54 protein-coding genes (2 of these 54 running past the window's edge) are annotated in these 57,671 nt (G+C 66.5%); 36 read left to right on the top strand and 18 right to left on the bottom strand.

The annotated features are described in order from the left end of the window. The 4 genes in view from R2733_05220 to R2733_05205 are tightly spaced (at most 53 nt apart) and all read right to left on the bottom strand, a layout consistent with a single transcriptional unit that may run on beyond the window. On the bottom strand, window positions 1–1,512 hold the 5' portion of the coding sequence (locus tag R2733_05220) for an amidohydrolase (protein ID MEZ5375894.1). It extends 129 nt beyond the left edge of the window; 1,512 of the gene's 1,641 nt are visible here — the first part of the coding sequence; it begins with the start codon at window positions 1,510–1,512; the stop codon falls past the left edge of the window. Window positions 1,513–1,565: 53 nt separating this feature from the next. Further along, a complete protein-coding gene (locus R2733_05215) occupies window positions 1,566–2,588 on the bottom strand; it encodes an amidohydrolase family protein (protein MEZ5375893.1) in 1,023 nt (340 codons plus the stop codon). 5 nt (window positions 2,589–2,593) lie between these two features. Beyond that, window positions 2,594–3,862, bottom strand: coding sequence for a class I SAM-dependent methyltransferase (locus tag R2733_05210; protein ID MEZ5375892.1), 1,269 nt, complete (start codon window positions 3,860–3,862; stop codon window positions 2,594–2,596). A 4-nt stretch (window positions 3,863–3,866) separates the two neighbouring features. Further along, entirely contained in the window at window positions 3,867–4,751 is an 885-nt protein-coding gene (locus tag R2733_05205) for a hypothetical protein (GenBank protein MEZ5375891.1), read from the bottom strand. 131 nt (window positions 4,752–4,882) lie between these two features. Between R2733_05205 and R2733_05200 the strand changes: the two genes are divergently transcribed. Beyond that, window positions 4,883–5,446 carry a TetR family transcriptional regulator gene (locus R2733_05200; protein MEZ5375890.1) on the top strand — a complete coding sequence of 188 codons (564 nt, stop codon included), beginning with the start codon at window positions 4,883–4,885 and terminating at the stop codon, window positions 5,444–5,446. A gap of 18 nt (window positions 5,447–5,464) precedes the next feature. On the opposite strand, the gene R2733_05195 is transcribed toward R2733_05200, so the two are convergent. Then, complete coding sequence (locus R2733_05195) at window positions 5,465–6,715, bottom strand: fatty acid desaturase (GenBank protein MEZ5375889.1); 1,251 nt, start codon at window positions 6,713–6,715, stop codon at window positions 5,465–5,467. 152 nt (window positions 6,716–6,867) lie between these two features. Here R2733_05195 and R2733_05190 point away from each other — a divergent pair, with 152 nt between their 5' ends. Then, window positions 6,868–7,560: an SDR family NAD(P)-dependent oxidoreductase gene (locus R2733_05190; GenBank protein MEZ5375888.1), complete on the top strand. Its 693-nt coding sequence runs from the start codon at window positions 6,868–6,870 to the stop codon at window positions 7,558–7,560. A gap of 20 nt (window positions 7,561–7,580) precedes the next feature. Here the strand turns inward: R2733_05190 and R2733_05185 are convergent, their stop codons facing one another. Together R2733_05185 and R2733_05180 are read right to left on the bottom strand one after the other, a co-directional pair. Then, complete coding sequence (locus R2733_05185) at window positions 7,581–8,921, bottom strand: DUF4910 domain-containing protein (GenBank protein MEZ5375887.1); 1,341 nt, start codon at window positions 8,919–8,921, stop codon at window positions 7,581–7,583. Next, window positions 8,918–9,712 carry a sugar phosphate nucleotidyltransferase gene (locus R2733_05180; protein MEZ5375886.1) on the bottom strand — a complete coding sequence of 265 codons (795 nt, stop codon included), beginning with the start codon at window positions 9,710–9,712 and terminating at the stop codon, window positions 8,918–8,920. Before R2733_05180 ends, R2733_05185 begins: the two co-directional genes overlap by 4 nt. Window positions 9,713–9,918: 206 nt before the next feature. Between R2733_05180 and R2733_05175 the strand changes: the two genes are divergently transcribed. The 3 genes from R2733_05175 (at window position 9,919) to R2733_05165 (ending at window position 13,155) form a co-directional block, all read left to right on the top strand. Continuing rightward, complete coding sequence (locus R2733_05175; GenBank protein ID MEZ5375885.1) at window positions 9,919–11,151, top strand: class I SAM-dependent methyltransferase; 1,233 nt, start codon at window positions 9,919–9,921, stop codon at window positions 11,149–11,151. A gap of 42 nt (window positions 11,152–11,193) precedes the next feature. Next, complete coding sequence (locus R2733_05170) at window positions 11,194–11,847, top strand: PIG-L deacetylase family protein (GenBank protein MEZ5375884.1); 654 nt, start codon at window positions 11,194–11,196, stop codon at window positions 11,845–11,847. 78 nt (window positions 11,848–11,925) lie between these two features. Continuing rightward, complete coding sequence (locus R2733_05165) at window positions 11,926–13,155, top strand: glycosyltransferase family 4 protein (GenBank protein ID MEZ5375883.1); 1,230 nt, start codon at window positions 11,926–11,928, stop codon at window positions 13,153–13,155. 36 nt (window positions 13,156–13,191) lie between these two features. Here R2733_05165 and R2733_05160 read toward each other — a convergent pair whose 3' ends face one another. Continuing rightward, window positions 13,192–14,040, bottom strand: a complete 849-nt coding sequence (locus R2733_05160) for a glycosyltransferase (protein MEZ5375882.1) — start codon at window positions 14,038–14,040, stop codon at window positions 13,192–13,194. A gap of 163 nt (window positions 14,041–14,203) precedes the next feature. On the opposite strand from R2733_05160, the gene R2733_05155 reads away from it, so the two are divergent. Beyond that, entirely contained in the window at window positions 14,204–15,775 is a 1,572-nt protein-coding gene (locus R2733_05155) for a pilus assembly protein TadG-related protein (protein ID MEZ5375881.1), read from the top strand. Window positions 15,776–15,803: 28 nt separating this feature from the next. On the opposite strand, the gene R2733_05150 is transcribed toward R2733_05155, so the two are convergent. Beyond that, a complete protein-coding gene (locus R2733_05150) occupies window positions 15,804–16,607 on the bottom strand; it encodes a DeoR/GlpR family DNA-binding transcription regulator (protein MEZ5375880.1) in 804 nt (267 codons plus the stop codon). A gap of 243 nt (window positions 16,608–16,850) precedes the next feature. Between R2733_05150 and R2733_05145 the strand changes: the two genes are divergently transcribed. The 9 genes from R2733_05145 to R2733_05105 all read left to right on the top strand — a co-directional run bounded on the left by R2733_05145 (window position 16,851) and on the right by R2733_05105 (window position 27,001). Continuing rightward, a complete protein-coding gene (locus R2733_05145) occupies window positions 16,851–18,206 on the top strand; it encodes an ABC transporter substrate-binding protein (protein MEZ5375879.1) in 1,356 nt (451 codons plus the stop codon). Between the two features lie 24 nt (window positions 18,207–18,230). Further along, window positions 18,231–19,223, top strand: a complete 993-nt coding sequence (locus R2733_05140; GenBank protein MEZ5375878.1) for a sugar ABC transporter permease — start codon at window positions 18,231–18,233, stop codon at window positions 19,221–19,223. Beyond that, window positions 19,220–20,110, top strand: a complete 891-nt coding sequence (locus tag R2733_05135) for a carbohydrate ABC transporter permease (GenBank protein MEZ5375877.1) — start codon at window positions 19,220–19,222, stop codon at window positions 20,108–20,110. Before R2733_05140 ends, R2733_05135 begins: the two co-directional genes overlap by 4 nt. 4 nt (window positions 20,111–20,114) lie before the next feature. Further along, window positions 20,115–20,984, top strand: coding sequence for a DUF4931 domain-containing protein (locus tag R2733_05130; protein MEZ5375876.1), 870 nt, complete (start codon window positions 20,115–20,117; stop codon window positions 20,982–20,984). Continuing rightward, entirely contained in the window at window positions 20,981–23,083 is a 2,103-nt protein-coding gene (locus R2733_05125; GenBank protein MEZ5375875.1) for an alpha-galactosidase, read from the top strand. The genes R2733_05130 and R2733_05125 overlap by 4 nt, the downstream gene beginning before the upstream one ends. 114 nt (window positions 23,084–23,197) lie before the next feature. Beyond that, window positions 23,198–24,166: an ABC transporter permease gene (locus tag R2733_05120; protein ID MEZ5375874.1), complete on the top strand. Its 969-nt coding sequence runs from the start codon at window positions 23,198–23,200 to the stop codon at window positions 24,164–24,166. Beyond that, entirely contained in the window at window positions 24,163–25,029 is an 867-nt protein-coding gene (locus R2733_05115) for an ABC transporter permease (protein ID MEZ5375873.1), read from the top strand. The genes R2733_05120 and R2733_05115 overlap by 4 nt, the downstream gene beginning before the upstream one ends. Next, window positions 25,026–26,000 (top strand): ABC transporter ATP-binding protein, encoded by a 975-nt coding sequence (locus R2733_05110; protein ID MEZ5375872.1) that lies wholly within the window; start codon window positions 25,026–25,028, stop codon window positions 25,998–26,000. Before R2733_05115 ends, R2733_05110 begins: the two co-directional genes overlap by 4 nt. Further along, entirely contained in the window at window positions 25,997–27,001 is a 1,005-nt protein-coding gene (locus R2733_05105) for an ABC transporter ATP-binding protein (GenBank protein MEZ5375871.1), read from the top strand. The genes R2733_05110 and R2733_05105 overlap by 4 nt, the downstream gene beginning before the upstream one ends. A 76-nt stretch (window positions 27,002–27,077) precedes the next feature. On the opposite strand, the gene R2733_05100 is transcribed toward R2733_05105, so the two are convergent. Next, the gene (locus R2733_05100; GenBank protein ID MEZ5375870.1) at window positions 27,078–28,406 is read right to left on the bottom strand and encodes an acyl-CoA dehydrogenase family protein; all 1,329 of its coding nucleotides are present in this window, start codon (window positions 28,404–28,406) and stop codon (window positions 27,078–27,080) included. 120 nt (window positions 28,407–28,526) lie between these two features. Between R2733_05100 and R2733_05095 the strand changes: the two genes are divergently transcribed. The 3 genes from R2733_05095 to R2733_05085 all read left to right on the top strand — a co-directional run bounded on the left by R2733_05095 (window position 28,527) and on the right by R2733_05085 (window position 32,862). Further along, window positions 28,527–28,868 (top strand): hypothetical protein, encoded by a 342-nt coding sequence (locus tag R2733_05095; protein ID MEZ5375869.1) that lies wholly within the window; start codon window positions 28,527–28,529, stop codon window positions 28,866–28,868. A 206-nt stretch (window positions 28,869–29,074) separates the two neighbouring features. Continuing rightward, entirely contained in the window at window positions 29,075–30,958 is a 1,884-nt protein-coding gene (locus R2733_05090; protein ID MEZ5375868.1) for a prolyl oligopeptidase family serine peptidase, read from the top strand. Window positions 30,959–31,077: 119 nt separating this feature from the next. Continuing rightward, complete coding sequence (locus R2733_05085; GenBank protein MEZ5375867.1) at window positions 31,078–32,862, top strand: ABC transporter substrate-binding protein; 1,785 nt, start codon at window positions 31,078–31,080, stop codon at window positions 32,860–32,862. A gap of 45 nt (window positions 32,863–32,907) precedes the next feature. Here R2733_05085 and R2733_05080 read toward each other — a convergent pair whose 3' ends face one another. Beyond that, window positions 32,908–33,813 carry a GNAT family N-acetyltransferase gene (locus R2733_05080; protein ID MEZ5375866.1) on the bottom strand — a complete coding sequence of 302 codons (906 nt, stop codon included), beginning with the start codon at window positions 33,811–33,813 and terminating at the stop codon, window positions 32,908–32,910. Window positions 33,814–33,838: 25 nt separating this feature from the next. Between R2733_05080 and R2733_05075 the strand changes: the two genes are divergently transcribed. The 3 genes from R2733_05075 (at window position 33,839) to R2733_05065 (ending at window position 36,948) form a co-directional block, all read left to right on the top strand. Continuing rightward, window positions 33,839–34,414: a carboxymuconolactone decarboxylase family protein gene (locus R2733_05075; GenBank protein ID MEZ5375865.1), complete on the top strand. Its 576-nt coding sequence runs from the start codon at window positions 33,839–33,841 to the stop codon at window positions 34,412–34,414. A gap of 68 nt (window positions 34,415–34,482) precedes the next feature. Then, window positions 34,483–36,078 (top strand): AMP-binding protein, encoded by a 1,596-nt coding sequence (locus tag R2733_05070; GenBank protein MEZ5375864.1) that lies wholly within the window; start codon window positions 34,483–34,485, stop codon window positions 36,076–36,078. Between the two features lie 12 nt (window positions 36,079–36,090). Next, window positions 36,091–36,948, top strand: a complete 858-nt coding sequence (locus R2733_05065) for a fructosamine kinase family protein (GenBank protein ID MEZ5375863.1) — start codon at window positions 36,091–36,093, stop codon at window positions 36,946–36,948. A gap of 180 nt (window positions 36,949–37,128) precedes the next feature. Here the strand turns inward: R2733_05065 and R2733_05060 are convergent, their stop codons facing one another. Continuing rightward, the gene (locus R2733_05060; GenBank protein MEZ5375862.1) at window positions 37,129–37,806 is read right to left on the bottom strand and encodes a hypothetical protein; all 678 of its coding nucleotides are present in this window, start codon (window positions 37,804–37,806) and stop codon (window positions 37,129–37,131) included. A 255-nt stretch (window positions 37,807–38,061) separates the two neighbouring features. Between R2733_05060 and R2733_05055 the strand changes: the two genes are divergently transcribed. Continuing rightward, a complete protein-coding gene (locus R2733_05055; protein MEZ5375861.1) occupies window positions 38,062–39,252 on the top strand; it encodes an amidohydrolase family protein in 1,191 nt (396 codons plus the stop codon). A gap of 58 nt (window positions 39,253–39,310) precedes the next feature. On the opposite strand, the gene R2733_05050 is transcribed toward R2733_05055, so the two are convergent. Further along, window positions 39,311–39,862: a YceI family protein gene (locus tag R2733_05050; GenBank protein ID MEZ5375860.1), complete on the bottom strand. Its 552-nt coding sequence runs from the start codon at window positions 39,860–39,862 to the stop codon at window positions 39,311–39,313. A 243-nt stretch (window positions 39,863–40,105) separates the two neighbouring features. Between R2733_05050 and R2733_05045 the strand changes: the two genes are divergently transcribed. Genes R2733_05045 through R2733_05025 form a run of 5 tightly spaced genes read left to right on the top strand, consistent with a single transcriptional unit; the run spans window position 40,106 to window position 44,558 of the window. Beyond that, on the top strand, window positions 40,106–40,636 hold the full coding sequence (locus tag R2733_05045) for a VOC family protein (GenBank protein ID MEZ5375859.1): 531 nt from the start codon (window positions 40,106–40,108) through the stop codon (window positions 40,634–40,636). 4 nt (window positions 40,637–40,640) lie between these two features. Next, on the top strand, window positions 40,641–41,495 hold the full coding sequence (locus R2733_05040; protein ID MEZ5375858.1) for an IclR family transcriptional regulator C-terminal domain-containing protein: 855 nt from the start codon (window positions 40,641–40,643) through the stop codon (window positions 41,493–41,495). 13 nt (window positions 41,496–41,508) lie between these two features. Then, window positions 41,509–42,702, top strand: coding sequence for a CoA transferase (locus R2733_05035; protein ID MEZ5375857.1), 1,194 nt, complete (start codon window positions 41,509–41,511; stop codon window positions 42,700–42,702). After that, on the top strand, window positions 42,699–43,496 hold the full coding sequence (locus R2733_05030; GenBank protein ID MEZ5375856.1) for a citryl-CoA lyase: 798 nt from the start codon (window positions 42,699–42,701) through the stop codon (window positions 43,494–43,496). The genes R2733_05035 and R2733_05030 overlap by 4 nt, the downstream gene beginning before the upstream one ends. Before the next feature lie 24 nt (window positions 43,497–43,520). After that, a complete protein-coding gene (locus R2733_05025; protein MEZ5375855.1) occupies window positions 43,521–44,558 on the top strand; it encodes a hypothetical protein in 1,038 nt (345 codons plus the stop codon). Window positions 44,559–44,588: 30 nt separating this feature from the next. Here the strand turns inward: R2733_05025 and R2733_05020 are convergent, their stop codons facing one another. Beyond that, window positions 44,589–45,290 carry a pentapeptide repeat-containing protein gene (locus R2733_05020; GenBank protein MEZ5375854.1) on the bottom strand — a complete coding sequence of 234 codons (702 nt, stop codon included), beginning with the start codon at window positions 45,288–45,290 and terminating at the stop codon, window positions 44,589–44,591. 276 nt (window positions 45,291–45,566) lie between these two features. Between R2733_05020 and R2733_05015 the strand changes: the two genes are divergently transcribed. The 4 genes from R2733_05015 to R2733_05000 all read left to right on the top strand — a co-directional run bounded on the left by R2733_05015 (window position 45,567) and on the right by R2733_05000 (window position 49,513). Next, a complete protein-coding gene (locus R2733_05015; GenBank protein MEZ5375853.1) occupies window positions 45,567–46,328 on the top strand; it encodes a GntR family transcriptional regulator in 762 nt (253 codons plus the stop codon). 159 nt (window positions 46,329–46,487) lie between these two features. Then, window positions 46,488–47,582: an acyl-CoA dehydrogenase family protein gene (locus R2733_05010; protein MEZ5375852.1), complete on the top strand. Its 1,095-nt coding sequence runs from the start codon at window positions 46,488–46,490 to the stop codon at window positions 47,580–47,582. Window positions 47,583–47,596: 14 nt separating this feature from the next. Continuing rightward, a complete protein-coding gene (locus tag R2733_05005) occupies window positions 47,597–48,502 on the top strand; it encodes a TIGR03564 family F420-dependent LLM class oxidoreductase (protein ID MEZ5375851.1) in 906 nt (301 codons plus the stop codon). 48 nt (window positions 48,503–48,550) lie between these two features. Further along, window positions 48,551–49,513 (top strand): SDR family NAD(P)-dependent oxidoreductase, encoded by a 963-nt coding sequence (locus R2733_05000; GenBank protein MEZ5375850.1) that lies wholly within the window; start codon window positions 48,551–48,553, stop codon window positions 49,511–49,513. Window positions 49,514–49,517: 4 nt separating this feature from the next. Here R2733_05000 and R2733_04995 read toward each other — a convergent pair whose 3' ends face one another. Continuing rightward, window positions 49,518–50,075 (bottom strand): YbaY family lipoprotein, encoded by a 558-nt coding sequence (locus R2733_04995; protein ID MEZ5375849.1) that lies wholly within the window; start codon window positions 50,073–50,075, stop codon window positions 49,518–49,520. 78 nt (window positions 50,076–50,153) lie between these two features. Between R2733_04995 and R2733_04990 the strand changes: the two genes are divergently transcribed. Genes R2733_04990 through R2733_04980 form a run of 3 tightly spaced genes read left to right on the top strand, consistent with a single transcriptional unit; the run spans window position 50,154 to window position 53,216 of the window. Beyond that, window positions 50,154–51,629: a hypothetical protein gene (locus R2733_04990; GenBank protein MEZ5375848.1), complete on the top strand. Its 1,476-nt coding sequence runs from the start codon at window positions 50,154–50,156 to the stop codon at window positions 51,627–51,629. After that, on the top strand, window positions 51,626–52,378 hold the full coding sequence (locus R2733_04985; GenBank protein ID MEZ5375847.1) for an ABC transporter ATP-binding protein: 753 nt from the start codon (window positions 51,626–51,628) through the stop codon (window positions 52,376–52,378). The genes R2733_04990 and R2733_04985 overlap by 4 nt, the downstream gene beginning before the upstream one ends. Before the next feature lie 4 nt (window positions 52,379–52,382). Beyond that, window positions 52,383–53,216 carry an enoyl-CoA hydratase/isomerase family protein gene (locus R2733_04980; GenBank protein MEZ5375846.1) on the top strand — a complete coding sequence of 278 codons (834 nt, stop codon included), beginning with the start codon at window positions 52,383–52,385 and terminating at the stop codon, window positions 53,214–53,216. 10 nt (window positions 53,217–53,226) lie between these two features. On the opposite strand, the gene R2733_04975 is transcribed toward R2733_04980, so the two are convergent. Next, window positions 53,227–53,433, bottom strand: coding sequence for a hypothetical protein (locus R2733_04975; GenBank protein ID MEZ5375845.1), 207 nt, complete (start codon window positions 53,431–53,433; stop codon window positions 53,227–53,229). 267 nt (window positions 53,434–53,700) lie between these two features. Here R2733_04975 and R2733_04970 point away from each other — a divergent pair, with 267 nt between their 5' ends. Continuing rightward, entirely contained in the window at window positions 53,701–55,947 is a 2,247-nt protein-coding gene (locus R2733_04970) for an EAL domain-containing protein (GenBank protein MEZ5375844.1), read from the top strand. A gap of 51 nt (window positions 55,948–55,998) precedes the next feature. Next, window positions 55,999–56,877, top strand: a complete 879-nt coding sequence (locus R2733_04965) for a hypothetical protein (GenBank protein ID MEZ5375843.1) — start codon at window positions 55,999–56,001, stop codon at window positions 56,875–56,877. Between the two features lie 34 nt (window positions 56,878–56,911). Here R2733_04965 and R2733_04960 read toward each other — a convergent pair whose 3' ends face one another. Further along, window positions 56,912–57,559 carry a carboxymuconolactone decarboxylase family protein gene (locus tag R2733_04960; protein ID MEZ5375842.1) on the bottom strand — a complete coding sequence of 216 codons (648 nt, stop codon included), beginning with the start codon at window positions 57,557–57,559 and terminating at the stop codon, window positions 56,912–56,914. A 1-nt stretch (window position 57,560) separates the two neighbouring features. Next, window positions 57,561–57,671: the 3' portion of a VOC family protein gene (locus R2733_04955; protein MEZ5375841.1), read on the bottom strand. It continues 381 nt past the right edge of the window; 111 of the gene's 492 nt are visible here — the last part of the coding sequence; its start codon lies off the right edge, out of view; its stop codon occupies window positions 57,561–57,563.

The following is a 57,671-nucleotide window of genomic DNA, read 5'->3' as shown; positions in this document are numbered from 1 at the left end:
GCCCGGCGCAATCGTGCCCTTGATGCGCTCATCGAAGGCGGCGTAGGCCGACCCATAGGTGTAGGCGCGCAATGCGTCCTCGGGGGTGAGCGCCTCCTGCGGATTGAAGTCGGCGCCCGCTGCCGTCTTCTGGTTGACCAGATCGTGGATACCCAGCAGGGGAGCGCCGTGCACGACCGGGCGGTCGGAACTGCCCGGGAGCACGACACCCGCATCGAGGAAGCTCCGTTGGCGGTAGCAGTCGGGGTGGCGAGCGCCGACCGCCCGGAGCATGCCGTCGCCGATCTCGGAGATGAACCGACCCTGAGGCACCGGGATCACGCCGAGTTCGGCAATGCGGACGACGTCGACAGCCCGGGTCATGGCGCAGTGCTCGATGCGGTGTCGGGCATCGGGCCGGGGACGCTGGCGCTGCGCCTCGGCGTAGGCATCGAGCACCGAGGCGACCGCTCGGTCACCGATGGCGTGCGTGGCGACCTGCCAGCCACTGATGTGGGCCTTGATGATCAGTGCGTGCAGCGTCTCCTCGGGCATCTGGAGGTACCCGCTGTTGCCCGGCTCGCCCTCGAAATCCTCGAACATGGCGGCGGTCCGCCCGATCAACGAGCCGTCGGCGAAGATCTTGGTCGGCCCGAACTTGAGCCACACATCGCCAAAGCCCGAGTGCAGTCCGAGGTCGAGCGCGAACGGCTCGTCGTCGTCGGGGTGATGGGCCCCGGTGTGCAGGTTCTCGATCGAAGGCATCAGCGTGACTCGCACGCCGAGCGCTCCCGTGGCTCGAGCCCGTTGATACGCCGCGAGCTCCATCGGCTCCTGGGTGCCGAGGATCCCGCCGACACCGGCCTCCTGGCAGGAGGTGATGCCCTGTGACAGGTAGACGTCGGACGCTGCGCCGAGGTTCGAGACGATGTCGGCGACGGCCATCGGGTGGAGGATCGTGCGGACCAGGCCCTGCGCCCGTTCCTCGAGGAGGCCGTTCGGTCGCCCCTCGGCGTCGACGGCCACCACACCACCCTCGGGCACGGCGACCTCGCCAACCCGAGCGAGGCGCATCGCAGCACTGTTGACGACGCAGAAGTGACCAGAGGTGTGATTCAGCAGGACGGGATTGTCGGGACTCACGCGGTCGAGTTCGTCGCGTGTCGGATGGCGCCGTTCGGCGAGCTTGTTGTCGTCGTAGCCGGCGCCGACCACCCAGACCCCCGGCGCTGTGGTGGCAACACGTTCGGCGATGGCGGCGACGATCTCTTCGACCGAGCGCACCACCGTCGGCTGGATCGGGACCTCGTTCAGGGTCTTGCCGAACGCCTGCATGTGGTTGTGGGCGTCATTGAACCCTGGCACGACCGTTCGCCCGTCGAGGTCGATCGTCCGCTCGGCCTCGGTGCGACCGACCTCATCGCCACCGACGACCATGATGCGATCGCCGATGATGCCGATGGTGGTCGCTCGGGGTCGCGTCGGGTCGACGGTGATGACATTGGCGTTCTTGATGACGAGATCGAATCGCATGCTCGTTGCTTAGCAGTTGTCAGCTACGACAGCGATGGCATCGGCGCGATCGGTCAGGGCAAGCGGTAGATCCGCTTCGCGGTGCCCCGGAACATGGCGTCCTGGTCGGCCTCGCTGTACTCGGCGGCGATCTTCTTGGCTGCATTCCAGAAGTTCCGGTACGAGATCGAGAAGCGGTCGACCGGAAAATTGCTCTCGAACATGCACCGGGCGGGTCCGAAACACTCGATGGTGTGCTGGTAGTAGCGGGCCTGCGCCTCGACCAGTTCGTCAGATGACGGTGGCCGGTCGCGATCGTGCCAGCCGAAGCCGTTGTCGGGCATCGCCAGCCCACCCAGCTTCGCCACCACGTTCGGCTGTTCGGCGATCGCGGCGATGTCGTCCTTCCAGGCGGCGAAGATCTCTTCGCGCTTGCCCTCGAATCGTCCGACGCCGAGCGGGGTGCCGAAGTGGTCGAGCACCATCGTGGTGGTCGGCACCGCTGTGGCGAGCCGGGCGAAGTCGGAATTCTGGTGGTGGTAGTGCCAGGTGTCGTAGGTGAGTCCACGCTCACCGAGGCGGGCCACACCCGCCCGGAAGTCGGGATCGTCGTACAGACCGGCTGGAGCTCGGCCGGCGATCCGCAGTTTCTCCGGCTCCGGATCGCTGGCGCCCGCGTGGCGGATGCCCTTGAACAACTCGCCTCCGGCCTCGGCGTGGGCGTCGAGCACCTCGTCGAGCTGATCCCCCAGGCGAAGATCGGCGTTGGCCACGATGCCGACGATCGGTGACTGGCCGGTGCGGCGTCGACTCTCTGCTGCATTCTCGGCGACGAACTCGGTCTCGCCGACCGATCGCAGGTGCTCGGGGCCATCGCTGCGGTACGACGCTCGACACTCGATGAACACGGTCGCCTCGATGTGGTGGCCGTCGCCGGTGTCGGCGTGGAGGTCATCGAGGCTGTAGGGGAGTGAGCCGTCGGGCGGCCAGAGATGGTGGTGAGGGTCGACGATCGCCCGGTCGGTGTCGACGACGTCTTCCACTGCCAGGGCGAACCATTCGGGGGAGCCGGGAGGAGGAGCGTCAGCAGGAGCCATGCGGCTCATCCTGCTTGGCGCCCACCCATGCGGCAAACCGAGTCGATCGTGTGCAACACGGTGTCGGTGCACCCCAGGTCGTCGAGCATCGATCGGACCTCAGTGGCGTAGACCGGGTTCATCAAGATCACATGGTCGGGCGGATCGGCTGAAAGCGCGTCGGGTGACAGCACGCCGAGGCCGGTCGGTGGCAGGTGGAAACCGTGCCGTCGCGTGTTCATGTCGACGGCCGAACGGATCGGGACATCCGGGCCGAGCGACGTGAGCAGCCCCACGGTCTTGGCGGCGCCCTGCCAGATCACGACTCCGCCTGGCCCGGCACCGTGGTCGATCATCTGCTCCCGGGCGGTCGTCACGGCCTCGGCGGCGCGTGTGCCGAAGCGGACGGCGTCGCCGATCCACGCAAAGGGGTCGGCGATCGATCCGCTCGCGTCGGGCTCGCCGGCGGCGTCTGCTGCCACGGTGGTCGGCGCGCAGCTGGCGTCGAGCAGCAGGTATTGGGCTCCGTAGGCGACCTCACGCTGATCCACCCGGAGCCCGGCCTGCTCGAACGCAACCGACAGGGAGTCGAGCGTGAAGTAGTTGCAGTGCTCGTAGTAGATGTCCCAGAACGCACCCTCATCGACGATGCGCTCGGTTGCCGGCGCCTCGAACAGCACCGGCGCACCGCCGTTGTGCCGCGACCATGCGGCGACGCTGCGCAAGAATCCGGCGACGTCGGGCACGTGCTCGATCGTGTGACGACACACCAGCGCAGCGGCGGGCTCGAGCGTGTGCGGTGCCGCGAAGTCGGTGGCGTCCACCGTGACCCGATCCGCAAACTCGGCTGGGATGTCGGCGGGTTGCGCCAGCGGGTCGATGCCGTGGACCATGCCGACGCCGGCGGCGAGGAGTGCGAACATGAAATCGCCCTGTCCGCATCCGACCTCGATGACTCGTTTGCCGTGGAGTCCGTGGCGCTCCACCCACTCCTTTGCGAGCGTCTCGGTGTAGGAACCGAAGTGCGCGGACGATGCCTGGCTCGATTCGTAGCGGGCACCGGCCAGCGCCTTGTCGAGGTCGAAGTCGCGGTTGAACAACAGGCCGCACCGCAGACAGCCGACCAGGTGAATGGTTCCTGTCGGCGTCTGCCGAGCCGTCGCAGCGTCGCGAAACACGGTGGCGACCATCACCGGCGCATCGGCGACCGTCAGGATGTCGGTGGCCTCGGTGTGACCACACGACGGGCAGGTCGAAGCCAGGGTGGCGCCGGGCGTTGCGGAGGCGGTGAGCATCGGCTCAGCCGTGGGGCTGGAGGTCGCTGGTCCGATCGAGCGGAGCGAAGTCGCTCACCCGCAGGAAGTCCCGAAGCGTCGTGCCGGTCGACTTGCCGTCGAAGTTGACCGGACCGCGACCTTCGACGAGATCGTCGAGGTTCAGCGTTCGCAGGTCGTAGCTGAAGCGGGTGGTGCCCGAGGTGTTCGGTGCGGACGCATGGAGCTGACAGGTCGAGAACATCAAGATGTCGCCGGCGTTCTGGATGATGCGGAGGTCGGTCGATGCCGACACGTCCTCGAGCGGCACCGGATGAGGCCGAGCCTCGACGCCGATGTTCGCGGCAGCAGCGAACCGGGAGTTCGCCACCCACTCGTCGTAGTCCCACTCGTTCGACCGGTTCAGGACCGGCGTGTGGAAATAGTCGAGGTACATCGACATGACGGTGTCCTCGAGCGAGTCGAAGACCGGCACCCAGTAGTTGATGAGCTGGCGGGGGTGGGCATACCAGGTGTCACGGTGAGGCCGGTAGTTGTAGCTGACCCCGCTCGACAGGAACGTGGTTGGCGGAACCACACGGAGGCGAGGCAGGTCGAAATAGGTGCGTTCGGGATCACACCCCATGCCGATGATCAGATCTCGACACAGTTCCTTGGTCATCGGGTCGTTCACGAACCGTGACTTGAGTGGGCTGGTGCGGCGGACGAACTCCTCGACGTCGTAGACCTGGTGGATCTGGCTCAGGTCGAGCACCTCGAACGCATCGGTGGCGAGTCCACGGATCCAGGTGACCAGGGCCGTCGACGTCGCCGGAGCGGAGAACAAGAAGATCGCCCCGTCGTACGCCGACGCCCGCCGGGCGTCATCGTCGAGCGTGCGATTCACGTAGAGAGGGATGGGGTTGGACATGTTCGCCTCCCGCGGCGATTGATGGATGGCGTCAACGTAGAAAGAAACTTCTGTAGAGTCAAGTTTTGACAGTGCAACTTTCACAGGTAAAAGTTCAAGGCATGCGTAGCGCCACCACTACCCTCGAACCGATGGTGTCGACGAGACGACGAGCAGGGCGCAAGAGCCGACGCGATGAAGTCCTCGCTGCTGCGCTCAGCCTCTTCCGCGCCGAGGGCGTGATGAGCGTGAGCCCCACCGACGTGGGCAGAGCCGTCGACATGACGGCCACGGCGATCCGCTACCACTTCCCGACGACCGACGACCTGCTGCTCGCGCTCACCGACGACCTGTTCGACGACCTCGAAGCGGCCATGGCCACCTACCCCGATGATCCCGACTGGCCCGACGGCGTGATTCCGATGGTCACCGACTTCGTCAACGTAGTGCTGGAGCATCGAGACGCCGCCCTGCTGATCCGCCAGGACGGCTACCTGCTCTCGCGCCCCGAGTTCGGGGGACGGCTCCAGGAGATCCTCGGCAAGATCCGGCGGGCGATCACCGGCCCCGACCCCGATATGGCGGCGACCGTCGCCGCCGTGACCGCGGTGGGCGGGATCTGGCGGCCGATCGAGGTGCTCGAACCCGAGCATGTGGCCGACCACATCGATCAGATCGTCTCGGTGATCCTCAGCGGTCATCCTCGCCGCAACTGAGCGGGCGGCGACGGTTGACTACATGGCCAGCACGTGGCGGGCCTGCTTGGCGGTGAGCATCTGCTCGCTGCCGTCGAGGATGCGGAAGGTCTTGGCCACTCGGGTCCAGACCGACTCCTGCAGGTAGGGCACGGCGTACTTCTCGCACAGTTCGGCGAGGCGAGGCTGTGCCGACTGGTACTGCAGCATCGTGAGATCGGGCCACAGGTGGTGTTCGATCTGATAGTTCAGCCACATGTGCAGGTGGTCGTTGATATCGCCGCCCGTGGTGTAGTTGGCGCTGCCGATGATCTGCCGGAGCGCGAACTCGCCGGGTGCGTCGGCCGGTTCTTCGAACCGGTAGAGATCACTGGCCGTGTGACTCGGGGTGATCACGATGAAGCCGTGGATATTCGAGATGATGTCGGCGATCAGCACGTTGAGCGCGACGTTTCGCACGGCTTTGGGGCCGAGCGGGAGGAAGCAGACAGGGACCAGGGCAAAGCGGATCGCGAGGTTCGGCAGGAGCGAACGGCGCCAGGTTTCTCGTCCCCGCTCGGTGCCAGGGTTCAGCATCTCGAGGCTCGTGGGCGCGTCGGCAACCGGGAGCCGCTGACGCTTCTGGCGTTCAACACCGATGGTGGACGGGGCGTAGTAGGCCCACTTCCAGATGCCGGCGAAACCGCCGAGGACGGCCCGCTTCGACCACCGGGGCAGCCGGGCGTTGATGAGTGGCTGGGTGTTGCGCTCCAGCAGATCGGGATCGCCGTCTTCGCCAAGGTGATAGTGGTGGGCGTGGTCGTGCTCGAGGTGCCAGGCCGACGGGGTGATCCAGTCCGCCCAGTCGAGCCAGCGGCGGCGACCGCGAGCGAAGACCTTGCTCGTGTACTTGGCCGGGATGCCAGGGACGCGGTCGTAGCCCTTGTGGCTGATGTGGTGCATCATCAGCCACTGGGTCGTGGTGCCGGCAGCGATCGCGGCCGCCGACACCGGGTTGGGGGCGAGCCACGCCGTCGCATAGCCGAGCGCCGAGGCGATCCGGCCCTTGCGCTCGATCTTCTGCAGGTGGTCGATGTCGCCCGCCCCGGCGGCCCGCCGCAGGTCGGTGCCGATCGCCCGAAGCTCGGCGATGAAGTCGTCGAGGGCCGGGTCGCACAGCTCCGAGGACGACAGCTCGGCATCCTCGAATGCAGCGTCGTGCAGCATCTCCTCGTCGAGCGCAGCCTCGTCGAGTTCGGTCTCGTCGAACGAGCGGTCGGCGAGAGGCGGAACGGACTCGGTGTGCGTCATCATTCAGTTGTAGACGATGTGCGACCAGATGGCGCGTACGCTGTGACGACCACCACAGTGAAAGGGACCTCCGGCCCATGCCGACGCGTTGGCTCGGCAGGACGCTGAAGTGCCGTGTCGCTGAAGATGCGCGTCACTGCCACACTGTCGAGGTGACCACACGACGCATCTTCATCACCGGAGTCGGCCGGGGCCTCGGCCACGAGCTCGCATCGCAACTGCTCGGCCAAGGACATGAGGTGTGGGGGTCGACCCGGTCGGGGTCGTGCGACCTCGAACTCGCAGGATGCGTCGCCATCGAGTTGGCCGACGAAGCCTCGATCATCGCCGGCGCCGCAGCGGTCGGTCTCGATGCGATCGACGTCCTCATCAACTGCGCCGGTATCGATAGCCGATCCACCGATGCCGATGTCGACAACCGGGGTCCGTTCGGTGTCGACAGCGCAACGCTGAATGCCGTGATGGCCGTCAACGTGAACGCGCCGATGGTCTTGACCCGGGAACTCCTGCCCCGGCTCCAGGCAGGCGACGACGCGGTGGTGCTGAACATCACCTCGCAGCTGGGTTCGATGGAAGTCGCGAAGTCAGGCGGCTCCGACACGCCCTACTGCATCTCGAAGGCTGCGCTCAACATGCTGAGCGTGAAGACCGCCGCAGCGCTGAAGAACGACGGCATCGTGGTGGTCATGCTGCACCCCGGCTGGGTCCAGACCGACATGGGTGGCGCTGCGGCGCAACTGACGATGGACGAATCGGCTTCGGCGATCGTCGACACCCTGTCGCAGCTCACGATGGCCGACTCGGGCCGCTTCATCACCTGGGACAACCGCACCCACCCGTGGTGAGCTGACTCGAACCTCGTTGACTACAGCTCTTCGAGGAGGTCGACCTCGAGCAGGGCATCCGCAGCAAGGCGCACGGCCTCGAACGACAGGCCTGACCGCCGAGCGATGTCGAACAGCGAGTGCGTGCCGTCGGAGAAATTGAGCACCCACAGCACGGCGACCTCGGCCGAGTTGTCACCCTTGCGACCCCCGAGCGCGGCGTAGAGCCCGCGTGGACCGAGCTGAGGCTCGCAGTTCGGGCTGAGGTTGCGGTAGCGCTGATTGGCTTCGAGGACGTCGACCACCGCAATGTGCTTGGCCAGGGTGTCGGCCAACGCATCGGGCCGCACGAAGTCGAGATCGTCGGCCGAGGTGTGGTACTCGTCGAACTGGCCGTACGGGGTGCGCGTCAGACTGCCCATCTCGAGGCCGATGCCGGGCGATGAATACTGGCGCTCGTCGTAGCCGTAGGGTTCGAAGTCGCGGACGTCGTAGGGATCGCCGGAGGCCTCGAGCACGTGCTCGACCGCAGCGTCGATGAGGTGGCGGCCGTTTCGCGTTCGTTTGTAGTGCAGTTGGCCGGGATCGCCCGACGTGCTGAGCACCAGACCGCCGAGGATGTTGGTACGGCTCTGTGGTTGGGTTGCGAGCCAGGTGATCGAGCCGATCGTTCCCGGGATGAACAGGAAGCGGTAGGTGAGGCGCCGCTCGGGACGATCGAGGATGCTCCGGGCGAGGAACGTGGCCAGTGCGATGCCGGACAGGTTGTCGTTGCACAACGAGGGGTGGCAGACGTGGGTCGAGAACAGGATCTCGTCGGTCGACGAACCGGGAATCACGAGCTCGCCGTAGGTGAGGTGGCCGGTGTCATCGAGCGACGAGTCGATGACCACCTCGTACTCGCCGTCCTCGAGCGCGACATAGTCGTCGTGGCGGAGGCAGAAACCCCAGGTCCGGTTGAAGTATGACGTGCGGTGGGGAATGCGGTCGGGGAAGTCGGGGAGCGTGTGCAACCGAGGCCGCAGCTCGTCGAGTGTCATGGTGGCGTGCACCGGCTCGGAGTAGTTGACCACGTGCAGATTGTGTTGCTGGAAGTCGATGACCCGGCGTCCGCTCGAGTCCTTCACGTACGCGTCACGGATGTTCCACTCCGGCGGAACGGTCCAATCGAAGACCTCGGTGCCGCTGGGCACCTCGTGCTGCGTGATCGGGATGATCTCGGAGAGGAGGTCGAGCGTCTCGCGCACCCCATCACCGGTGATGCTCCGGCAGATGGGATACAGCCGCTCGATGGCGGCATGCATCTCGGAGCCGGTGGAGGGAGCGAGCGGAAGGGGGCCGATGGCCTGATTGTACCGGTGGAGCTCGAGCTGGTCGGTCACGGGCAGTCGGTACAGCCGGCGTTCCACACCTGCCACGGCGGGTTGCCGGCCTCGACGAGTGCGTCGAGTTCGGACTTGTCCTTGAACGTGTCCATCGGCTGCCAGTAACCGTCGTACGGAACGGCCATCAGCTTGCGCTGTTCGATGAGACGGTCGAACGGCTTGAGGATGAGCTCCTCGTTGCGATTGAGGACGTCGAAGATGCCCTGCCGGAAGACGAAGAAACCGGCGTTGATGCGGACAGAGGAACGGGCGATCTCCTCGATGGCGACCACGTTGCCGTCCCCATCGATGCGGACGTTGTGGAACGACGAAGGGGCATGCACGGTGGTGAAGCACGCGGTGTTGTCGGTGGCGGCGAAGTTCGCAACGTAGGTGTCGAGATCGAGATCGGACAGTCCGTCGGCGTAGTTGGCCAGGAACATCTCCTCGCCGTCGAGGTGGGGGCGGACACGGCGCAAGCGCTCACCGACGTTCGAGGTCTGGCCGGTATCGACGAAGGTGATCTTCCAGTCGTCGATGTCGGTCCCGAGCAATTCGATGGAGCGCCCACCCTCGGCGTAGATGAAGTCGTTCATCTCCGACTCGGAGTAGTTGAGGAAGAATTCCTTGATCTGCCGGCCGCCGTAGCCAAGGCAGATGATGAAGTCCTTGTGGCCGAAGTGCGCGTAGTACTTCATGAGGTGCCACAGGATCGGGCGGGGGCCGACCTCGACCAGGGGTTTGGGAACCTCTCCTGAGTGACCGCGGAGACGCATCCCCTGGCCACCGCAGAACAACACGACCTTCATGTTCGGAACTTCTCCCACCACATCGGCTCGGACTGGTACCCATCCATCGGTCGGAAGCGGGCGATGCTGAGCCTTCAGGCCCGGATTCGCCTCGGTCGACCGGGGCTCCCCGGACACGTTCCCACGGTACGGGCGGATCACCTCGGTCGGGCTGAGGAAAACGGACCATTGCTGCGCTCAGGCCCCACCATTACCTTCAGAAAACGATGACTTCCTTTGCCTGCCGCTTCTGTTCCACCCCGCTCGAACACCGCGTCGTCGACCTCGGCATGTCGCCTCTCTGCGAGAGCTTCCTGCCCGCCGACGCCCTGGATTCGATGGAGCCCTTCTACCCGCTGAACGTCTGGGTCTGCCATGAGTGCTTCCTCGTGCAGCTCAACGAGTACGTCGATCCGGGCGAGATCTTCGAGGAGTACGCGTACTTCTCGTCGTTCGCCACCACCTGGCTGCAGCACGCGGCCGACTACGTCGAGATGATCTCGAAGCGCCTCGAACTCGGCGCCGACTCGATGGTCGTCGAGCTTGCCAGCAACGACGGCTACCTCCTCAAGAACTTCGTCGAGGCCGGCATTCCCTGCCTCGGCATCGAGCCGGCGGCCAACGTCGCCAAGTCGGCCGTCGAGATCGGTGTCCCGACCGACGTGTCGTTCTTCGGCAAGGAGAAGGGAGCGTCGCTGGCCGCCGACGGGGTCAAGGCCGACCTCGTGCTCGGCAACAACGTGATGGCCCAGGTGCCCGACCTGAACGACTTCATCGCCGGCATCCCCGAGATCCTCAAGCCAACCGGGACCGTCACGATCGAGTTCCCCCACCTGCTCCAGCTGCTCGAGCAGAACCAGTTCGACACGATCTACCACGAGCACTACTGCTACTTCTCGCTCGTGAGCACCGAGAAGATCTTCGCTGCCCACGGCCTCACGATCTTCGACGTCGAGGAGCTGTGGACCCACGGCGGCTCGCTGCGCATCTACGCCCGGCCGAACGCTGATGAGAGCCGCCCGGTCAGCGACGCCGTCATCGAGCTCCGCAACCGCGAGATCGAAGCCGGCTTCCTCGACGTCGAGCGCTACGTCACGTTCGAAGAGCAGGCCCGCGAGACCAAGCGAGCCCTGCTCGAGATCCTGATCAACGCCAAGCGCGAGGGCAAGACCGTCTGCGGCTACGGCGCACCGGGCAAGGGCAACACCTTGCTCAACTACTGCGGCATCCGTGAGGACTTCCTCGACTTCACCGTCGACCGCAACCCGTACAAGCACGGTCGTTTCCTGCCCGGCACGCACATCCCGATCTTCACTCCCGACAAGATCGACGAGGTGAAGCCGGATCTCATCCTGATCCTTCCCTGGAACTTCAAGGACGAGATCCTCGAGCAGATGAAGCACGTGCGCGAATGGGGCGCCCAGTTCATCGTGCCGATCCCGACGGCCACCGTCATCTGAGCGACGCTCGTCCCCGCGACGAGCGTCTGCTACACACCGGTGATGCTTCCGCTCCAGCTCGGCACCGATCCATCTACTCCGCTGTCGATCCTCTGTCTGGGGGCCCACAGCGACGACATCGAGATCGGTTGCGGGGGGACGCTCATGCGCTTGTTGCGTGAGCGTCCCGGATCATCTGTTCGCTGGGTCGTGTTCTCGGCCAACGAGAAGCGAGCGGAGGAGGCGCGAGCCAGCGCCGCCGACTTCGGTGCCGATGCCGGTGAACTCGAGGTCACGGTGCTCGGCTTCCGGGAGAGCTACTTCCCCTATCAGGGCGCCGAGATCAAAGATGCCATGGCCCAGGTCGCCCGAGAGGTGAGCCCCGACGTGGTGTTCTCGCATCGTCGCGACGACGTCCACCAGGACCACCACACGCTGGCCGGTCTCACCTGGAACCACTTCCGCAATCACCTGGTGCTCGAGTACGAGATCGCCAAGTACGAGGGAGACCTCGGCCAGCCCAACGTCTTCGTCCCACTCGACACCGACCTGGTCGAGGCGAAGATCGCCAAGCTCCATCACCACTTCGGCACCCAGCAGGACAAGGCCTGGTTCAGCGCCGACACCTTCCGTGGGATGATGGCCGTACGCGGGGTCGAGTCCAACTCGCCGAGCCACTTCGCCGAGGGCTTCCACGCGAGGAAAATCCTGCTCTGACGCTCGGGCACCCTCAAGTGCCCCCGGTGCCGGGTCGATGCTCCAAGGGTCGGTCGACGCCGACACGAATGGAGAGCAATGGCGACCTTTGGCGATCCAGCCACCAATCCCCCCACTCGCGCCGTCGTCGGCCACCTGGTCCGATACGTCGCGCACTACCGCGGTCACTTCCACACCGCCGTTCGAGACGAACTCGCAACGCGTGGGATCGACTACCGGCTCTTCTACGGCGAACCGTGGGGCGATGAGCAACCGATCGGCGGAACGGTCGAACTCCCTTGGGCGACGAAGGTCAAGACGCGCACCCTCAACGTGGCGGGCCGAGTGGTCCTGTGGCACGGCGCCCAGCGAGCGGTGGTCGGCAGCGATGTCATCATGCTCGAGCAGCAGGCCAAGGCAGTGGCCACCTACCTCTTCCTCGCCCGCCGCCTCCTCGGCGGTCCCCGTGTCGTGCTCAACGGCCACGGCCGGAACCATCAGACCGACGACCACTCGAGCTTCGTCGAGCGATCGAAGGCCTTCCTCACACGCCGAGCGGACTGGTTCTTCGCCTACACCGACAACTCGGCCGACATCGTCGCCGAACTCGGCTTCCCTCGAGACCGCATCACCGTCTTCAAGAACGCCCTCGACAACGACGCCCGGCTACTGCAGATCGAGGAAACCTCACAAACAGACCTCGACGAGCTCCGAGCCGAGCTCGGACTCGGTTCAGGGCCGGTCGGCGCCTACGTCGGGCGAATCTACGAGGACAAGCGGCCCGACTTCCTGATCGACGCTGCGCTCGAACTGCGAAAGCTCCAGCCCGACTTCGAACTCCTGATCATCGGCGATGGCAATGCCCGTGCCGCCATCGACGCCGCGGCCGCCGAACACGACTGGATCCACGATGTCGGCGCTCGCTTCGACCACGACCTCGTACGTCACGCACTCCTCGCCGACGTCATCCTCAATCCCGGCGCCATTGGGCTGGTGGCGGTCGACTCGATGGCGCTCGGTCGTCCGATCGTCACGGTGGCCGACCACGGTCACGGACCCGAGTACGCCTACCTGCGACCCGACTTCGACTCGGTCGTGCTCGACAAGGAGGCGACGCCGCGGGAGTACGCCGAGACGGTCGCCGGGTTGTTCGATGAGCCCGACTGGTTGGAGCTCCTCCAGCTCCAGGCCAAGAGCCGGGCCCGGGAGTTCTCCATGGACGAGATGGTGTCGAGCTTCGCCGACGGCTTCGTCGAAGCCCTGATCACGCTCGGCCTGCTCGAACCGGCCAACGAGGCGGAACGCCAGATCGCCGAACTCGCCCGCTGACCGGCTGCTCAGCCGCCGCGAAGGCGGTGTTTCGGCTCAGCCGCCGCGAAGGCTGCCGCTCGCGAGCTTGGTCTTGAACTGATGCCGGGTCCACCGGGGATGCTTCGCGTACACCCACGCCTTGAATGCGTACCCGAGCGCCACTCGTTCGGCCGTGGTCTTTGGCCCGTACTGATCGACCACGTAGTCGAGGTTCTGGTGGTACACCTCGTTGAAGTTCATCGAGTCGTTGCCGCCGTGACGACGGAAGATCGCCGTGGGGTAGTCGAGCCGGCTGAACTCAAGGCCCTTGGCCAAGGCCCGCGTCCAGAACTCATAGTCGGGGGTCTTGAGCATGTCGTCTCGGTACGGGCCGACCTCGACGTAGCCGTCCGACGTGATGAAGCTGCTCATGGCGGCGAGATAGTTCCAGCCGAACGAGGCGTGGATCTTGGCGTTCAGCCATGACGGGGGCGGGCCAAGCTCGCCCTGCACTTCGGAGAGATCGGCGTTGACCCACCGGATCGTGCTGAAGATCATCGGTTTGCGCTCGCGCCGATAGACATCGGCCACGGCCTCGAAGGCGCCGGGAAGCATCATGTCGTCGCCACCGAGATACGCGATCAGATCGCAGCCGTGCTCAACGCACGCGTCATAGCCCAGGGTCATTGCCGAGGCGAGGGTGCTGCCCGGTTCACGAGGCACCATCACCACGTCGTTGCGGGCACAGATGTCGAGCGTGCCGTCGGTGCTGCCGTTGTCGAGGATCAGGTGGGCCACCTCGATGCCGGGGCCCTTCTGCGCCTGCACCGAGTCGATGCATTCCTGGAGATACTCCGCCGCGTTGTAGGTCGGGGTCATCACGGCGAAGCGCACCACGTCGTGCTTGCGGGAGCTGTCGTTCATTGGATCGTCGTCTGCGTTCGGGGGTCGGAGGTGGGCTGTCGTCCTACCGCCACTGTAGGTGTCGATGTGCTCTCCGTAACCGAGTAGAGCCACCCAGCGGGAGCGAGCCGATCGGCCGGTGGGCGCTCAAGATTCTGGGTCCGTTGGCCGATACTCCCATCCGATGGGGTCGCTACGTACAAAAAACGAAGCAACCCTGACCGGTGACGAAGCCCAAGCCGGCTACGTCTTGGCCACGACGGCACTGCTGTTGATCCCGCTCATGATCTTCGCCGCCCTCGCCGTGGATGTGGGCGGGTGGTACGCCCAGGCGACCCAGGCCCAGCGAGCGGCCGACGCCGCCGCCCTCGCTGCAGTCGTCCACATGCCGAATGAGACCAAGGCTGCAACCGCAGCGCTCGACGTCGCTGCCTCGAATGGGTTCATCGATCAACCGGGGTGCGACACCCTGCCGTGTACGCCGAGCGCCTTTCCCCAAGTGGTGATCTCAAAGGTCGGCAACGAGCAGGTGCGGGTCGACATCTACATCGACGGTGAGACGTACTTCGGCGGCGTCGTGGTCGACGACGAGGTGGCCATCCACCGGTTCGCCACCGCCCAGTACGTGCTGCCGGTGCCGATGGGCAATCCGACGTCGGCGCTCGGCGTCGGCACCGATCTCACCAATGGGACGCCGGCCAACTATTGGCTCCGGGCGATGACCGAGTGCGAAGGGCGGGCAACCGGCGACTTCATCGGCGCCGGCGGTGGCTGCCCGGTCAACACGAACCCCAACCATCGCGACGAGGGGCACACGTTCATCGTCGATGTCCCGGCCGACGGCTTCTACACGTTGCAGGCACGCACCACCTGTTTCGAGAACGGCGGACAACAAGCGAATGCCGGGATGCGCTTTCGCTTCTTCGACGCCGACGACACCGTGATCGACGACAACGACAACGTGCTGCAGCCACCGCTCGCCGACGTACAGATCGACCGGCCGAGTACGGCCATCTGCGCATCGGATGGGTCGGACTGGAGTCGCACCAGTGAGCCGGCCCCCTGGGTGGACGTCGCCCCGATCTTCCGGAAGGGGCGGTACGTGCTCCAAGCCAAGAACACCGACTACGACGCTGCGCATCGCAGCCTCTACTCGCTTCGCATCGTGCCGTCGGGGACGACCGGCGACTGGATCTGTACTCGCCTCGGCCCGACGGCGTCGGCCACCTGTCCGAACATCTTCGCCAAGAAGTACCTGACCGCCTATACCGACGCCAAGATGTTCCCGAGCGGGGCCATTGGCCTGGCTCGCCTCTACCTGGCCGAGATCGGCGAGATCCACGAGGGCAAGACCATGCACATCGAACTGTTCGATCCGGCCGACGGCATCGACAGTGTGCGAATCGTCGACCCGCACGGCGACTACGTGCCCTTCACCTGGTATTCGATCGATTGTTCCGAGTACGCGTATCGCTGCGTGTCGAACCCCGACTTCGGGAGCCCGACCTCACCGATCTCGCAGACCTGCACCCAGGGGGCGACGACGGTCTCGTGCATCAAGCAGGACGGCTACTCGTTCCAGGACCGCACGCTTCGGATCGTGCTCGATCTCACCGGCTACACCTGCGAGCAGCCTGCCGGCGAGCCCGAGAACTGCTGGTGGCAGGTGGAGTACGAGGACAACAACTCGAACTCGACCGAGACCACGACCTGGGGCGTGTCGATCATCGGCGATCCGATCCGGTTGACCGAGTAGTCAGAATCCGAGCCCCAAGCTCAGGTCGCTATCCCTGTTCGGCCTCGAGGGTCGCGGGCCGGGCATCGACGAGGAGCAATTCGGTCTCGGCGGCATCGAAGTGCTGTCGGGCGTCGGCGTCGAGCTGGTTGCCGGTGACGACGACGTCGGCGTCAGCCAGCGCGGTGATCGTGGCCAGGCCCGGGGTCATCCACTTGGTGTGGTCGGCAACGACGACGAGGCGACGCGCCGAGGCGACGAAGGCCCGGTTGGTCTCGGCCTCGGCGAGGTTGGGGGTCGAGTACCCGTGGACGGGATCCATGCCGTGGACGCCCATGAACACCACGTCGAGATGGAGTTGGGAGAGCGCCGCCGTCGCGATGGGGCCGACGAGCGCGTCGCTCGGGGTGCGCATCCCGCCGGTCAGGATGGCCGTGACGGAATGGTCGCCGGATCGATAGAACACCTGCGCGACCGACGGCGAATTGGTGATGACCGTGAGGTTGGCGACAGACAAGAGGCTGTTGGCCAACTGCCAGGTGGTGGTTCCCGCCGTCAGGCCCACCGCGAAGCCAGGTTGCACGAGCTCGGCCGCCGCCCGGGCAATGGCAGTCTTCTGGTCGGCCTGACGAGTTCGCTTGGCATCGAAGCCGGGCTCCTCGGTTGCCAGCATGGAGACCCGGGTGGCGCCGCCGTGCACCTTGACGAGGAGGCCGCTCTCGTCGAGGAGATCGAGATCGCGTCGCACGGTCATGTCGGAGATGCCGAGTTGCTCGACCAGATCGCGGACGCGAACCGATCCCTCGCGTCGGATGGTCTCGAGGATGATCTCGTGTCGCCGTGGAGCCAGCACCGGTCCACCTTGCCCAGCAAAACCACCAGAAGTCAACAGCTGCCCGGTCGAAGATGTGACAAAAGTCCAATCTTTCTTGACACTTGGCCGATTCCGACCCAGGATCGCGAACGGTTCTGGTGATTCACGTTTGATTTTGGGCGATTTGCTCCGCTGTGCTTGCAGTTGCCGTCGTAGGTCACCGAGCTGGGAAGTCACGGGTGTCGGTCAAGGGACCGGCCCAGGGAGAGAAGGACATCTGAAATGGACGAACAACACATGCCGAAGTCGCCGAGCCCTGCAGCCGTTGGCTTCGCACTCGGTCGGCGATCGGTGCTCAAGAGCAGTGCACTCCTCGCCGGTGCCGCCGTGCTGCCTGGCGTCCTCGCGGCCTGCGGCAGCGATTCCGCCACTGACACTGCCGGTGGGAGCGATGGCGGCGGCACCGCCGAGGCCGCATCGGGCGAGGTGACACTCGGGTCGAACTACTCCAACGAAGTCCCGCAGGCCGGACTCCAGGCCGCGGTCGATGCCCTGCCGAATGCCGACATCACGGTCAAGATCAACGAGGTCGATCACAACACCTTCCAGGAGAACATCTCCACCTACCTCCAGAATCCCGACGACGTCATCCCATGGTTCGCCGGGTACCGCATGCGGTACTTCGCCGCGCAGGACCTCCTCGGTGACGTCTCCAGTGTCTGGCCCGCCCTCGACGCCGAACTCGGCGAAGGCTTCAAGACGGCCTCCACCGGTGACGACGGCAAGCAGTACTTCGTGCCGTGGAACTACTACGCCTGGGGTGTCCACTACCGCAAGAGCGTGTTCGCCGACAACGGTTGGACCCCGCCCACCACCTTCGACGAGCTGAAGACGCTGGCCGGCGAAATGGAGACGGCGGGGATCACGCCGTTCGCCCTCGGCAACGACGGCTTCTGGCCGGCCATGGGCACGTTCGATCAGCTGAACTTCCGCATCAATGGTTACCAGTTCCACGTCGACCTGATGGCCGGCAAGGAATCGTGGGAGGACGACCGGGTGAAGGAGGTCTTCGCGACCTGGACCGATCTGCTGCCGATGACCATGCCCGACCCCAACGGACGCACCTGGGAAGAGGCAGCTGCGGCCCTCGTGAGCGGCGAAGCCGGAATGATGATCATCGGCAACTTCGTCGGTCAGCAGTTCCCGCCCGAAGAGTTGTCCGACGTCGACTTCTTCCCGTTCCCCGAGATCAACGCCGAGCACGGGATCGATGTCGTCGAGGCACCCATCGACGGTTGGATGATGGCCAAGTCGCCGAAGAATCAGGCCGCAGCGCTCGAGCTCATCGGCTTCTTCGGAACCGCGGCAGCCCAGGATGCGTACTTGAAGGAGGACCCCTCCGCGGTGGCGCCGTCGTCGAAGGCCAACACCGGTGCCTACAACGAACTGCAGGCGAAGGCAGCGAGGACGGTGTCCGAGGCGAAGTACGTGACCCAGTTCCTCGACCGTGACACCAGCCCGGAGTTCGCGTCGAACGTGGCCGGGCCTCGGCTCGCCGACTTCCTCGCCGATCCGACCAAGATCGATTCGATCCTGGCTGATATGCAAGAGCAGGCTGCCGTCATTCTCGGCGGCTGACGTCGTCGGAGGAAGGAGCGGCTCATGACCGCCACTGCGCCAACGCAGCAACCCGAGTCGGGCGTGACCACGTCGCGATCTCGGCGCAAATCGCGCGGGGCCATGCGTCTCTCCGGTCGGGACCGCACCGTCTTCATGCTGATGGTTGCGGTCCCGACGTTCTTCCACGTCGCGCTCGTGTGGGTGCCAACGATCGCATCGATCGTGCTGTCGTTCACCGACTGGAAGGGCATCCGGTTCTCCGACATCAACTTCGTCGGATTGTTGAACTACGAGCAGATCTTCACGGTCTTCGAGAAGGACTTCTTCCAGGCCGTCATCAACAATCTGACGCTACTGATCTTCCTCTTCGTCGGGCCCACGCTCTTCGGTATGGTGCTCGCCTACCTACTCGACAAGAACCTGCGGGGGTCGCGCATCTACCAGAGCATGTTCTACACGCCCGTCGTGCTCTCACTCGCCGTTGTCGGCTTCATCTGGCAGAGCGTCGTGTACAGCACCGAGAACGGGCTGGCCACGTCGCTGTTCGGCAGCGGTGGAAACGTCAACTGGCTGGGCAACCAGGAGTTCCTCATCGGCTTCAGCGAGAATTACGGCATCTCGAAGAACTTCGTCGCCATCCTCGTCGCCATCGCCTGGCGTCACTCCGGCTACATCATGGTGCTGTACCTCGCCGGCATGAAGAGCGTCGACCAGTCGCTACGCGAGTCCGCCGCCATCGACGGCTGCAACGAGTGGCAGGCGTTCCGCCACGTACTGTTCCCCACCCTGAAGCCGATCAATGTGGTGGTCGCGGTCATCACGGTCATCGAGGCGCTGCGTGCCTTCGACATCATCTATGTGCTCAACACCCCACGACGCACACAGGTGCTGTCGATCCTCACCACGAACAACTTGTTGGGCGAGGGGGGCGGCAACGTCGGTCGTGGTTCGGCGTATGCCGTGTTGCTGTTCCTGCTCTGCATCGGCTTCGTGATCTGGTACGTGACCAATCACTATCGGGAGAGTGAGCTATGACCGCCGCCAACGTCGTCGGAGCCAAGGGCAGAAAGCTCACGCCACAGCGGGTGCTGCTGCACGCGTTTCTGATCTTCTTCGCCGTCCTGTGGCTGGTGCCGCTCATCGGTGCAGTCTTCTCATCGTTCCGGCCGTTCGCCGAGACCGTGCAGGACGGCTACTTCTCGATTCCCAATTCGTTGACGCTCGACAACTATCGCAATGCGTGGGACCAGGGCGACATCCCGGGTCGCTACTGGAATACCGCGCTGATTCTCGTGCCGGCCTTGGTACTCACGCTCTTCTTCTCGAGCATGGTGGCGTTCGCTGCGTCCCGCTTCTCGTGGAAGTTCAACATCTCGCTGCTCGTGCTGTTCACCGCGGGCAACCTGCTGCCCCAGCAGATCATCATCCAGCCGTTGTTCCAGATGTACAACCGGATCCCGCTGCCTGACGCGCTGTCGAACTCGGGGAAACTCAACGGCTCGGTGTGGGGCCTCATCCTCATCCACGTGGCGTTCCAATCGGGCTTCTGCACGTTCGTGCTCAGCAACTACATGAAGCTGCTCCCGAAGGAACTGAACGAGGCGGCCGTGGTCGACGGTGCGAGCGTGTGGGTGCAGTACTCCAAGATCATCATGCCGCTGACCCGTCCGGCACTGGCCGCCTTGGCCACGCTCGAGTTCACGTGGATCTACAACGACTTCTTCTGGGCAGTCGTGCTCGAGCAACAGGGCGCCGATCGGCCGATCACATCGTCGCTCGCCAACCTCGGCGGCGAGTTCTTCACCGACGACAACCTCATCGCCGCCGCCTCGGTCTATGTCGCGATCCCGACACTGGCGGTCTACTTCGCTCTGCAGAAGCACTTCATTGCCGGACTGACCCTCGGCGCCAGCAAAGGCTGAGCCGTTGCCCGCCTCGGCCGCCGACCACAGCGACCTTCGAGTCGACCCGCTCACCGGCGACACGGTCTACATCGTGCGCAAGCGCCAGCAACGACCGAACCTGCCCGAGAGCGGCTGTCCGTTCTGTGTCGGTGGTCTCGAGGCCCCCGAACCCTACGACGTGCGGTGGTTCAAGAACCGGTGGCCGGCGCTGCCCGACGGCCTCGCCGAGGTCGTGCTCTACAGCCCCGAGCACGACGCGACCTTCTGGGAGCTCGGACGCGACGGTGCCCGCAAGGTCATCGATCTCTGGGCCGAGCGCACCGCCGAGCTCGGGGGCCGTGACGACGTCGACTACGTCCTGATCTTCGAGAACCGCGGACCGGAGGTCGGCGCCACGATCGCCCATCCCCACGGCCAGATCTACGCGTTCGACCATGTGCCCGAACGGCTGGCCCGCGAGCTCGTCGACGGTCGACTCGACGAGGGAAGCGACCGACTCGTCTCGAGCGTCGGAGGCTGGAGTGCGTGGGTGCCGTTCGCCCCGAGCTTCCCGTACGCGCTGCGAATTGCCAGCAACGAGGCCGTTGGTGATCTCCCGTCGCTCGACGATCGACAGAGGAACGACCTGGCCCAACTCCTCGTTGATGTACTCGCTCGGCTCGACCAGCTCTTCGATGCCCGCACCCCGTACATGCTCTGGATCCACCAGCGCCCGAGCGACGGCGGTGACTGGCCGCTCGCTCGTCTTCACATCGAGATCGTGTCGCCGTGGCGCACCAAGGGTGTGATGCGGTTCGTGGCGGCCGGTGAGCTCGGTTCCGGCGAGTTCTTCAATACCGTCGAACCCGAAACGGCAGCCGCCCAGCTGCGCAATCTCATCGGAGCCTCATGAGCGACGTCGAATCCATCCATCTGTCGAGCGACGCACTGTCGGTGGTCGTGCTCGACCGCGGTGCCATGCCCGAGATCGCGTCCATCGGCGGGTCGATCCCCGGCTTCGAGCCTCGGGTCGGTCACCTTCCGGTACCCCATTCCGGGCTCGACACCGTCGTACCGCTCGGCATCATCGCCGAACGGGCCACCGGCCATCCCGGCCGTCCCGGCCTTGTCGGATCCCGAACCGATGGCACGGCGTGGTCGCCCCGCTTCGTGCGTCGATCGGCCGAGGTCTCGGCGATGGCTGTCACCTTCGAACTCGTCGACGCCGTTGCCGAACTCGGTCTCTCGCTCCGGCTCGAGGTCGGTGAGGTGCTGACCATCTCTGCCACGCTGACCAATCTCGGTGCTGGCGACTACCTCCTGCAGCGTCTCGCCCCGTCGGTGCCGTTCCCCGCCCATGCCGAGGAGCTGTTGAGTCTTGAGGGTCGTTGGTGCCGCGAGTTCCAACCGCGGCGCAGCGCGTTCGCCGGCACGACGGTCATCGAGAACCGCTCCGGTCGATCGTCGCAGTTCACCGTGCCCGCGATGTTCGCGGGCGCCCGCTCGTTCGGCGAACATCTCGGCGAGGTGTGGGGCGTGCAGCTGGCGTGGAGCGGCAACTACGAGCTTGCGGCGCAAGAGCTCCCCGACGGCCGCCGCCACCTCCAGGCCGGCGAGCTGCTCGACCCCGGCGAGGTGGTGCTGGCGACGGGCGAGGGCTACCAGGCGCCCGACGTGGTGGTGGCGTGGTCGGAGGCAGGCCTGTCGCCAGCCAGCCAGGGATTCCACGCCGAGGTCCGTCGCCGACTGCCTTCCAGCGGTGTGCGGCCCGTGTTGATGAACACCTGGGAGGCGGTCTACTTCGATCACGACCTCGACACCCTCGTCGCCCTGGCCGACGTGGCAGCCGAGGTCGGTGTCGAACGATTCGTTCTCGACGACGGCTGGTTCGGCGGGCGCCGCAGCGACCACGCCGGCCTCGGCGATTGGTGGGTGAGTCCCGACGTCTGGCCCGAAGGCTTGCGCCCGATCATCGACCACGTGCGTTCGCTCGGCATGGAGTTCGGGCTCTGGGTCGAGCCCGAGATGGTCAACCCCGACTCGGACCTGTACCGGGCCCACCCCGAGTGGGTGCTCGCAACCGACGGCTACGAGCCACTTCTCGGACGCCACCAACTGGTGCTCGATCTCGGCCGCGACGAGGTGCGCACGTACCTCTACGACGCGCTGCACGCGCTGTTGAGCGACAACGACATCGCCTACCTCAAGTGGGACATGAATCGTGATGTCGTGCAGGGATCGAATGCCGAGGGGCGAGCGGGTACCCACGATCACATCCGGGGCGTCTACGAGCTCGTCGATCGCTTGCGTGCTGCCTTCCCCGAGGTCGAGATCGAGAGCTGTGCGTCGGGCGGCGGCCGTGCCGATCTCGGGATCTTGCGCCGGACCGATCGCGTGTGGACGTCCGACTGCAACGATGCCATCGAGCGGCAGCTGATCCAGCGAGGCTTCTCGATGCTGTTCCCTCCCGAAGTCATGGGAGCGCACATCGGACCCGAGCGTGCTCATACGACCCACCGGCGCCAGGATCTGGCATTCCGTGCGCTCACGGCGATCTTCGGTCATCTCGGCATCGAGTGGAATCTGCTCAACGCCGACGACGAGCAGCGGGCGCAGGTCGCCGCAGCGGTGGCGCTGCACAAGCGCCTTCGGCCGCTCCTCCACGGTGGCCGGACGCATCGTTTCGACCACCCCGACCCGAGTGTGCTCGCTCATGGCGTCGTGAGCACCGACCGCTCGCACGCCGTCGCTGCGTACGTCCAGATGCAGCCGACCCAGGCCGCCATCACGGCACCGCTTCGTCTATGTGGGCTCGACCCAGCGGCCACCTACCGGGTGGCGTGTCTCGACGATCTCGGCACGCCCAGCGAGATGAGCCGGCGGTCGCCCGACTGGTTCCCGGGGCCGATCGATGTCACCGGGGCACAACTGATGCAGACCGGTGTGCAGTTGCCGGTCGTCCATTCCGAGCAGGTGGTGCTGTTGGAGCTCGTCCGCGTCGACGGTCACTGACACCGATTGCTTGCACTCGACCCGAGCCGGGTGCATCATTCGCCATCTCGTCCGCTGCGGTGACGGGCTCGGACCGAAGGAAGACGCCATCGTGATGCGGGGTGAGGTGCGAACGTGAACCTCTCGTTCGTGGGTCGCAAGGTGCTCGGGGCGCTGCTCACACTGGTCTTCGTCCTCGTCTTCAACTTCTTCCTTTTCCGTGTCGTCGAGGACAACCCCGTCGACTCGCTCTATCGGGGACGCAACCTCTCGCCCAGCCAGATCGAGTCGCTCGAGGAACGCTTCGGCGTCAACGACCCGATCACCGTGCAGTTCGGCAAGTACGTGGTACAGACGGCCCAGTTCGATCTCGGCGTCTCCATCAAATCGAGTCGTCCGGTCAGTGCCGAGATCGCCGACGCGTTGTGGCCGACCGTCTGGTTGGTCGGCACGGCGTCGGTTGCTTCGGCGCTGGTCGGCACTTGGATCGGGATTCGGGCCGGTTGGCGACGCAACAGCCGGTTCGACCGGGTGTCCACGGCGCTGTCGATGTTCACCTACTCGGTGCCCGACTTCTGGCTCGGCATGCTCCTGCTGTCGCTGCTCGCCGTGAAGCTCGATCTCTTCCCGACCGGTGGCTTCCAGGATCCCGGAAGCCAGGCCACCGGGCTGGCAGCGTTCGGCGATCAGGCCACGCACATGGTGTTGCCTGCGCTCACCCTGATGCTTGCGTACGTGGGCGAGTACGCCATCGTGATGCGAGCGTCGGTGCTCGACACCGTTCGTGAGGACTATCTCCAGGTGGCGCGGGCGAAGGGGCTGCGAGACATCCTGGTCCGTCGCCGTCACGCCGTGCCGAACGCCCTCCTTCCGGTCGTGAGTCTCGCCGCGCTCAACTTCGGCTTCGTGCTCTCGGGGGCGATCGCCGTCGAGTCGGTCTTCTCCTGGCCGGGGCTCGGACAGGAGACCTTCAACGCCGTGCGAGGCCCGGACTTCCCGATGCTGCAAGGGCTGTTCCTGTTGTTCTCGCTCAGCGTGATCGTCGCCAACCTGATCGCCGATCTGCTGTACGGCTTCCTCGACCCGCGGGTGAGGACACAGTGAGGGGGTCGAGCTCGTTCGGCCGGTACTGGCGCTTGTTCCGGGCCGACCGGGGTGCCTTGATCGGTTTGATCGTGCTGGTCGGGTTCGTCGTGGTCGCACTGGCCGTGCCGTTGATCTCGGATCGCTCGGCGCTCGCAGCGGTCGATGCCGTCGACAACCCGACCTGGGCGCCGCCCAGCGGCGCGTTTCTCTTCGGAACGGACGATCTTGGCCGCAGCGTCGCCGTGCAGTTCCTCTGGGGAAGTCGGGTCAGCCTCTTCGTCGGGTTGGCGGCAACCGTGCTGACGACGGCCATCGGTGCGTTCGTCGGGATCGTCGCCGGGTTCTACGGGCGCCTCGTCGACTCGTTGTTGATGCGGTTGACCGACTGGTTCCTCGTGATCCCGTTCCTGCCGCTCGCCATCGTGTTGGCCGCCGTCATCGGGCGGTCGCTGTGGAACATCATCCTCGTCATCGGTGTCACGTCCTGGCCCGGCACGGCTCGGCTCGTCCGGGCACAGGTGCTGACCATCAGGGAGCGACTGTTCGTCGACCGGGCTCGCTCGCTCGGCGCGTCGCAAGGGCATCTGATCCGCCACCACATCCTCCCGAACGTCGCCCCGCTGATCCTGGCGAACACCACGCTGGCGGTGCCGATCGCCATCCTCACCGAGACCACCCTGTCGTTCCTGGGCCTCGGCGACCCCAGCCAGCCGTCGTGGGGCCGCACCCTCGAGCAGGCGTTCGGTGCCGGTGCCATCGGCCGCGACGCCTGGTGGTACTACCTGCCGGCAGGGCTCGGCATCGTTGCCGTGGTCCTCGCCTTCACGATGTGCGGGCGGGCGTTGGAGGAGATCCTCGATCCGCGGCTGGAGTCGCGATGAGTCTGCTCGAACTGCGCGATCTCGGCGTGGCGTATCGGTCCGGCTCGATCGATCGGCCCGTCATGGCGCCGGCCGTTCGGGGCGTGAACCTTTCGCTCGCCGCAGGAGAGACGTTGGGGTTGGCCGGCGAATCCGGCTGCGGGAAGTCCACGGTCGCCAACGCCATCCTGCGGCTCCTGCCCGAGTCGGCGAAGGTCACCGGACAGGTCCTGCTCGACGGGGAAGACATCGCCACCATGATCCCCGGCCGCCTGCGCGCCGTCCGTTGGGCTGAAGCAGCGGTGGTCTTCCAGGGCGCGTTGCACTCGCTGAACCCGGTGCAACGGGTGGGTGACCAGATCGGCGAAGCGATCGAGTTGCATACCGACCTCTCGGCTGCCGAGATCCGCCGACGGGTGGGGGAGTTGTTCGAACAGGTGGGCCTTCCGCCGTCCCGTGTGCGCAACTATCCGCACCAGCTCTCTGGCGGGCAGCGCCAACGCGTCCTGATCGCGCTGGCCCTTGCCTGTGATCCGCGCCTCCTGATCGCCGACGAGCCGACCACCGCGCTCGACGTCATGGTGCAGGCCCAGATCCTCGATCTGCTGCAGCGGCTCCAGGAGGAGCGGGGGATGGCGGTGATCTTCATCACCCACGACCTGTCGGTGTTGCGAGCGACCTGCGAGCGGTTGGCGGTGATGTACGCCGGGCAGATCGTCGAGGAGGGGCCGGCGGCCCTCATGCTCGACGCTCCGGAGCACCCCTATACCAGGGCGCTTGCCTCGGCGTTCCCGACGATCGGCGACCCGGCCTCGCGTATGGCGCCGAGCGGTCTCGGTGGTGACCCGCCCGATCCATTGGATCTGCCCCCGGGATGTGCGTTCGCGCCGCGCTGTCCCGAGGCGATACCGGTGTGTGCCGAGCGTCCCGTCGCACTCGAGCCGACCGCCGGAGATCGCTCGGTCGCCTGCGTGCTGGCGAGGAAACAATGAGCGCGGAACGGGACGGGCAGCCGGATGACCTCCTCGTACTCGACGGTGTCACCGTCAGCTTCCCGGCCCGGCACGGATCGATCCGTGCCGTCGATGGCGTCGACCTGCGAGTCGGGCGCCGCGAGATCATTGCCCTGGTGGGCGAGTCGGGTTGTGGCAAGACCACGCTGATCCGGTCGATCGTCGGACTCGAGACGCCGACTGGCGGAACGATCAGATTTGCCGGCGAGGCGGTGACGCCACGATCGCTGCGAGCGTTGCGCCGCCGGGTGCAGATGATCTTCCAGGACCCGACGGGGGCACTGAACCCCCGTCATCGGGTGGTGCAGGCCGTGGCCGAGGGGCTGGTGATCCACCGCGTCGCGGGTGACCATCGAGCGCAGGCGGCCGCAGCCCTGGAGCGGGCCGGTCTGCGTCCGGCCGAACGGTTCCTCGACCGGTACCCGCACGAGATCTCGGGTGGGCAACGCCAACGGGTGTTGATCGCCGGTGCGATCGTGCTCGCCCCCGAGCTGCTGCTAGCCGACGAGCCGGTGGCGAGCCTCGACGCGTCGATCCGGGGTGAGGTCCTGGCACTGATGCGGTCGCTCGTCGATGAACACGGGTTGTCGATGATCGTCGTCACGCATGATCTCGGTTTGGCCTGGAACATTGCCGACCGGATCGCCGTGATGTATCTGGGCCGCATCGTCGAGGAGGGCCCGACCGAGGATCTGCTGGCGGAGCCCAAGCACCCCTACACCGAGGCGTTGCTGTCGGTCGTGCCCGAGTCACGGCGGATGGAGCAGCAGATCCTCGAAGGCGAGACGCCCGACGCTGCCCGGATCCCCGATGGCTGTCGATTCCATCCACGGTGCCCGGTCGTGGCCTCGGGGGAAGCGGAGCGGCTCGGCATCCTCGATCGCTGCCTGCACGTCGATCCGTCCCTCGAGTGGACCGGCCCCCGAGCCGTCGCCTGCCACCTCACCCACCGAACTCGAGACCCCGAGCGACAGTTCTGACGCTCCGGCTCTCGGATTCGGCTTCGGTTGTCGTGCTGGCTCTCAGGTAGCGACGAGACCGCGGCCTCGGTCGGCGTCAGGCGTTCTTCGGGAGCTCCGAGAACGGCTTGGTCTTGTCGTCGTTGGGTTCCTTCGGCAGGCCGAGGACTCGTTCGCCGATGATGTTCTTCTGGATCTGGTCGGTGCCGCCGTAGATCGGCGGCGCCTGCGCATAGAGCGCCGAGTGCGTGACCATGGCGAGGAACGGGTTGCCGGTGGCGGCGTCGAGCGCCTGCTTCTGCTCGGGGGTGTAGGCGTGCAGCATCCCGGACGCTCCCAGGATGCGGAGACCGAGGTCTCGGCTCAGCCGGACCACATCGCTCATCTGGAGCTTGCCGATGTTGGCCATGCCCGGGATGTCCTGACCCTTGCTGCGGGCGGCCTTGACCCGCTGGGTGTTGTAGCCGGCGACGGCGTTGAGGGTGTGCAGCCGCATGAGGTCTTGCCGGATCGTCGGATCATCGAGCTTGCCGAAGCTCCGAGCGAACTGGACGAGCAACGCGTCCTTCGGCTTGTCGTCCTTCTTCTCGGTTGCGGTGGCGGCCGATCGAGCCCGGCGCTCCGCCCGAGCCTGGACCAGATCGCCGACACGTCGTTCGAGCTGTCCTGCGACCGTGCCCGGCGTTGCGGTGACCGCGCCGCCACCGCCGCCGGCGCTGAGGCCAGCCCGCTCGTTCATCAGGGTGGTGTTGGCAACGGCCCAGCCGTTGTTGAGCCCGCCGATGGTGTCCTGGTCCCGGACCACAGCGTCGGTCAGGAACACTTCGTTGAACATCGCGTGGCCGGTCATCTCGTAGAGCGGCCGGATCTCGACACCCTTCTGGTGCATGTCGATCGCAAACCAGGTGATGCCCTGGTGCTTTGGTGCCTCGGGGTTCGTGCGAGCGATGAGCATGCCCATGTCGGCCGACTGGCCGAGCGAGGTCCACACCTTCTGACCATTGACGATCCACTCGTCGCCGTCTCGAACGGCCCGGGTGGACAGGCCGGCGAGGTCGGAGCCGGCACCGGGCTCGCTGAACAGCTGGCACCAGGCGCGCTGCCCGGTGACGATGTCGCGCACCAGGGTGTCGATCTGTTCCTGGGTGCCGTGGCTGGCGATCGTGGGCGCCGCCAGCATCAGGCCCAGTCCGCTCGGACCGCCGACGGCGCCGAAGTCGGCGATGGCACGAGCGACGGCGAGCGCATCGGACCGAGACAGACCGTGGCCGTAGGCGTTGGTCGGCAACGACGGCGCCGACCAACCGGCCAGCCCGAGCCGCTGCCACCACTCGGCGACCGTGAGGTCGGGATCCCATTGCTCCTCGAGGAAGGCCCGCACGGCCTCGACAGGGTTGATGGTCGGGTTCGCTTCGGTCGTGGTCACGTGCGTCCTTTGGTCCGGCGGCGGTCCGACACTACCGGGAGCAGCTCGTGGGGTTCGAAACGGGGCCGGGTCGACTGGATGTCGGCTCAAGTTGTCCGGACATTTGGCCGATGGAGTTGCATGAGTACCGAGACGCTGTTGGAGTCGACGACCGACGCGGCCACGAGCCAGCTCGGCGAGGGTGTTGCGCCGCCAGTCGACGCCAAGGCGCTCGAGCGCAAGGGGCGGAGGTGGCTCATCTGGTCGTTCGTTTTCTGCCCGTGCCATCTTCCGCTGTCGATGGCGGTGCTGGCGTCGATCTTCGGGAGCTCGGCGTTCGGTGCTCTCGTCAGTCGGAACACGCTCGGGACCGGTCTCGTGCTCGGCGCGATCTACGCCGTCGGGGTCGGCATCGGTTTCCGCTACCTCCGCCAGGCCACCAAGGGCTACGACTGCAGCGGCGACACCTGCACCCTCGAGTAGCGCCAACGCGCACCGCCCCGGACTCACCCGTTCTGTGCGTCAAACACACCGCCATCCCCGTTCTGTGCGTCAAACTTCCCGCAGCCGGGAACTCTGACGCACAGAAGGGGTGGGGGCGGTGAGAATGACGCACAGAATGCGGTGAGTGGCTACGGTTCGCCGATCGTTGGCCGTGATCGGCGGCCATGTCCGTTCGGAGCGTGCGCATGTCAGCGGCCACCCCTACTCCCGGGACTGGCGTCACCGGCGTCGTCGAGCACGGGGGAATTCCCGTCCCCCCGCTTCCCGACATGGTTCCGCCGCCGCATTGGCGACTCGAAGCGATTGTGGCCGTCGAGCGGCCACGTCAACTCGATGTTCGCGCTGGCCGCGTGGCGTTCGTGCTCGACCGTGACAGCTCCGACATCTGGACGTTCAAGGTCGGGCCCGGTGGCACCACCGGCGAGGTGGTACCCGACCGGTGGACGACCGATCGTACGATCGCCGCGTTCTGGGAGGACACCGGTCCGCGCTTCAGCCCCGACGGATCGACCGTCGCCTACACCAATGGCGACGCGATCTGGCTCACCAACGGAGGCCCCGCCCGCAAGCTGTGCGACGCCGGCAGTCCGGTGTGGATCGACGATGCTCGGCTGATCGTCGAGATCGATCGACCCAGCCCGACCCAGCCACACGGCCGCACCGTCCTCGGTGTGGTGGCCATCGACTCGGGCTGGATCACCCCGCTGGCCGAACTCGACGGCGACCTCGGCGAGGTGGCGGTGTCGCCCGATGGCTCACAAGCCACGGCGGTGCATTCGCCGCGAACCGATCTGAACGCCTCCCGCATCGTCACGATCTCGCTCGATCCGACTGCGCTCGGCGTCGTCGACGAACTCGACGGCGAGCCGGCGATGCACGACAGCAACCCATCCTGGTCACCTGACGGCAGCACCGTGATCTTCCGGTCGGAATCGTCGGGCTGGTACGAGGCGTACCTCTGGGACGTGACGACCGGTGATCGTCGCCGACTCACTGACGCAGAGGCCGATCTCGGCGAGTTCGCATGGAGCGAGCACGGTCTCGCCGCCATCCGCACCCGTCACGGTGTGTCTGATCTCGTGGCGATCGACCCGGTCAGCGGAGCGGTGCAGCTGATCGCCGCCGGCGGCGTGTGGTCGGCGCCGACGTGGATCGGGAGCGGCCGTCTGCTCGCCGTCCACGAGGCGGCCGACGTTGCGCCTCGGCTGGTCGAGGTGTCGTGGTCGGGAGCAGCCGGGGCAGCACCTACGATCGTCGACCGAGTGCGCCCCACCCCGGTGCCGGTTCGTTCGGCACCCCACGTTCGACCTGAGCATGTCTGGTATTCCTCGCCGGGAGGCGACGTGCCGGCATTTCTGTACCGGCCGAGCACAGCGACACCCGAGGCCCCCTGTGCCGCGATCGTCCACCCACACGGTGGCCCGACGTCGCACTACGGCGACGAGTGGGATGGCATTGCCCAGTACTTCGTCGACAAGGGATACGCCTGGCTCGCCCCGAACTTCAAGGGCAGCACGAGCTACGGCCGTGATCACGAGCGAGCGAACCACGGTGTGTGGGGCGCCGCCGACACTGCCGACTGCCTTGCCGCACACACCTGGCTGGCGGAGCAGGACTGGGTCGACGCTCGTCGGATCGGGATCTTCGGCGCCAGCTACGGGTCCTACATGGCGTTGCTGTCGGTGGTCGACGGCGACCAGTTCGCGTGCGCGGTGGCGAAGTACGGCGACTGCGACATCCTGACGAGCTGGGCCCAGGGCGACCGGGTCGGACGACTCGACCTCGAGCGCATGATGCGACATCCGTCGGACAATCCCGGGGGCTACCGGACGGGTTCGCCGATCCATCGGATCGATGCGATCTCGGCGCCGATCCTTGTTGCCCACGGCGAGCAGGACGCCCGTGTCCATCCGGCCCAGTCCGAAGAACTCGTCGAGGCGCTTCGTCGAATCGGCGCCACCTACGACTACGTGACCTATCCGACCGAGGGCCATGGGTTCCTCCGCCGGGAGCCGTTCCTCGACTTCTACCGTCGGCTCGAGCGGTTCCTCGACTGGTACCTCCAGTAAGGATCAGGTCACCGTTGCGTGACGAGCGCAGCGGCGGGTTGCTGCATCCTGCGCCAGGGTGCAGAATGCTCGCCACTCGCAGGCACCCCGCCTGCTCCTGCAAAATCTGGATGGTCGACATGCGTCGTCGGTTCGTGGCCATTTTGACGGCCGTGCTGTGTGTGGCGTTGGCGGGGACAGTGCTCGCCGTACCGACGGTCTCGGGGGCGCAGGAAGATCTCGTCACCCTGACCATCGGCGTCACCCAGGACCTCGACAGTCCGAACGTCACCGCCGGCTATCTCGTGTCGTCCTACGAGGTGTGGAACCTTCAGTACGCGGCGCTGACCGACAAGACGGCGGACGATCTCACGATCGCTCCGGGTCTGGCCGAGTCGTGGGACGTCTCCGACGACGGCCAGACCGTCACCTATCACCTCCGTGAGGGGCTGGTCTGGTCCGACGGTGAACCGCTGACGGCCGACGACGTGGCCTACACGATCAATCGGTCACGCGATGAGGAGTGGATCAACCACTCCTCGGCAACCGGCAACCTCGACGCCACCGCAGTCGACGACCGCACGGTCGAGGTGGTGAGTTCCGAGCCTGATCCACGCCTGCCGATCCTCGACGTCTACATCGTGCCGAAGCACATCTACGAGCCGATCGCCGCCGACGACATCGAGGCCTACGACGGACTCGACGGGGTGGGTTCCGGTCCGTATGTGATGGAGTCGTGGAGCCCGAACGAGAGCTGGATCATGAAGGTGAACCCCAGCTTCTACGGCTGGGAGGGCAAGAAGCCGCCCATCGATCGCATCGTGTACCGCGTCTTCAGCAACGGCGACGCCATGGCTGCGGCCCTGCAACAGGGCGAGCTCGACGCTGCCCACAACGTTCCCTCCGCCAGCTTCGAGCGACTCGACGCCGACCCCGACATCGTGGCGATCAAGGGGTCGCAGGGCGGATTCTCCGAGCTCGGCATGAACGCCGGTGCCGGCGGCATCGGTGACGGTCACCCGGCACTGCTCGACAAGACCGTCCGCCAGGCGATTGCCCACGCCATCGACCGCGACACCTTGTTCGATCGAGTGCTGCTCGGGCTGGGCGAGAAGGGCACCGTGCTGGTCCCATCGGTCGACCCGTTCTGGAAGCCAGCTCTCCCGGCCGACCTCGAGTTCGCCTTCGACCCGGCGCTCGCCAACTCGATGCTCGAAGACGCCGGCTACGTCGACACCGATGGCGACGGTGTCCGAGAGATGCCCGGCGGCGGCCAACCGTTGAACCTGCGCTATGTCCAGCGTTCGGAGTCCACTTCCGAGCCTCAGCTGACCGAATTCATCACCGGCTGGTTGGAAGACATCGGCATCGCCACCACGGTCGAAGTCTTCGATGACTCCCAGCTCACCGACGTGGTCTCGGCCGGCGAGTTCGACCTGTTCTCGTGGGGATGGACGCCCTATGTCGACCCGGATCCCATGCTGTCGTACTTCACCTGTGCCCAGGTGAGCTATGCGGCCGACGACTACGGCTACAACGACGCCAACTGGTGCACACCGGAGTACGACGCCCTCTACGACCAGCAGCACGTGGAGCTCGATCGGGGCAAGCGCCGAGACATCGTCCACCAGATGGTCCTCGACTTCTACGAGGAAGCTGCCTATGTCGTGCTGTTCGAGGGCGCCGACCTCCAGGCCTACCGGACCGATCGGTTCGAGGGCTGGGTGCGCCAGCCCGCAGAGATCGGTGCGGTGTTCTTCTCCAATTCGTCGCCCAGCTACACCCGTCTGACCCCAGTTGGCGGAGGGAGCGACGGCGGGTCGAACACCGGCCTGCTGATCGGTGGCGTCGTCGCCGCCATCGTGGTCCTGGGTGGCGGCGCCTTTGCGCTCAGCCGTCGAGGCTCGGCCGACGAGCGCATCTGAGCCGACAACGACAGCATCCCGATATCGGCCCCCGCCCGAGGTCGGCTACAGCAGGTCGTGACTCGGGAGCACTCGCGTCGGGTCGAGGATCGAGGGAGACGACGACGAGAACAGGTCGAACTCCTCGATCCGGTGCCCGGCGTCGAGCAATGGTCGAAGCGCGGCGCTCGTGCCGGGAACGTACAGCTTCGTCGGATGGTCCGGATCCTCGCTGCGGATGAAGGCGAGGACAGCAGCGACGACGCCCGGAAGTACCTCGGGTGACCGGGCGAACAACGGGCCGACACTGATGGCGTCGGGATGTGCGATCGCAAACGGCGTCGACCAGCGGACGACAGCGCCACCGGCATCGGCGACAAGCACGAACTCGGCTGCGGCCGTTCGTTCCCAGTAGTCGAGGTCGATCGGGGAGAGGTCGTACGCGCAAGGCTGCGCCTGCTCGGCCAGGTCGATGGCCGAGCACCGCTCCGCCCGATCCACCGTGGCGCCTGCGGGATCGGCGACGGTCGGCATGTCGATGTCGGAGCGTCCGATCAACGAGAAGCACGGCCACCTCGGCGTCATGCCCAGCTGCGTGTAGAGCGTCAGAGCTCGCGGGTCATCCGAAGCCATCGTCGCTCGAAGCTTCCCGGGTGCATCGACGGCAACCAGTTGGTCGAGCAGTTGTCGCCCCAGTCCGAGGCCGTGGTGCTCGGGGTGTACGAAGAGGTCGCCCAGAAACCATCGCTCGCCGCGAGTGATCGATCCGGCAAAGCCGGCGAGCACACCGTCGACCTCGGCGACGAGCAGGGTGCCGGTGTCGAGCTCATGCTGGTACAGCTGGTAGCCGGCCGCTGGTGCTGGTAGCGAGCGGTCGACCGTCGCCCGCCACACGCGGGTGCACTCGATGACATCGTCGGCGTGGCCTCGTCGGATCGTCGGCTCGCGTCGTGCACCGTTGGCTCGTCCCATGCGGCCGCAATCTAGTGTCGCGGCCATGACTCGACTGACCTCACTCACCAAGGACCAACTCGACGAGCAGGGTGCTGCACTGTGGGACGCCATCCTGGGCCCGCGGGGCGACAGCCTCGTGAACGACGAGGGCGGCCTCCATGGCCCGTTCAACGCGTGGCTGCACGCGCCCACGATCGGCAAGAACCTGTCGCGCCTCGGTGCTTCCCTCCGCTTCGAGATGGACCTGGATCGTCGCCTCATCGAGCTGGCGATCATCACCGTCGGGGCCCGCTGGAAGTCCGAGTTCGAGTGGTACGCCCATTCGACGATGGCGTTGGACGCGGGCGTGACGGCAGCGACGGTCGACGCGATCGGGGCAGGGGAGACACCCACGTTCGATCGCGACGACGAGCGGATCGTCTACGAACTGGCGTACCAGTTGGTGCGCGACGGTCGGCTCGACCCCGAGATCTACCAGGCCGCTGCCGACCTCCTGGGTCAGCAGCAGATGGTCGAGTTGGTGTCACTATGCGGCTACTACTGCCTCATCTCGCTGACCCTCAACGCCTTCGCTGTTCCCCTGCCGAACGGCGTGGAGCGTCGCTGGCCCGACGCGTAATGGCTCATCCCGACCCTGCGGATTAGCTTCGGCGGTGCCGTCCGTCCTCGACCCATGACAGGTGCACCGTGCTCAGCGACCAGATCGACGCCTCACGAATCCAATCGATGGATGGGATGGACATCCCGTGGATGCTCTCCCAGTGGGTGCGGCGGTCGCCCGACAAGGTGGCGGTCGTCTGGGAGCCGTTCACGGGCGACCGTGCGGTGCTCACCTACGCCGAGCTGCAAGCGCAGGCTCGCTCACTTGCTGCGGGGCTGCACGAGCGGGGTGTGCGGTCCGGCGACTTCGTGATCATCCACCTCGACAACTCGCTCGAGTTCTTGATCGCTTGGTACGGGTGCGCCGAACTTGGCGCGGTCGCCGTCTCGACGAACACCCACTCGGTGGCCCGAGACCTCAGCTACTTCTCCGACCACGTGTCGGCGGTATGCGCGATCACGCAGCCGACCTATGCACAGCTGATGTTCGACTCGTGCCCCGAGCTGCGGTTCGTGGCCGTCACCGACAACGATGCCGGCGAACCGCCCGCTGCGCCGATCGATGCGTTGACGTTCGATGCCGTGCCATTCGCCGATCTGCTGAGCAACGGCCAGCCGCCCGAGCTGCCCGCCGATCCCATGCGCAACCTCAGCGTGCAGTTCACCTCGGGCACGACCTCTCGCCCGAAGGCGGTGCTGTGGACCCACGCCAACGGGCTGTGGGCCGGCAAGGTGTCGGCCATCCACATGCGGCTACGCAACGACGACACCACGATCGCGTTCATGCCACTGTTCCACACCAACGCCCAGGGCTACTCGATGCTCGCGACCCACTGGTCGGGCGGGACCCTCGTGGTGCAGCCGAAGTTCTCGGCGTCGCGCTTCTGGGACGTGTCGATCGCCAACAAGGCCACATGGCTGTCGACCATCCCGTTCGCCTTCAAGGCCATCGCCAACCAGCCCGTGCCCGACCACCACTACCGCATGTGGGGAACGGCGGCGCATCTCCCGTCGATCGCCGAGCACTTTGGCGTCCAGGTGATGGGATGGTGGGGGATGACCGAGACCCTGACCCACGGTATCGTCACCGACTATGACCAGCCCGGACCGTCGGGCACGATCGGTCGGGTCGCCCCCGAATATGAGCTGCAGATCCGTGACGACGACGGCTCGATCGTGGGACCGGGTGGCAAGGGTGTCCTCCACGTGCGTGGCGTGCGAGGCGTGTCTCTGTTCAAGGAGTACTACGGCAACCCGCAAGCCAACGCCGACGCCTTCGACGAGAACGGTTGGTTCAACACCGGCGATGTGATCCGCATCGACGACGACGGCTGGCTCTACTTCAGCGACCGCAGCAAGGACATGCTGAAGGTCGGGGCCGAGAACGTGGCCGCGTCCGAGATCGAGAGCGTGATCATGATGACCGGCCTGGTCGACGAGTGCGCGGTCGTTGCCCAGAAGCACTTCATGCTCGACGAGATCCCGGTGGTGTTCGTGATCCCGCTCCCCGGGGCCGACACCTCGACCATGGCCGACACGATCATCGAGCACTGCCGGGCGAACCTCGCCGACTTCAAGGTGGTGCGAGATGTCCACATCGTCGACGAGCTCCCGCGCTCGATGCTGAACAAGGTGGCAAAAGCCGAGCTGCGGTCTCGTCTTCCTGAGATCACCCAGAGCTGATCGTCGAAGGCGGTGTTGCCTGACGTCCTCCGCGAACGGGTTGCGGCCGCGCTCGGCGTCGACGTGGTCGCGAGTGAAACACTGAGCGGTGGCGACTTCGCCTCGGCACATTGCGTCGAGCTGGCCGACGGTCGCACGGTCTTCGCCAAGACGCATGGCAACCCTCCTCCTCACTTCTTCACCACCGAGGCGGCGGGGCTCGAGTGGCTCGCTGCGACGGGAGCTGCGGCCGTGCCAGCGCTCCTGCATGCCAGCGACGAGCCTCCGCTGCTCGTGCTCGAGTGGGTCGACGAAGCGCGCTCGGCGCCATCGGACGAGGCTTCGTTCGGTCGAGCGCTGGCCGCGCTGCACTCCAGCGGCTTCGAGTGTTTCGGTCGGCCCGATGGTCGAACAACGGGAAGTCTCGGCCTGCCGAACGGGCCCTGTGATTCGTGGGCCTCGTTCCTGTCCGAGCGTCGGCTGCGTCCGCTGGCCCGCATCGCTGCGGATCGGGCGGCACTGGGCGATGCGGCGATCGCCCGCATCCTCGGACTCTGCGAGCGGATGGATGAGGTGGCCCCGCCGGCGGAGCCACCCAGTCTGCTGCACGGCGACCTCTGGGCAGGGAACCGAATCGTCGATCGTTCGGGTCGCAGCTGGCTGATCGATCCGGCGTGCTTCGGTGGCCATCGAGAGTTCGATCTGGCGATGATGCTGCTCTTCGGTGGCTTCGGCGACGCCGCGTTCGCTGCCTACCACGAGGTCTTCCCGCTGGCCGACGGCTGGCGAGACCGGATCGCGCTCAACCAGCTCCCGCCGCTCGTCGTCCATGCCATCAAGTTCGGTGGCGGTTACGCCGCAGCGGTCGATCGAGCGCTCGCCCAACTCTGACCGTTCAGAGCCCGCCTCACCGGTCCGCTGCGTCGACCCGCCGCCCCGACCCGCCGCCCGGGCCCTATCAATGGCCGAACTGTCGAGCCTGAAGCCCATCCGTCCGAACTGTCCACACTGGAGCTCAGTTCGGGGCTTCAGCGTGGACAGTTGGCACGGTTGGGCTCGAGTGTGGACAGTTCAGGTGAGGCGGCGACGGAGTTCGACGAAGACCTCCGTGCCGACCATCGCCTCGAGTTCGTCGGCGAGGCTGTCGATCACCCGCTCGCTGCCTCGGAACGCATCGGGCGATTCGGTACAACACCAGGCCATGGTCTCGCCGTGGCTGCCCCAATCGGCTCGTCGCCAAGCCCGGACCGTGGCGGTCTCGGTGTCGTCGCCGGTGGCCTCCCAGTCGATGTGGATCGGGAGTTGCCAACACACACCCGGCTTCCAGTCGATCGGTGACTCGCCCTGTGCGACGGCTTCGAGGTGGAGCGCACAACCGGCGCCACCTGCGAACCCCGGTCGGTTGAGGAAGATGCAGGCGCCGTCGACGACTCGGGTGTGCCAGCCGGTCTCGTCACCCGAGAAGTCGGTGAACGGCCCGTGCTCGCTCAGCTCGGCATGGAACTGACAGCGTGACCTGTCGAGCATCGGAGCAAGTGCCGAGAGCATTCGGGCCTCGTCGGGGTCGAGTTCGGCATCGAGGCTGCAGCAACCCTGCTGCAGTTCGGCGGCCGGTCGATCGAGGATCCCCTGGCAGCCGTCGCCCCAAAGGCAGGTCCAGTTCGACTCGAGGAACGAGCGATCGAATCGCCACGTCGTGCCGTCGTCCTCGATCTCCACGTGGTCAGCGTCGTCGGCGGCGGGGTGCACCCCCGCAGCCTGCCACGATCTCTCGGCTGTCGAACCCACCGAGAACGAACTCTCGGCCCTCCGGCCCAGATCCGGGCTGGTAAGCCGAGAGTTGGTCGGGCGTGGGCTCGTGGGCCGAGAGTTGGCGGTACTGGGTGGCGTCACCGTTCGTCGCCGCAGATGGCGTCGCCACAGTTGGCGTCGGCGCGGTTCTCACTGGCGCAGTTGGCACTGGCGCAGTTGGCGTTGCCGCGGCAGCGGCGGCAAAGATGGCACATGACCACCTTCGTCGCTGCTTCCAAGCCGATCCACGAGACCCATCGCGTCGCCGTCGATGGCGCCGCCGACGCCGACGGCCACATTCTCGAACCGCCCACGCTGTGGGAGGACTACATCGATCCGGAGTTCCGAGACCGGGCGTTGCGCATCGTGCTCGACGAGAACGGACTCGAAGAACTCGAGATCGACGGTCGCCGCTCCACGATGTCTCGCCGCGGCTTCCCCTCGACGCTCGGCGCCATGGGCTATCCCGATCTCGGTGCGCTGCAGAAGGATCCCGAGCGCACCTATCTCCGTGAGGCGCCCTACGGCACGATGCATGCCGGCGAACGCATCGAGGTGCTCGACGCCGAGAACATCGACACCGCCATCCTCTACACCACGGTCGGTTTGCTGTGGGAAGCAGAGGTGAAGGACCCGGCCCTGGCCCAGGCCTACACCAAGGCGTACAACCGCTGGATCACCGAGTTCTGCGCCGGCGAGCCGCGCCTGGTGCCGACCGCCCACCTCTCGCTCAGCGACCCGGCGGCCGCGGCCAAGGAACTCGAGCGGGCGGTCAACGACGGAGCGAAGGGTGCCTACGTGTGCCCCTTCACCCACGACGCCAAGCCGCTCGGGCATCCCGACCACCACGTCGTGTTCGCCGCCGCCCAAGACCTCGGCGTCCCCTTCGCCATCCACCCCACCTTCGAGCCGCAGTGGACCAAGGGTGAGCGCATGGGAAGTTGGGAGAACGTGAAGGAACTCCGACTGCTGGCGTCGGTGATGGCGTCCGACGGCGTCCGCCAGCAGTTCACGACCCTCTTCGACTACGGAGTCTTCGATCTGTTCCCGAAGCTGAAGGTGTTGGTGCTCGAGTCAGGTGGCGGCTGGATCGGCTACTGGCTCGACCGCATCGACGCCGTGTACGGCCACACCTTCATCGGTAACCGGGTGCCACTCGAACACAAGCCGAGCGACTACTTCCGCGACCGCATCTGGATCAGCTGCGACCCCGACGAGCGCACCATCCCGGCGCTGGCCGAACGGTTCGGCGTCGAGCGGTTCCTGTGGGCATCGGACTTCCCGCATGCCGATCACACACCCGAGTACGTGCACGACCTCAACACGTTGGTGGCGATGTTCCCGGCCGAGGATCAGGCCAAGTTCATCGGCGGCAACGCAACGACCCTCTTCGGTCTTGACTGAGCACTCGGCCCGGCCGAGCGAACGACGCTCGGCCGGGCCTTGGTCTCAGGCGCCAGTCTCAGTCCGCTGCGGGCCCGACGAGTTGGGCGTCGATCGTGATGCCCACCTTCTTGCCGAGCATGATCCCGCCCGACGCGAGCGGGACGTTCCAGTCGATGCCGTAGGCGGTGCGGTCGATCTCGCCGGTGGCTTCGAAGCCGGCACGAACGCTCCCGTCGAGCGGGTTGTCCTCGGTGCCGAAGAAGTTGACCGTGAGCGTCTCGCTCTGGCTCACGCCGTTGAGTGAGAGGTCGCCGGACACTCGGTAGGTGCCGTCGCCGGCGTCCTCGATCGCGGTCGACGAGAAGGTCATCTGCGGATTCACGTCGGCGTTGAAGAAGTCGGAGCTACGGACGTGACCGTCGCGGTCGGCGTTCCCGGTATCGATCGACCCCATGCCGATGGCGGCGGACAGCTGACTCGAGCCGAGGTCGTCGCCGACCTCGAGCGTGGCCGAGACGTCGCCGAATCGACCTCGCAGGCTCGAGATGCCGAGATGACGAACCGAGAACTGGACCACCGAGTGCACGGGATCGATGCTCCAGGAACCGGCGGCGAGTGGGAGGGACATGAGGAACTCCTGTTGGTATGGCCAGTGGTGTGAAGTGACGAGCAAGCGGCGGACGGGTCCGGCGAGGGTCGGCGAGCGCCAACACTAGAGCCGGACCGATTCAGTGTCATTCAGTTCTTGACGAGTGTCCGCTGTGCGGCATAGTGTCCGATCTGCGTACACAGCGCAAGCCCGACGGTCACTTCGCCCGCTCCCAGGCTCTGCGCACGCTGGTCGTCACCGTCTCGATCCCAGGAGCCACCCATGTCCACGCCCATTGCTCAGCGCCTGCACCACACGGCCTACGTCACCAAAGACCAGGAAGCCACCCGCGCCTTCTACGAAGACATCCTCGGGTTCCCGCTCCTGGCCACCTGGTCCGAGACCGACGAGTTGTTTGGGGCCGAGCGGGTGTACTGCCACACCTTCTTCGGGCTCGGCGACGGGAGCGCGTTGGCGTTCTTCCAGTTCGCCAACAAGGAGGACCAGGACCTCTTCGACCCGGAGCTCGCCCCCTCGCCCTTCCGCCACATCGCGTTGAAGGTCGACGCCGAGGGCCAGGCGGAACTCGAGCGCCGCCTGACCGAAGCGAACTGGAAGCCCGAGGGCACCTACGTGCTCGAGCACGGCTATTGCCGCTCGCTCTACACCGAGGATCCCAATGGCATGTTGGTCGAGTTCACGGCCGACACCGCCGAGGCCGATTCGATCGCCGCCGAGCGGCGGGCCGACGCCCACGAAACCCTGCAGCGCTGGCTTGCCGGCGACCACACCTCGAACAACACCTATCGCTGAGGGCGTGAGCGAGCACCTCGCCGTCGTCGGAGTTGGTCGACGACCGAACCCCGTGGTCTCGCCGGTCGGCCGTCGCGACTTCGTCGAGGCCCTCGCTCGGGGGCTCGACGTGATCACGGCGTTCGGTCCGACCCGGCTGTCGATGACCGTCAGTGATGTTGCGACCGCCACCGGTCTGGCTCGCCCTACCGCTCGTCGGCTCCTGCTGACGCTGGAGGCGCTGGGACACGTGCGGTCGGTCGACGGCCAGTACTCGCTCACCACCAAGGTGCTCGAGCTCGGTACCTCGGTCATCGCCGCCCAGGGGCTCTGGGACATCGCCCGTCCCCACATGGTCGATCTGGTCGGGCAGACCGGCGAGTCGAGCTCGATGGCTCAACTCGACGGCAGCGACATCGTCTACACGGCGCGGGTGCCGGTGCCGAAGATCATCGCCCTCGCCGTCACCATCGGCACGCGGTTCCCGGCGCCTGCCACCTCGATGGGTCGGGTGCTGCTGGCGGAACGATCAGCCGACGAGCTCGATCAGTTGCTGGCCGAGCCATCGCTCTCGGGCGTGCGCCCACGCGTCGAGCTGGATCGGCGTGCGCTCGACGCTTCCCTGGCCGAGATCCGCTCCCGAGGGTGGGCACTGTCCGACGAGATCCTGTCGCTCGGTGTGCGTTCGGTGGCGGCACCGGTGCGCGACGCCGACGGTCGGGCCATCGCGGCCATGAACGTCACGGTGCATGCCGCGGAAACGTCGATCGAGACCCTCACCAACGACTACCTCCCACTCCTGCTCGACACGGCGGCAAACGTCTCGGCGGAGTGGTCCAACCTGTCCCGACTCCCCATTGCGGAGGCCCCTTCAGCATGACCCCCGGTTCCTCATGACCACCACCGGCCCCCTCGACGGCCTCGTTGTCGCCGACCTTTCTCGCGTCCTCGCTGGCCCGTACTGCTCGATGCTGCTCGCCGACCTGGGCGCCACCGTCATCAAGGTCGAGAGCGCCGCCGGCGACGACACCCGAAGTTGGACCCCACCGGCGCTCGACGGCGTCGCCACCTACTACCTGTCGATCAACCGGAACAAGCACTCGATCGTGCTCGACTACAACGACCCGGACGACGTCGCCGTCGTCCACGAGCTGTTCCGTCGGGCCGACATCGTCATCGAGAACTTCAAGGTCGGGGGGCTGGCCAAGTTCGGCCTCGACTACGAATCGGCCCACGCCATCAACCCCGCGCTGATCTATCTGTCGATCAGCGGGTTCGGGACGGCCGGAGGAGCGGCCCTGCCCGGCTACGACCTCGTGGTGCAGGCCGTGTCCGGACTCATGAGCCTGACCGGCGAACCCGACGGCGCGCCGTATCGAGCGGGTATCTCGGTCTTCGACGTGATGACCGGGATGCACGGCACGATCGGCGTGCTGGCGGCGCTGCAGCATCGCAACGCAACGGGCGAAGGCCAGCACGTCGAGGTGAACCTGCTCTCGTCGGCGCTGTCGGGCCTGGTGAATCACTCCGGAGCGTTCGCCGCCGCGGGCGAGGTGCCCTTCCGCATGGGCAACGCCCATCCGAGTGTCTATCCGTATCAGCCGATGCCGACGGCCGATCGCGACGTCATTGTCGCCGTTGGCAACGACCGTCAGTTCCGGGCGTTCGCCAAGGTGATCGGTCGTCCCGAGCTCGCCGACGACGACCGGTTCCGACTCAACGCCGACCGCACGAACCACCGAGACGAACTGCACCCCATCCTGCTCGAGGCGTTGTCGGAGTGGTCGGCCGACGATCTCTTCCTGCAACTCAACCAGGCCGGGGTGCCGTGCGGCCCGATCAACTCCATCGCCGAGGGCGTCGGTCTCGCCGAGCAACTCGGACTCGACCCGATCGTCCGGATGGGCGAGCAGGGCATCGGCCTCATCCGCAATCCGATCACGATGAGCGCGACGGCGCCACGCTACGACCGCCCACCTCCGGCACTTGGTCAGGACACCGACGCAGTGCTGCGTTGGCTCGATGACCCAGGTGCGCCGTCGCCATCCGACCTGGCCGACACTCGAGACGAAAGCCACAGCGCATGAGTGAACCCATGACCTACCGCACCGGCATCGGTGCCTCCGATCTCGACTCGATCACCCTGCTCGGTCACGACCTGGCATCGGAGCTGCTCGGCCAGATCACGTTCGGCGAACTCGCCTATTGGCTCGTCACCAAGCGGCGCCCGACACCGGGGCAGCGGGCGATGTTCGAAGCCGTGCTCGTTGCGCTGGCCGACCACGGCTTCACGCCGACGGCGATCGCCGCCAGGGTCACCTACCTCAGCGCTCCCGACTCGATCCAGGGAGCGCTCGCCGCCGGGCTGCTCGGGGGCGGGTCCCGGTTCCTCGGCGTCACCGAGGACTCGGCACTCTTCCTCGACGCTGCGCTCGCCGAGCTCGACCAACGCCCGACCGACGACGCCGGCTGGGACGACGTTGCACGCACCATCGTCGAGACGACCCGAGCCGCCGGACGATTCGTTCCCGGTCTCGGTCATCCCGTGCACAAACACGGAGACCCGCGCACGCCGGTGCTGATGAGCCTCGCTCGTGAACACGGCCAGTTCGGTCCGCACCTCGAGTTGTTCGACGCCATCGGGCGAGTGCACGCCGACGTGCTCGGGAAGACCCTCCCGCTGAACGGTGCCGGCGTGTGTGGAGCGGTATTGGCCGACATCGACCTTCCGCTCGGTGTGATGCGCGGCTTCGCCCTCCTCGCTCGATGTGCTGGTCTGCTCGGCCACCTCGCCGAGGAGATGGTCGATCCCGTGGCCAACGACATGTACATGACCATCGACCGCAACACCGACTACGCGCCGCCACCCCGCTCCGCCTGACCCCCGACGCCCGAGGACACGACCATGACCGCTTCGCTCCCGCTCATACCCACCACCGTGATGGGCAGCTACCCGCAACCGGATTGGCTCATCGACCACGAGCGGCTGCGAGGTGTTGGCGTTCCCCGGGTTCGGGCCTCCGACGTCTGGAACGTCGACCCGGGACACCTCGATGAAGCGGTCGAAGCGGCCACGCTCGTCGCCATCCACGATCAGGAAGACGCCGGCGTCGACGTCATCACCGATGGCGAGGTCCGGCGAGAGTCGTACTTCAACCACTTCGCCAACCTGTTGGGCGGTGTCGATCCCGACGTGATCGGCAAGGGTGTCAACCGACGCGGCGGCGTGGCCGAGGTACCGCTCGTGAACGGGCCGATCGTGCGAACGGCCCCCATCGAACTCGACGCCGCCGAGTTCTTGATGAAGCGGTCGACGGCCGCCACCAAGGTCACGGTCCCCGGTCCGTTCACGCTCTCGCAATTGGCAGACAATCAGTACTACCCCGATCAGCGAACCCTGGCGTTGGCCTACGCCGACGCCGTGAACGCCGAGCTTCGAGACCTGGCGGCCGCTGGTGTCGACGTGCTCCAGCTCGACGAGCCCTATCTGCAGGCCAATCCCGAATCGGCGTCGGCGTTCGCTGTCGAGGCGATCAGCCGAGCCGTGGCGGGCATCGAGACCACCACCACGCTGCACACCTGCTATGGGTATGCCGCCTACGTCAGCGAGAAGAAGGGCGGCTACCCGTTCTTCGCCGAACTGGCCGAGATCCCCGTCGACTTCATCGCCATCGAGACCGCTCAGCCCGACCTCGACCCGCACGTGATCGAGCAGCTGGCGCCGCGAGGTGTGGTGCTCGGCGTGATCGACCTCGGTCGGGAGACGGTGGAGACACCCGACGAGGTGGCCACCCGCATCCGTCGCGCCCTCGAGGTGATCGCTCCCGAGAAGCTGTGGGTGTCGCCCGACTGCGGCATGAAGTACCTCCCTCGAGCGCGAGCCAAGGCCAAGCTCCAGGCAATGGCCGAAGGCGCTGCGCTGGTCCGGGCCGAGCTGGCCTGACGCCTGCAACGCCTCTGAGTCGGCTGACGCCTACAACGCCTCCTGCTCGGCTGACGCCTCGATGTCCAACCCGGCGGCCGCTGCCAACTGATACGCCAACGCGGGCAACTGTTCCTCGGCGACGAGCAGTCCTCGGAGGTTCCCCACTCCCGTGAGATCGATCGTCGATGCTCGGCGGAGATCGACCCGAGCCGCCGAGAGCCGGTCGACGTTGAGCTCGGCGATCGTCGACCCCTCGAAGTCGACGTCTTCCATGGTCGCCTCGAAGGCGTCGACGTCGACGAACTGGCACTCAGCGAAGCAAACCCGCCGCAGGGTGGCCATCCGAAGGTTGGCGTAGCGGAACGTGCAGTGCTCGAACACCACGTCGGTCAGGAGCGACCCCGACAGTTCGGTGCCGACCAGCTTGGCGCCCACGACATGGCTAGCCCGGATGCTTCGGACCGTGAGGCGGCTGAGATCACACTGGTCGAGACTCGACCGGACGATGTCGAGGGTCGAACCTCCCATCGGGGTGAGGTCGACCCCATGCACGATCGAATCCTCGATCAGCATGTCTTCGGCCTCGGTGATCTCGTCGAAATCGACGCTCCCGGATTGCAGATCCACCCCGCTCAGTTCGAGCAGGCCCCGATCGACCTCGAGGTCTTCCGCGTCGGGCGCCGCACAACGGTGCGGCGTCGGCACCTTCGGCAGCGCAGCGAAGGGCTCGTTCACACGGATGATGGCCACGCATCGACGGTATCCCGCTCGTGCAACGGTGTCCCGAGCACTCCGTCACATCGACAGCAGCCCTGGAGCAGACGTAGTCGACCGAACTGCGATGCCAGGGTGCCGTTCGCGGTACCGAGGTAGCGGAGTTCGCAGCACGCTCGCACGCGTGTCGAAGATCTTTGCATTGAAGTGCGAACATCCGTACCTTCGACACGATATGTTCTGAAGTCCAGACGATGTGGTGGCGTGCCGCGGCGCACCACCACGCAGTGCACGGTGCACGGAGGTACCCCGATGACACGACAAGCACCTGATCGCTCGCAGCCGCTGCCGTTGTGGGCGCAGCTCGAGGCCGATCTGCGGCGGCGGCTCGACAGCGGCGAGTTCGACGAGGGGTTCTTCCCCACCGACCTCGTGCTGACCGAGGAATACGAGGTGAGTCGGCACACCGTGCGCGAGGCGATCCGTCACCTCAACAAGACCGGCGTGCTCAAGCGTGAGCGTGGCCGTGGCACCGTGGTGAATCGGACCGAATTCGAGCAGTCGCTCGGAACGCTCTACAGCCTCTTCCGCAGCATCGAGGCGTCGGGTACCGACCAGTACAGCCAGGTGGTCGAGCTGGAAGAAGTGACCGATCCGATCGCCGCCGACCGGTTGGGACTCCCCGAGGACACCCCGCTCGTGCTGCTCGGTCGCGTGCGCTGTGCCGGTGGCGAACCGTTGGCCATCGACCGGGCGTGGATGCCTGCCGCTGCCGCTCGTCCGCTGCTCGAGCTCGACTTCACCCACACCGCGCTCTACGACGAGCTGGCGAAGATCGGTGCCCCGGTGCCCAACCAGGGCTGGGAGCGCCTCACCCCGATGATCCCGACGCCAGCGGACCGGGCAACGCTCGGGATGAAGCGGGCTGAAGCCGCGTTCTTCCTCGAACGTTTGGGTCGCCGTGATGACCAGCCAGTCGAGTGGCGCACCACGATCATCCGGGGCGACCGCTACCGCTTCGTCGCCGATTGGTCCGATGGGGGTCGGGGCGCACTGCTGCCGGCAACCGACTGATCGACCAGCAAGAGCGCTCCCGGTGGACGCCAGGTTCGAAGAACCGGTGGGCGGTGTCCTAGGATCGAACAGTTCGAGATCCGCCGAAGGGCGGTGGCTGGCGCCTGCCGCATCGGTGGGCGGAGGAAAGGGAATCGTCTCGTGGGCTTGAGTTTCCAGTTGAGTCAAGAGCTCGAGGCGCTTCGGGCCCGAGCCGCAGCAGTCGCCGCCAAGGGCGTCGAGGACTTCGGTCGTCACAACGACAGCTGGATCAATGGCTACTCGAAGGACTTCGCCAAGGTGATGGCCGATGAGGGCTGGATCGGCATGGGTTGGCCGAAGGAGTTCGGCGGCCACGCTCGTCCCGGCATCGAACGGCTGATCGTGGCCGAGGAGATGATCAGCGCCGGCGCGCCCATCGCCGCCATGTGGTTCGCCGACCGGCAGATGGGGCCCACCCTCATCGCCTACGGCACCGACGACCAGCGCGCCGAGTTCCTGCCCGGGATGCTCAACGGCGAGACCACCTGGTGTATTGGGATGAGCGAGCCCGACGCTGGGTCCGATCTCGCTGGACTCAAGACCTCGGCGGTGCGTGATGGTGACGAGTTCGTGGTCAACGGCCAGAAGATCTGGACCAGCTTCGGTGACGTCGCCGACTACTGCTACCTGATCTGCCGCACCGACTCGAGCGGCCCTCCCCACAAGGGCATCAGCGAGATCATCGTCCCGATGGACACCCCCGGTATCGAGGTCCGCCCGATCACCGACATGACCACCAACCGCCACTTCTGCGAGGTCTACTTCACCGACGTGCGGGTGCCGGTCGAGAACCTGGTGGGGGTCGAGGGCGACGCCTTCAAGCAGACCATGGTGCAGCTCGCCCACGAGCGGGGCGGCATCGACCGTCTCGTGTCGAACCGGGCCATGTTCCATCATGCGGTCGCCATGGCCGACACCACCGACCCGCTGGTCCGCCAGGAGATCGCCCGTCTCGAAACTGAGTACCGCGTCGGCCGTCTCCTCGTCTACCGCGAGGTGCTCAAGCAGGCGCCTGAAGGGTTCAGCGCCGCAACGAAGGCGTTCTGTACCGAGCACGAGGTGCGGGTCGCCGACTTCGCCTCTCGGGTGCTCGGCGCCTCGGCGCTGGTCGAGTCGGAGTGGACGAAGGGCCTGCTCTACGCACCCGGCTACACGATCATGGGTGGCACCTCGAACATCATGCGCAACATCCTCGGCGAGCGAGTCCTCGGGCTTCCTCGCGAACCTCGCTAGAGAAAGCAGCACACATGGAGATCGGCATCTTCTCCGGCGCCGCCGGAGCGCAGGGCTACGACGCGTTGGTCAGCGACGTGCGAGCCGCGGCCGAGGGTGGGTTCCACACCTACTGGGTGCCCCAAATCGTTGGACGCGCCGAAGCCATGAACCTGATCGGTGCCGTCGCCCAGCAGGTGCCCGGCATCCGCTTCGGCACCTCGGTGGTGCCGACCTACCCACGCCACCCGATGGTGATGGCCGAACAGGCTCGCACCACGAGCCTGCTCACCGGCGGGCGGTTCTCGCTCGGCATCGGGCTGTCGCACCAACCGGTGGTCGAAGGCATGTGGGGGCTCTCGTTCGACAAGCCGGTGCGCCACGCTCGTGAGTACCTCGAGGCGCTCATGCCGCTGATCGGCGGTGAGGCCGTGAGCTACAGCGGTGAGACGATCACGGCGCGAGGCAAGCTCGAGATCGACGCCGAGACGCCGCCCGTGCTGGTGGCGGCGCTCGGGCCACAGATGCTCAAGCTGACAGGGAGCCGGACCGACGGCACGATCACCTGGATGACCGGCGCCGCCACGCTGGGTTCGTTCACCGTGCCCACCATCAGCGAGGCCGCCGAAGCGGCGGGTCGCCCCACTCCACACGTCGTGGCCGGCATGCCGATCTGGGTGACCGACGATGTCGACGCTGCCCGCGCACAGGCGGCCAAGACCTTCGAGATCTATGGGCAGCTGCCGTCCTACCGGGCCATGCTCGACCGTGAGGGCTGCGCCGGCCCGGCCGACCTCGCAATCATCGGCGACGAGGCCACCTGTCAGGGGCGCGTCGACGAGCTGGCAGCCGCCGGCGTCACCCACTTCGCCGCCTCCGAATTCGCCTCGAACCCCGACGATCGCGAACGAACCCGAGCGTTCCTGGGCTCGCTGCTCTGATTCGATGACGGCGGTTTCGCCGGCAGGTTTGCCGGGCAGGTCGCTGACATGATCGCTTCACGCACCACCCTCCGCCGCGTCGCCGACGCCATGCTCGAGGCATCGGTCGTTGCCAGCTTCACCAAGATTGGGCCGGAAGCCCGATCCGAGCTCTTCGACTGGGACGAACCAGCGTCGAACATGACCGGGTCGACCGTGCTCGTGACCGGCGGCTCGTCGGGCATCGGCCGATCGATCGCCGAGCAGCTGGTGTCAGCCGGGGCTCACGTGGTGCTCACCTCTCGATCGCTGGAGCGAGCCCAGTCGGTTGCCGCCGACCTCAACGCCACCAACCCGAGCGGCCGGGCGACAGGCGCCGAGGTCGACACCGGGGATCTCGGATCGGTGCATGCGTTGGCTCAACACGTCGCTGCCGAGACCGAACAACTCGACGTGCTGATCCACAACGCCGGCGCACTCACCGACGACTACCGCGCCAATGACCGGGGCGTGGAGCTGACGCTGGCGTCGCACCTCGTCGGTCCCTACGCCCTCACGCTTGCGCTCCGCCCGCACCTGGCTCCCGGGGCGCGCGTGCTGTGGATGGCGTCGGGCGGGATGTACACGCAGAAGCTCGACGTCGACCGGATCCAGATGTCGGCCGATGACTACCGGGGTGCGGTGGCCTACGCCCGGGCGAAGCGCGGACAGGTCGAACTCGTCGACTTTCTTGGGCGCGCATGGGCACCCGATGTGCAGATGCACGCAATGCATCCGGGCTGGGTCGACACCGATGGCGTCGCCCAGGCGCTTCCGGGCTTTGGGAAGCTGATGGGGCCCCTGCTGCGGAGCACAGAGCAGGGGGCCGACACCATGGTGTGGCTGGCGTGCGGCGGCGCCGACGACGCCGTTCCCGGCCAGTTCTGGCTGGACCGGCGGCCACGATCGACGACGTATCTCCCGAGAACCGGCACCGACGATTGGGAGCGAGCCAGGCTCGTCGCCTGGCTCGACGCCCAACTCGCCGATTGATGCCTCAGTCGGCCGACACCATGTTGAGGCTGCCCAGATCGCTCACCTCGGCTCCCGGGTCGATGAAGTTGGCCGAGTTGGTGGTGAGCAACGCAGTGCCGTCAGCATCGCTGATCAGTGCCCGCAACGAGTAGCGACCCAGCGGGTCGAGCCCTTCCCGAGGGACACTGATCTCGAAAGCGATCGGGCTGGTGGGGTCATCGAGCTCGATGGTCTCCTCGCTGATGAGCGCGGTATCGGCGTTGGCGTCGGCCAAGTCGGTCAGGGTGAGCGTGAGCGTGCTGCCCGGATCGACCGACGTTGCGTCGTAGCTGAGCTCGCCGGTGACCGGCAGGCTGTCGGCGACGGCATCCGCACCGTCAGCTTCGTCACTGTCGGCCTCCTCGTCCGTGGCTGCTTCACCCTCGGTGCCTTCGGTGCCGGTCTCGGCCGTCGTCTCGGTCGATCCCTCAGCCGACGACTCGGTTCCGGCGGACGTCGCCCCTTCGGAATCGTCGGCTGCGCAGGCGGCCAGGGACAGGGTCATGGCGGCAGCGGCGAGGAGGCTGACAGTGCGTGACATGCGGTTTCTCTTTCGATCAGAGCGAAGGTTCGAGTCTCGAACCATTTCGATCGGACGTTCTACCGGCCTTGTTCGCAGATGAAACGTGACACTTGGCATGTCGCCGGCGCGTGGGCGGCGGGTGGCGCTGGCATCCTGTGGGCGATGGCCGCACCCGGCAAGAAGTTGAGCGACGACCTGTACAGCCTGTACCTGGCCGCCATCACCTGGATGCTGCTGCCCGTCTATGGGAATGGTCTCGCGCTGGTGCTCCCGAGCGACGTCTCAGGGTTCGAACGCACCCTCGATGTCATGTCTGCTCTGGCCGTCGTCGGTTCGGCGTGGGTCGGCTTCCGGGGAGGCCCGTTCCTCGTCAATCGGGCCGGCGTCCTCCACGAACTGCAGTCGCCGCGACCGCTTCGACGCTCGTTGTTGCCTCGCTTGATGCGACAAGGCGTGGCCTACGCCGCGCTCGGCGCCATCGTGGTCACGGTGCTGCTCGCCATGAGCGACGCTGAGTCGTTCGGATTTGCCGAAGCCGGGCGCTCGTCACTCGTTGCCATGCTGGCGATGGCCGTGTCGGTGTGCACGGCCGTCGGGTGGCTCGTGGTGTTCAAGGGGTCGTCGCCGCATCGAGTCGCGATCGCCGTTGCCAACCTTGTGATCGCTGCGCCGGTGATCGTGCTGGTGGCGACCGACATCTCGCTGGCGTCCGGCACCGGCTTCGCCGTGTTGTTCGGGGCGTTGGCCACGTCGGCCGGCGTGGCCGCCTGGGCGCTCGACGCCGTGCCGCTCGATCACCTGTGGCGGCGAGCCACGGCGCTCGAAGACATGCGATCGGCCATGCTGAGCTTCGACTTCCAACAGGTCCTGGTGAGCCTCCGCCGGGCGATCGATCAAACCGAAGGACGCACCAAGGCGCATCTTGCTCGGCCCTGGATGCCGCTGCAGCTCTGGCGCTATCTGGCAACGGTGGAGCACGGATGGCACGCGCGCCTGGCCCAGTTCGTGGTTGCCGTGGGGGCGACGGCGCTCATCCTCCAATGGACCGATCCGGCCGATGGCGTGATCGCGCTGTCGATCGCAGGGCTCGGCTTTCTGCTCGGGGTCGAGCTGTCATCACCCGTTGCGGCCACCACGGGGCAGCTCGTGTTCCTCGTCCACTACCGGCGTCCCTCGTCGAGCATCCTGCGGCGCCAGACCGCCACCGCCCTCGCCCTCGCATCCGTCCTTGGCCTCGTCGCCGTGGGGTGGGAGCTCACGGTCGACGCCGAGATCGGTCTCGGCGTGCTCGTCCTGTTCGTCTTCGGCACGCTCGCGGCCGCAGCCCAGGGACGCCTGGGCTCGCCGGACTTGGCGCAGATGGCCAGCGTCCTCGGTCCGAGCGGTCTCGGCCCGGCGCTGTGGGCCCGGGCATTTTTCGGTCCGACCCTCGTGCTCGCGCTCACGATCGTCGTCTCCCACGGCTGGTTGCATCCCGACCCCTCCATCGACGCCCCCTGGCCCACGCTCGTCGCGACCGTCGTGATCGCCGGGGCGGTCGTCGCCACCTACCCACTGGAGAAGCGCTCATGATCGAGGTCAAGAAGCTGCAGCAGGTCTACGGCAAGTCGGTGGCGCTCGACATCGATCACCTCGTGATCGACCGCGGCACCACGGCGTTGGTGGGCCACAACGGCGCCGGCAAGTCGACGTTGCTCCTCATCACCGCCGGATTGCTCCGACCGACCTCCGGCACGGTCGACATCGACGGCTGTCGAGCGGGGAGCATTGCGGCACGGGAACTGGTGAGCTTCGTTCCCGATCAACCGGCCCTCTTCGACGACCTGACCCTGTGGGACCAGATGGTGTACGTCGCCCGGCTGCACGGGCGGACCGAGCCCGACGCCGGCTCCATGCACCTCATCGAGACCCTCGACGCGTTCGAACTGCTCGAGCGGTTCCCGCGCGCCATGAGCAAGGGGCAGCGGCAGAAAGCCAGCCTGCTGGTCGCAACGGCGAGGCCGTTGACCGTGCTGCTTGCCGACGAACCGACGACCGGGCTCGACGCTGCGGCGAAGACCGCCTTCGTCGAGGCGCTGTCGTCCCTGGTCGACCAGGGCATCTCGGTCGTCTCGAGCACGCATGACGACGAACTGATCGAGCGCTCGACCGCCTCGATTCGCCTCGCCGGTGGTCGGGTGATCGAGTCCGAGGGTGCACCGCCGACCGTGGACGCCGACGCCGACACCTCCGACGACGCGGCAGCGCGTGCCGCGACGTTGAAGCCCGGCGAGCGAGCCGATCGTTGGGCTCGACGGTCGAGCAGCGATCCAACAGACTGACCGGATGGCAGCGCTTCCCACCGACCTCAATGGCCTTTCGATCGAGCTGGACGACGGCGTCGCCGTCCTCCTCATCGACAACGGCCCCATCAACCTCATCGATCGCCAGCTCTACGGATCGCTGCGACGGGCCATTGACTGGGCCGCCACCGACGACGACGTGCGAGTCGTGGTATTGCGCAGCGCCAACCCCGACTACTTCATGGCGCACTTCGACGTCGAGCTGATCCTGTCGTTCCCGATTGACTCACCGGCAGAACGATCCGACACACTCAGCGCCTTCCATCTGATGGGAGAGCAGCTGCGAACGATGCCCAAGCCCACGATCTGCGAGATCGACGGCCGGGTCGGTGGCGGTGGTGGCGAACTTTCGGCGTCGTGCGACATGCGGTTCGGCACGCCCCGGACGATCCTGTGCCAGATGGAGGTCCCGCTCGGCATCCTTCCCGGCGGCGCCGGGACGCAGCGACTGCCGAGACTCATCGGCCGAGGGCGGGCCATGGAAGTCGTGCTCGGCGGCGACGACATCGAGGCCTCGACCCTGTTCGCCTGGGGCTGGCTCAACCGGGTGGTGGCAGCGGAGGAGTTGCGGTCGTGGGTCGATGCCTTCGCTGCTCGGCTCGCCGGCTTCCCGCCCGAGGCCGTGGCCCGAGCCAAGGCGTCGGTCCTGGCCGCCGGTGACGACCCGGTGCCCGGTCTCCTGGACGAGGCGATGCTCTTCCAGGAGACCCTACGGACCGATGCGGCCCAGGCACGAATGCGAGCGTTCCTCGAACGAGGAGGGCAGACGCCCGAGGGTGAGTCCCGCGTCGGTGCGCTCGGCAACGAGTTGGGCTGATCGCTGGGTGCTAGGAACGGGTCCGGCGGCGCCGTTGCGTGTCGAGTTGGCGAGCCTCACTGATCATCAGTCGGAGTTCGTCATCCGCATCGTCGGCTCGCTCGGTGTTTGTGTCGCCAGGAAGAAGGCGCGTGCCGAGCACCTCGAGGAGGGCGCTCACGTTGACACCGTTCTCGGCGGCGAACTCGTGCCAACGCTGGTGAGCGCCATCGCTCACGAAGGCGTGCAGGGCACGCCGGGCAGCTGGCTCGGTGGGGAAGGTGACATTGATGCGGGTCTTTCGGGTGAATCGTGACTGACGGTGGTGCCGTTCACGAGGTCGCCGTCCGTGGATCTACCGGCGGGTAACTAGACGGTTGCGCGGCCGAAAAGTCGCGAAGATTGCCGTCACGTTCGTCACACCACGTTGTGGGCGGAGGGGCGGCTTCTTGCGACGCTCGGCGGCGGTGCTCATGGCGGCGCGCTCGGATCCGAAGCTCGCGAGATGACGCACGAAGTCGGCGCCGGCGAACTCCAGACGAAGCTCCAGCTGATCGAGGCCACCCAGCTGCTGGTGCGCCAGATCGTCGCCGACTTCGTCCATTCGAGTGTCGATGACTTCGACGGTTGTGTCGATGCGGCGTTCGCCCGCCTCGGTGCGTTCCTCGACGTCGACCGCATCTACGCCTTCGAGGTGATCAACGGTGCACTCGACAACACTCATGAGTGGTGCGCCGGTGGTGTGAGCCCGGAGATCGACAACCTCCAGGCCGTGCCCCTCGAGGTCTGCAGCCACTGGTTCACCCGTTTCGCGCTCGACGAGGAGGTCTTCGTCCCGGACGTGTCCGCCCTGCCCGATGACCGTCGGGCCGAGCGCGAGGTCCTCGAACCACAGGGCATCAAGTCACTGCTGGTCGTTCCGCTCCGGGTCCAGAGTGAGACGATCGGGTTCATCGGTTTCGACGCGGTTCGTGCAGCCCGGGAGTTCAGCGCCATCGAGGTGGGGCTGTTGCGCTCGCTGGCCGACGTGATCACGTCGGCCATCATTCGCCAGCGTGCCGACGAGCAGGAGCGAAGGGCCCAAGCGCAGCTGCGGGCCATGACGCGCTACAGCGCCGACCACGCACTCCTCATGGACGCCGACGGGATGGTCTCGGCGGCATCGGAGTCCTGGAGCGTGCTCGGCGTGCGGCGAGACGATCTGCTGGGTCGCGGCTGGCTCGACCTCGTCCCGGTCGAGTCGCACGAGACGGTGAGGGCAATGCTCGCCGCCGCGAGTGAGGGTTTCGACGATCATCGTCGCGACACCATCGACGTAGCCACGGTGCTCGAGGGCAGCGGACCCGCCTGGCTCGAGATCGTTTTCCACGACCTGCCCGACGAGCCGGAGATCGGCGGTGTCGTCATGTGCGTACGTGACGTCACGAACCGAAAGCTCGCCGAACAGGACCGGATCCTCGCCGTGCAAACCGATGCGTTGACCGGCCTCGGCAGTCGTGCCGCGTTGGAGGCCGAGCTCGAGGCGGCGATGCATCGTGCAGCGGCCTCGGGGTCGCAGGTCGGGGTGCTGTTCGTCGATGTCGACCGGTTCAAGCTCATCAACGACTCGCACGGCCACGCCACCGGCGACCTCTTGCTCGCAAAGGTCGGCGAGCGGTTGCAGCGCGCGGTGCGAAGCGGCTCGTTCGTCGCTCGATTCGGCGGCGACGAGTTCGTCGTGATCGTCGAGGACGTGACCTCCTTCGCCGAACTCGAGGCACTGGCGGACCGGCTGCAGGATTCGTTCCGTACCCCGATCGACATCGGTGGTCTCGCCATCACGGTCACCGCGTCCATCGGGATCGCCACGGGCGACACGGTTTCGGCCCAGGCCGGTCCGCTGCTGCGTGACGCCGACACGGCGATGTATCGGGCCAAGGATGCGGGCCGGGATCGGTACGCGCTCTTCGACGATTGCGCTCGGGAGGAGGTCGTTCGTCGCAACGAGGTCATGCAGCGCTTGCCGTTGGCGATCGAACAAGGGCTGATCGTTCCGCACCTGCAGTCGATCGTCGAGATCGAGACCGGGCGAGTGGTCGGCGCCGAAGCGCTCGCTCGCTGGGACGATCCCGTGATCGGCACCGTGTCTCCCGATGAGTTCATCGCCGTTGCCGAGGAAACGGGCCTCATCGTGCCGCTGGGTCTGCAGATGCTCGACCAGGCATTGGCGTTGGCGGCGGGATGGCCCGAGCGGTTCACCGTGTCGGTCAACCTCTCACCGGTCCAGCTGAGCGATCCGGATCTGGCCGTGGCCGTTGCCGACCTGCTTCGCCACCACGACATCACACCGTCTCGTCTGTACCTCGAGGTGACGGAGAGCTCGGTCATGTCCAACCTCGACCGGGGCATCGAGCTGCTGCACCAGCTCCGGTCGCTCGGTCTGCTGCTCGCCATGGACGACTTCGGCACTGGCTTTTCGTCGTTGTCGATGCTGCGGCGGTTGCCGGTCGATGTGCTGAAGATCGATCGCACCTTCGTGAGCGGTGACGACGGCAAGGGCGGCAAGGGCGACCCGAGGCTGGTTCGAGCGGTGATCGGTCTGGCGCAGGAGTTCGGAATGGTGACCCTCGCCGAAGGCATCGAGACCGAAGCGCAGCGCAAGCTGTTGTGGCGGCAAGGCTGCAAGCGTGGTCAGGGCTGGCTGTTCGGCCGTCCGGTGACTCCCGAGGAGTTCCAGCGACTGATCCGACGACACGACGCTGCGCGGGCGTGACCCCGGTCGGGGCCGTTCAAGATTTTCGACATTCTGGTCGACAACCTGGCGGTGACCGACACCCTCCGACAACGCGATGCTGCCCGGTTGCTCGACCTCCGGTCGAGGCGGGCACCGAATGCCGTGCTGTCAGGTTCGGTGGCCATCGTGGTGCGTGGCGTGCTGCGCGACCGCGAGGGACTGATTGGTCGTGTTGTCGGCCACGTGCTGATCGAAGCGGGGATCGGCGCGGAGCGAGCCACGGTGGCACTGGTCGGGGTCGATCGCGCCGGCGACACGACCGTCGTCGAACGGCACGGGCGTGCGGACCTCACGTTGCGCCATGCCGGTCGTCGGGCCGAGCGGCTGAACTTCTCGATCGACGTGCCTCGGCGGTTGACCCCTGGGTTCGCCACCGAGATGGGCACACGCTCGTGGGAACTCAGGGTCTCGCTCGGTTCGGATCGAATCGAAGCGCTACGTCGCAGGATCGAGGTGCCCGAGGTCCGTCGCTTGGTCCGGGTCGCCACCAGCCCGTTGCCGCCGGTCGTGGTGGCGAGCCGATGGCGCTACGCCCCGCCGTTGCTACGGCCGATCGACTATGCCTTCGCCCCGTCGAGCGAGGCGAGCGGTCACGCCGTCGTGCGCAGCCGGGGCGACTGGGGCGTGGTGGACGTGCCACCGGTCAGGGGCACCCATTGGGAAGCGACCATCGTGCTGTACGAACAGGTCGAGGCCGGGCGATCGGTCGGCATTGGTACGTCCCACCGGGTGGAGTTGGTGTACTCGCGGCCATTGGTCGACGGCCCGAACACGCTCGAGTTCGAGCTCCCGAATGATCTGCCGCCGAGCCACGCCGGTCCGCTGTTGTCGACGTCGTACGAGCTGCGCGTGCACACCGCCGATGGCCGGCGGTTGGGGGTACGACACGGCGTAGCCGTGTCGATGTGACCGTACGGCGTAGCCGTGTCGGTGTGAGGCTGGGTCAGGACTCGTCGTCGTCGACCATCGACATGACGTCGAGGCCGGCTCGGCGACCGTGGGGGTCGGCGACTTCGACGATGCGGTCGTCGACGTCGTCGAACTCGAGTCGCAGGGCCCGGGACATCGTGGCGTGCATGGCGTAGGTGCACGTGATGTAGGTGAACTCGAGGATCTCCTCGTCGGACAGCATCGATTGGAGTTGGTCGAACAGCGGCTGGGGGACCCGTCCGTGTTCGAGCACCAGGCAATCGGTGTAGGCGAGGAGGGCTCGTTCGACGGGTTCCCAGCAGTCGACCGAGGACCAGTGGGGGATGGCGTCGACCTGGTCGTCGGTGAAGCCGGCGTCGCGCATGGCCTTGCAGTGCTGGCTGAACACGAACTGGCTGCCGACGACGTAGCCGGCTCGGATCTGGCCGAGCTCACGGAGCCGAGCCGAGAGGACTCGATTCGGGGAGCGGTAGAACCCGAACCCGTCGGTGGTGTGATCGAATGCGTCGGGGACCAGCGCGAACACGGTCCACCAGTCGCCGGGAGTGCCGGTGGCCGTGCCCGGTTCGGCGACGGGGTCGCGACCGTCGAACAGTCGGGCGTAGATGGCTTGGGCGCGGGGGTGAGCGTCGGCCAAGCCCACCTGGCGGAGCCGTGGCATCTCAGTTGCCTCCGCCGGCGGTGTGGGCGACGGGGTCGACGGTGAGGAGGCGGGCGGCCTCGGCTGGATCAGCCTCGAAACCGGGTGTGTCGCGGCAGAGTTCGACCATGAT

Source organism: Acidimicrobiales bacterium (genome assembly GCA_041394265.1).
Classification (GTDB): domain Bacteria; phylum Actinomycetota; class Acidimicrobiia; order Acidimicrobiales; family SZUA-35; genus JBBQUN01.
The sequence above is the reverse complement of the archived record's forward strand: the minus strand, read 5'-3'. Positions and strand labels throughout refer to the sequence as shown.

Coding starts and splice junctions, on each gene's coding strand:
- R2733_05215 (MEZ5375893.1), bottom strand. CDS start 2,588: ATGGCTCCTGCTGACGCTCCTCCTCCCGGCTCCCCCGAATGGTTCGCC.
- R2733_05210 (MEZ5375892.1), bottom strand. CDS start 3,862: ATGCTCACCGCCTCCGCAACGCCCGGCGCCACCCTGGCTTCGACCTGC.
- R2733_05205 (MEZ5375891.1), bottom strand. CDS start 4,751: ATGTCCAACCCCATCCCTCTCTACGTGAATCGCACGCTCGACGATGAC.
- R2733_05200 (MEZ5375890.1), top strand. CDS start 4,883: ATGGTGTCGACGAGACGACGAGCAGGGCGCAAGAGCCGACGCGATGAA.
- R2733_05195 (MEZ5375889.1), bottom strand. CDS start 6,715: ATGACGCACACCGAGTCCGTTCCGCCTCTCGCCGACCGCTCGTTCGAC.
- R2733_05180 (MEZ5375886.1), bottom strand. CDS start 9,712: ATGAAGGTCGTGTTGTTCTGCGGTGGCCAGGGGATGCGTCTCCGCGGT.
- R2733_05175 (MEZ5375885.1), top strand. CDS start 9,919: ATGACTTCCTTTGCCTGCCGCTTCTGTTCCACCCCGCTCGAACACCGC.
- R2733_05170 (MEZ5375884.1), top strand. CDS start 11,194: ATGCTTCCGCTCCAGCTCGGCACCGATCCATCTACTCCGCTGTCGATC.
- R2733_05165 (MEZ5375883.1), top strand. CDS start 11,926: ATGGCGACCTTTGGCGATCCAGCCACCAATCCCCCCACTCGCGCCGTC.
- R2733_05160 (MEZ5375882.1), bottom strand. CDS start 14,040: ATGAACGACAGCTCCCGCAAGCACGACGTGGTGCGCTTCGCCGTGATG.
- R2733_05155 (MEZ5375881.1), top strand. CDS start 14,204: ATGGGGTCGCTACGTACAAAAAACGAAGCAACCCTGACCGGTGACGAA.
- R2733_05145 (MEZ5375879.1), top strand. CDS start 16,851: ATGGACGAACAACACATGCCGAAGTCGCCGAGCCCTGCAGCCGTTGGC.
- R2733_05140 (MEZ5375878.1), top strand. CDS start 18,231: ATGACCGCCACTGCGCCAACGCAGCAACCCGAGTCGGGCGTGACCACG.
- R2733_05135 (MEZ5375877.1), top strand. CDS start 19,220: ATGACCGCCGCCAACGTCGTCGGAGCCAAGGGCAGAAAGCTCACGCCA.
- R2733_05125 (MEZ5375875.1), top strand. CDS start 20,981: ATGAGCGACGTCGAATCCATCCATCTGTCGAGCGACGCACTGTCGGTG.
- R2733_05110 (MEZ5375872.1), top strand. CDS start 25,026: ATGAGTCTGCTCGAACTGCGCGATCTCGGCGTGGCGTATCGGTCCGGC.
- R2733_05105 (MEZ5375871.1), top strand. CDS start 25,997: ATGAGCGCGGAACGGGACGGGCAGCCGGATGACCTCCTCGTACTCGAC.
- R2733_05095 (MEZ5375869.1), top strand. CDS start 28,527: ATGAGTACCGAGACGCTGTTGGAGTCGACGACCGACGCGGCCACGAGC.
- R2733_05090 (MEZ5375868.1), top strand. CDS start 29,075: ATGTCAGCGGCCACCCCTACTCCCGGGACTGGCGTCACCGGCGTCGTC.
- R2733_05085 (MEZ5375867.1), top strand. CDS start 31,078: ATGCGTCGTCGGTTCGTGGCCATTTTGACGGCCGTGCTGTGTGTGGCG.
- R2733_05080 (MEZ5375866.1), bottom strand. CDS start 33,813: ATGGGACGAGCCAACGGTGCACGACGCGAGCCGACGATCCGACGAGGC.
- R2733_05075 (MEZ5375865.1), top strand. CDS start 33,839: ATGACTCGACTGACCTCACTCACCAAGGACCAACTCGACGAGCAGGGT.
- R2733_05055 (MEZ5375861.1), top strand. CDS start 38,062: ATGACCACCTTCGTCGCTGCTTCCAAGCCGATCCACGAGACCCATCGC.
- R2733_05050 (MEZ5375860.1), bottom strand. CDS start 39,862: ATGTCCCTCCCACTCGCCGCCGGTTCCTGGAGCATCGATCCCGTGCAC.
- R2733_05045 (MEZ5375859.1), top strand. CDS start 40,106: ATGTCCACGCCCATTGCTCAGCGCCTGCACCACACGGCCTACGTCACC.
- R2733_05035 (MEZ5375857.1), top strand. CDS start 41,509: ATGACCACCACCGGCCCCCTCGACGGCCTCGTTGTCGCCGACCTTTCT.
- R2733_05030 (MEZ5375856.1), top strand. CDS start 42,699: ATGAGTGAACCCATGACCTACCGCACCGGCATCGGTGCCTCCGATCTC.
- R2733_05025 (MEZ5375855.1), top strand. CDS start 43,521: ATGACCGCTTCGCTCCCGCTCATACCCACCACCGTGATGGGCAGCTAC.
- R2733_05015 (MEZ5375853.1), top strand. CDS start 45,567: ATGACACGACAAGCACCTGATCGCTCGCAGCCGCTGCCGTTGTGGGCG.
- R2733_05005 (MEZ5375851.1), top strand. CDS start 47,597: ATGGAGATCGGCATCTTCTCCGGCGCCGCCGGAGCGCAGGGCTACGAC.
- R2733_05000 (MEZ5375850.1), top strand. CDS start 48,551: ATGATCGCTTCACGCACCACCCTCCGCCGCGTCGCCGACGCCATGCTC.
- R2733_04995 (MEZ5375849.1), bottom strand. CDS start 50,075: ATGTCACGCACTGTCAGCCTCCTCGCCGCTGCCGCCATGACCCTGTCC.
- R2733_04990 (MEZ5375848.1), top strand. CDS start 50,154: ATGAAACGTGACACTTGGCATGTCGCCGGCGCGTGGGCGGCGGGTGGC.
- R2733_04985 (MEZ5375847.1), top strand. CDS start 51,626: ATGATCGAGGTCAAGAAGCTGCAGCAGGTCTACGGCAAGTCGGTGGCG.
- R2733_04980 (MEZ5375846.1), top strand. CDS start 52,383: ATGGCAGCGCTTCCCACCGACCTCAATGGCCTTTCGATCGAGCTGGAC.
- R2733_04970 (MEZ5375844.1), top strand. CDS start 53,701: ATGACGCACGAAGTCGGCGCCGGCGAACTCCAGACGAAGCTCCAGCTG.
- R2733_04960 (MEZ5375842.1), bottom strand. CDS start 57,559: ATGCCACGGCTCCGCCAGGTGGGCTTGGCCGACGCTCACCCCCGCGCC.